The following is a 55,166-nucleotide window of genomic DNA, read 5'->3' as shown; positions in this document are numbered from 1 at the left end:
TCATCGTGTAGCGGCGCTCGTCCCCGGCGATGATGCCCTGCCCGCCGATGAGGACGTGGACCTGCTCGATCGGACGGTGCACGACGGTGAGGCTCTTGCCTGGCACGATGGGGGCTTCGACGAGGGTGCGGCGCTCAACGGGGTCGGCGATCGCATCCATCGGCCACCCGGCCGCCGCGAGCGCCGCCGACACCCGCGCGACGAACGCGTCGTGGTCGACGGCGCCGGCGGCCGTGACGACGAGGTCGCTCGCACGATAGTTGGCGCGGTAGTGGTCCATGACGGATGAGCGGGTGACGTCGATGATCGACTGCGGATGCCCGCCGATCGGACGTCCGAGCGGGTGGTCGCCCAGGACGCCCTCGAAGAAGCGCTCGTTGGCGACGTCGCCCGGATCGTCGTCCATCATGGACAGCTCTTCGAGGATGACGCCGCGCTCGTTCTCGAACTCGACCGGGTCGATGAGCGAGGACGTGAGCATGTCGGTGATGACGTCGACCGCCATGGGGAGGTCCTGATCGCGGACCTTCGCGTAGTAGCAGGTGTGCTCTTTGGCGGTGAGGACGTTGTGCTCACCGCCGACGGCGTCGAACGCGATCGCGATGTCAAGGGCAGTGCGTGACGTGGTTCCCTTGAACAGCAGGTGTTCGAGGAAGTGCGTCGACCCGAAGGTGGCGGGTGACGTGGCCGTCGCCGGCAGTTCGTCCCTGGAGCCGACGGCGACCCAGAATCCGACCGTCGCACTGCGGCTGCCCGGCATGTGTTCGGACAGGATGCGGACACCGTTGGGCAGGACCGTGCGACGCACGAGGGCGTCTCCGGATGCGGTGAACGTCATCTCAGGCTGGCTGAGCGGAAAGTCGACGGCGGCGTTCATCCGGTCCAGCCTACGGCAGTCCGTCAGCGAGCGGGGCGGCGAGTGTGTGTTATGACGGTTGTCCCACCGTGCGAACCCACCGGGCGACTCGGCTGATCAGCCCGAGAATCGGTACCGGAATACACACGTGATCCACAACGCGGATCAGCGTGTTGGATCCGCCCGCGACTCACCGCAGCCGATCCGAGATCCGGTCGAGTTCGAGGATCTGGCCCCGGCTGAGGCGCAGCGCGGCAGCCGCGACGAGCGCATCGACGTGCTCCGGACGCGACGCCGCTGCGATGGGCGCCGCGACGCCAGGCCTCGTGAGCGTCCAGGCGAGCGCGACCGACGCCAGACTGCAGTGGTTCTCCCCCGCGATCTCGTCGAGCACGTGCAACAGGCGCAACCCCCTGCGGTGCAGATGCGACGCGACCCTGGCGCCCCTGGCGGTCTGATCGAGGTCAGCGCGACTGCGGTAGCGGCCGGTGAGGAACCCGCCCGCGAGTGTGAAGTAGGGCAGCACACCGATGTTCTGCGCCGTGGTCACGAGCGACAGCCCGCCCTCGTACGCCTCGCGGTGCATCAGGCTGTAGTGGGTCTGCAGCGCGACGAATTTCGTGTAGCCGCTCGCCGAGAGGATCCGTGCTTCGATGAGCCGTTCTGCTGAGAAGTTGGATGCGCCAAGGTAGCGGACCTTCCCGGTCTCGATGAGCCAGTCGACGGTGCCGAGGCTGTCGGCGAGCGGCACGCTCGGGTCGTCCTCGTGGAAGGACAGCAGGTCGATGTGGTCGGTGCCGAGACGCTCGAGTGCCGCCTCCACGGCGCGCACGATGCTCACCGGGCCGAGACCGGCGAAGTCAGGGTGACGGCCGACCTTCGTCGCCACGATCATCTCGTCGCGGTTCTTGCGCTTGCGCATCCAGTTGCCGATGAGGATCTCGCTTCGACCGCCGGCATAGCTGTCAGCGGTGTCGACCATGTTGCCGCCGTAGTCGTGGAAGCCATCGAGGATGTCGACGGTGGTGTCGGGGTCGACGGTCCAACCGAACACGCTGCCGCCGAGGACCACGGGGAAGACGTCGAGGTCGGAGTCGCCGATCGTGCGGCGGAGCCCGGTGCCGAGGCCAGGTCCCTGCACCGGGATGGGCTCTGAAGGGTGCGGGATGGCGTGCTCGGGCACCGACTCCTGGACGAACCGCTCACGCGACGCGTGCGGCCCTGGCCGGTTGACGGTGTAGGACGGCGCCCGGTCGGCGCTCTGCGCCCTGACCGGCGTGAATGAGGTGTTCGCTGCGGCGTTCGCGGAAGCCGTCACCTGATCATCGGTCGAGGCATCTGCACTCGTGTCCCTCGAGACGTCGCCTGGCACCGGATCGATGGGGGCTGCGACCGTCGTCGCCTTGCCGCGGCCGGACAGGAGTCCGCCGGCAGTGCGCCAGAGGTGTGCCATCCGAGGCCCCTCTCCCAGCGTCACGCTCGCTGCAGTCGTGCGCCGGACCGCCCCCGCGCTCATCTCAAGGCTAGAACAGCTCCGACGTTTCGGTGCGGACACACACTGTCCGGCTGCAACTGATTCGTAACGATTTGACAACCGGATTGGTCGATGATCCGGGCTGAGCGGCCGCTCGGCGTCTAGGAGGCGTACCTGGCGACGAAGTTCGACAGCACCTTCGCGGGCCACTCCACCTGTGCTGCCCGCGCGTTCGCGACGAGACCAGGCATCTCCTCCGCGGTGAAGTAGCCGTGCCCCTGGTACACGCGGATGCGTTCCAGGATGCCGTCGACAGTGAGTTCCGGATGGAACTGCGTCGCGTAGACGTGCTCGCCGACGCGAAACATCTGCACGGGACAGGTGGCGGAGGACGCGAGCAGCACGGCGTGCTCCGGGAGGGTCGTGACCGCTTCCTTGTGTCCGACGAACGCGTCGAAGCGCTCGGGCAGACCGGCGAGCAGCGGGTCCGCGGCCCCCGCATCGGTGAGGGTCACCGTGACGGGTCCGATCGGTTCCGTGAACGTGCGATCGATGAGCGCACCCTCGTGCGTGCCGAGCGTTCCGACGCCGTAGCAGGCGCCGAAGAAGGGGAAGTCCCTCGGCACGACGATGTCGAGGAGCGCCGCCAGTTCGGTTTCGACCCGCACCTGCACGGCGGACTTCGCATCGGCCGGGTCGCTCGAATTGAACGGGCTGCCGCCGACGATGATCCCGGAGACGGCATCGAGATCGATGGGCGGCATGGGCGAGGCTTCGAGTCGGATGCGCAGCAGCTCGTGTTCCCGGAGGCCGGCCGCATCGAGCATCGCGGCGTACTCGCCGTCCGCGGCGTCGTCCTCGGCGCGGGTCGCGAGCAGCAGGAACGGCTTCATGCGCCCATGCTAGTCCGCGGCGTCCGCGCGTCGACTCGCTGACAGCACCGAACATCGGAGCCGAACCTGAAGTGGCAAGCGCCCCTCCTGGGATAAACCTCCGAGACACTCGCCCGACGATTTCTCACGCAAGCATCATCTAAGGAGTCATCTCCCCAGACGGAACAACAAGAACAACACGAAAGGCCCCCACCCGGACGCTATCGCCCACCCAAGTAACTTCCCAGCCCTCACGTCAAGACGACGCGCCAACGCACGAACACCGAACCCTGTTGCTACGACAACCGGCATCGCCCACACAATGAGGAGGACCACCGCAAGAGCCAATCCAACCGACACTTCCTCAGGAGGACTGCCCCATCCCGCCTCACCCCACTCGACAAGAACGGTCAAAGCGAAGAAGCACACAGGGATGAGCAGGGCCCCTCCTGCGATACCGACGGAGGTGCCGATGATCGCCACTGTCAGGACCGGTCGGCGGAGCGCGCGGCTGAATGTACCGGACGCTGCGTCATACTTAGTCGCCTCGTGCAGCTGCATTCGCCTGTTCCAAGAGTACGTAGAGGTTGAAGTTGCGGTCCGTACGGTGCAGTTCAGAAGGGATCAACACCCTCAGGCTCCGCCCCTCATCCTGACTATAGGTAGAGACTCGCCCCGACGCAAATGTTTTATGGTTCTATAGTCAAGGTGTGATTCAGGTTCCGGCAATCCATCGACCGCAAGAAGGCACCCGCGCTGGAGCGGTGATGATGCGTAGGAGTGGAGTACGTGCTCCACAGCATTAAGCTCAGGGACCGCATCCGCTGATCGGGAGGTATGTCTTCGCGACCAACCGCTGCAACGAACGACACGATTTCAATGGCACCGCACTTCGGCATCGACCTCAGACCTGACAGGCGCACCTAGGTGCCTGACCTCGCGACGACCCGACGGGCGTGCACCAGGACGGGCTCGTCGATCATCCGGCCGTTGTGGCGGAAGACGCCCGGCTGCGCCCTGGCAGCGTCGAGGACCCCTACGGCCTCGGCGAGCGCCTCAGCACTCGGACGGTAGGCCGCGCGGATCGTCTGCACCTGGGACGGGTGGATGCACGCGCTCGCGGCGAACCCGCTCGCGCTCGCGTCCTCGGCCTCCGCCTGGAGCCCGGCGACATCGTCGATCGCGAGGTGGACCGCGTCGATCGCCGCGATGCCGTGCGCGCCCGCGGCGAGGAGGACGGTGCTCCGCGCGTGCGCGGCGATGTCGCGATAACGGCCATCGGCGAAGCGGCTGGAGGTGCCGCCGAGCGAGGCGACGAGGTCCTCGGCTCCCCACATCAGCGCAACGGCATCGGGGTGGGCTGCAAGGGCACCCGCGGTGAACACACCGGTCGCCGTCTCGCAGAGCGCGATGACCCGCACATCACGACCGGGGTCCCCCGCGTGCCCTCGAACACCGGTGAGGATCGCATCGATTTGCTCCGGACGCTCCGCTTTGGCGAGCATCACGAAGCGGTAGTCGCTCTGCGCCAGCATCCGGAGGTCGTCGTCGAAGGCCGATGTGTCGGCCGCGTTGATCCGCACGACCGTGCTGGCCGGGTCCAACGGGTGGTCGAGCACGGCATTGCGCGCCGCGTCCTTGGCATCCGGGCCGACCGCGTCTTCGAGGTCGAGGATGACCGCATCCGCTCGGTCGGCGGCCTTCCGGAACCGCTCAGGGCGATCAGCAGGACAGAACAACAATGACGGACCGAGATCGAATCGCGCTGCCTCGCCCAGCCATGATTCCGTCATCGTGCAGCTCCCGTCATCGTTGGGCCCCCTCCACCCACACCAGCGTGGCACGAGTCGCACGCACCACCACAACGCCGTCCTGATTCCGACCGACGTGTTCGAGGGTGACGATCCCCTGTCCCGGTCTGCTCGATGAACGACGAGCGCCTCGTACGACGGTCTCCGCATAGAGCGTGTCGCCGTGGTGCAGCGGATGCGGGAAGGCGACATCGGAGAAGCCCAGATTCGCGACGATCGTGCCCTCCGTGAGCTGCGCGACCGACAGGCCGACGACGGTCGAGAGCGTGAACATCGAGTTGACGAGCCGCTCGCCGAACGGCTGGGTCGCGGCCCACGCCGCATCGAGATGCAGGGACTGGCCGTTCATCGTGAGCGTGGAGAACAGCACGTTGTCCGCCTCGGTGACGGTCCGGCCGGGGCGGTGCCGGTAGGTCGCGCCCACCTCGAACTCGTCGAACCACAGCCCCCGCTGCTCGTGGACGGGACCCGCGCCCTCTGTGCCGTCGGTGCTCATCGTGTGCTCCTCTCCCGTCGCCGCCCCGCTACTGCGGGAACCCCAGCTCGCGAGCGATGACCATCAGCTGCACCTCGGTCGTGCCCTCGCCGATCTCGAGGATCTTCGAGTCGCGATAGTGCCTGGCGACGGCGTTCTCGTTGAGGAAACCGTAGCCGCCGAAGATCTGCGTCGCATCACGGGCGTTGTCCATCGCCGCCTCGCCGGCGACCATCTTCGCGATCGACGCCTCCATCTTGTACGGAGCCCCGCGGAGCATGCGCGACGCCGCGTCGTAGTAGGCGAGCCTGGCCGAGTGCACCCTGGCCTGCATCTTCGCGATCGTGAACGAGATCCACTGGTTGCTGCCGATCGTCCGCCCGAAGACCACCCGTTCCTTCGCATACCGGATCGCCTCCTCCAGGCAGCCTTGCGCGGCCCCGACGGCGAGCGCCGCGACCGCGATCCGTCCGCCGTCGAGCGCGGACAGGAAGTTCGCGAACCCCCGGCCGCGCTCGCCGAGGAGGTTCTCCTCCGGCACCCGCACGTCGTCGAAGACGAGCGGGTGGGTGTCGGAGGTGTGCCAGCCGACCTTGTCGTAGGGCGGGAGCGCCTCGAACCCCGGTGCCGGCACGGGGACGAGGATCGTGGAGAGCTCCTTCGCGATCGACCCGTCCTGTCTCGTCCGGGATCCGGTCACGGCCGTGACGGTGACGAGCTTCGTGATCTCGCTGCCGGAGTTGGTGATGAACTGCTTCGTCCCGTTGATGACCCATTGCCCGTCGACGAGCTCTGCGGTCGTCTCGGTTGCCCCGGCGTCACTCCCGGCTCTGGCCTCCGTGAGCCCGAACGCGGCGAGCGCGCGTCCGCTCGCGAGCTGCGGGATCCACTCCTGGCGCTGGGCGTCGGTGCCGTAGAGGAACACCGGCATCGCTCCCAGCCCGACCCCGGCTTCGAGCGTGACGCCGATGCTCTGATCGACCCGCCCGAGCTGCTCGACGGCGAGACAGAGCGCGAAGTAGTCCATCCCCTGCCCGCCGAGCTCTTTGGGGAACGGCAGCCCGAACAGACCGAGCTCGCCCATCTGGGCGATGATGTCGTACGGCAGCCGCCGTTCGGTGTCGTAGCGGTAGGCGGCCGGTGCGACGACACGGTCGGCGAAGTCCCGCACCGTGTCGACGATGCGCTGGTACTCCGGGGTCAGTTCGGTGTTCATGGGTGTACTCCCGTCGGTCGTGCGGTCGAGTGTGGGTCCGAGTCGGCTGGCGGGGTCTCCGTCGTCGGCGGGGTCTCCGTCGTTGGCGGGGTCTCCGTCGTTGGTGGAAGCGCTGGCGGAAGCGCTGGCGGAAGCGCTGACGGGTCCTCCGACGACGGCGCCGCGATGGTCGCAACGGACTGCCCCTGGCCGATGGCCGTCCCCGGCGAGACGTGCATCGTCACGGTCCCTCCGATGCCGGCGGTGAGACGGTGCTCCATCTTCATCGCCTCCACCGTGGCGATCGTGGCACCGGCATCGACCGTGTCGCCCGATGCGACGAGCACCGCGGTGACGGTTCCCGGCATGGGACTGCGCACCTCCGGACCGCCCGTCCCGTCTGCACCGTCCCCAAGGGCGCGCATCGCGTCGGCCGCCGCGACGCGCGACGCGAGCGTCAGATGGCCGACCACGTGGATGCGGCCGGCGAACGAGATCCACGCAGACCGGCCGTCGACCTCGACGGTCACGGGAGTCGTGCGGCCACGGTGATCGACGAGGTACCGCCCTGGGGAGCCCGGGACACGACGCAACACGACGCTGGGATCGGCGGCGTCGACATCGAACACCCGGTCGCCGATCGAGACCCGCACTTGCGCGCGGTGACGCCCGCCGGTCCGCCAGCCGCTCGGTGTGCCCCAGAGCGGACCGGGACCGTCGCTCCCCCGCTCCGGGGACGTGACCGGGTGGTCGCTGCGCAGAAACGCGATCGCCGCAACGCTTGCCACCAGCTCCTGCATGTCCGCATCCGTCGCATCGGTCGGCGTCCGGAGCACCCTCGCGATGAGCCCCGTATCGAGTCGCCCGGCCCGGACATCGCCGTCCGCGAGGAGCGAGCGCAGGAACCACAGGTTCGAGCGGACGCCGAACAGGACGGTGTCGGCGAGCGCCCGGTCCAACCGGGTGAGCGATTCGGCGCGGTCGGCGCCCAGGGTGATGATCTTGGCGAGCATGGGGTCGTAGTCGGTCCCGACGACGTCGCCCGTCGCGATCCCCGCGTCCACCCGGACGCCGTCGCCCGTCGGCATGTCGAACCGCAGCACCGGCCCAGCCTGCGGCAGGAAGCCTGCGCCGGGGTCCTCCGCGTACAGCCGGGCCTCCATGGCGTGCCCGCGCAGCAGGATGTCGTCCTGGACCAACGGCAGCCGCTCCCCCGCTGCGACCCGCAGTTGCCACTCGACGAGGTCGAGACCGGTGACGAGCTCCGTCACCGGATGCTCCACCTGCAGCCGTGTGTTCATCTCGAGGAACGCGAACTCGTCCGGCCGATCGCCTGAGACGAGGAACTCCACGGTCCCGACGCCGACGTATCCAACGCTCGCAGCGACATCGCAGGCCGCCGCCCCGAGCCGGCGCCGCAGGGCCTCGTCGACGATGGGCGACGGCGACTCCTCGATGACCTTCTGATGGCGCCGCTGCAGCGAGCACTCCCGCTCGCCGAGGTGCACAACGGCGCCGTGCCGGTCCGCGAGCACCTGGACCTCGATGTGCCGTGGGACCTCGACGAGCCGTTCGAGCAGCAGGGTCGGATCGCCGAACGCCGAGGCGGCGACGCGATGGGCCGAGGCGAGCGCCGCGGGGAGCTCCGCAGCGGCGGTCACCACCTGCATGCCCTTGCCGCCCCCGCCGCCGGCCGGCTTCACCATCAGCGGGAACCCGATGCGTTCCGCTGCGAGCGCGAGCGCTGCATCGTCGAGCGCAGGGTCTGCGACACCGTCGATGACCGGCACGCCGCGGGCCGCGACGTGCTCCTTGGCGCGGATCTTGTCGCCCATGACCGCCATCGCCGCAGCCTCCGGGCCGATGAAGACGATGCCCGCGGCTGCGCACGCGGTCGCGAGCGCCGGGTTCTCCGAGAGGAAGCCGTAGCCGGGGTGCACCGCGTCAGCCCCGACCGAGACGGCCGCGGCGACGATCGCGTCGACGTCGAGGTAGCTCGCGGTCGCCGGCGCCGGCCCGATCCGCACGGCGACGTCGGCGGCGAGGACGTGCTGCGCCGTGCGGTCGGCGTCGCTGTACACGGCGACCGCCGTCATCCCGAGGCGATGGAGGGTGCGGATGATGCGGCAGGCGATCTCACCCCGGTTGGCGACGAGGACCGTCGAGAACCCGGCGGGCACCTCTGGCGCGCCGGCAGCAGCAGCAGCGCCTGCAGCGGCAGCAGTCCCTGTGGTGTTCTGCGGTTCGCTCATGGTCCCTCCCTCACATCCGGAACAGGCCGAAGCCTGGCTCTGGCAACGGCGCCCTCGAGCACACTTCGAGCGCAAGCCCGAGCACATCCCTCGTGTCTGCCGGGTCGATGACGCCGTCGTCCCAGAGCCGCGCCGTGGAGTAGTACGGACTCCCTTGCTCCTCGTACCGGTCGACGATGGGGGCACGGAACGCGCGCTCCTCATCCGCAGGCCACTCCTCGCCCCGCGCCTCGATCTGGTCGCGCTTCACGGTCGCGAGCACACTCGCCGCCTGCTGGCCGCCCATCACCGAGACCCTGCTGCCCGGCCACATCCACAGGAACCGGGGATCGTACGCCCGCCCGCACATCGAGTAGTTGCCCGCCCCGAAGGACCCGCCGATCACGACCGTGAGCTTCGGCACCCTGGTCGTCGCGACCGCGGTGACCATCTTCGCGCCGTGCTTCGCGATCCCGCCGGCCTCGGCATCCGACCCCACCATAAAACCCGAGATGTTCTGCAGGAACAGCAGCGGGATGCCACGCTGATCCGCGAGCTCGATGAAGTGCGCGCCCTTCATCGCCGACTCGCTGAACAGGACGCCGTTGTTCGCGATGATGCCGACCGGATGTCCGTGCACGTGCGCGAATCCCGTCACGAGCGTCGTCCCGTAGTCGTGTTTGAACTCGTGGAACTCGCTCCCGTCCACCAGACGGCCGATCACCTCGCGTACGTCGTACGGCGACTGGACGTCCGTCGGGACGACACCGTAGAGCTCGTCCTCCGACATCACGGGTGCACGGCTCGGCACCACTTCCCAGGCGCGGGGCCGCGGTGCCGGGAGCGTCGAGACGATGTCGCGCACGATCTGGAGCGCGTGCTCGTCGTCCTCCGCGAGGTGGTCGGCGACGCCCGAGACACTCGTGTGGAGCGCGCCCCCGCCCAATTGCTCCGGTGTGACGACCTCACCGATCGCGGCCTTCACCAGCGGCGGTCCGCCGAGGAAGATCGTGCCCTGATCGCGGACGATGACCGTCTCGTCGCTCATCGCCGGGACGTACGCGCCGCCCGCCGTGCAGGATCCGAGCACCGCCGCGATCTGCGCGATCCCCGACGCAGACATCCGAGCCTGGTTGAAGAAGATCCGCCCGAAGTGATCGCGGTCGGGGAACACCTCGTCCTGCATCGGCAGGAATGCGCCGCCGGAGTCCACGAGGTAGACGCACGGCAGACGGTTGGCCGCTGCGACCTCCTGCGCGCGCAGGTGCTTCTTCACGGTCAGCGGGTAATAGGTGCCGCCCTTGGCGGTGGCGTCGTTCGAGACGACGAGGACGGGACGCCCGGCGACGAGTCCGATCCCGGCGATCACGCCCGCCGCTGGAACGGCGTCGTCGTACAGGCCGAGGGCGGCGAGCGGGGCGAGTTCGAGGAACGGACTCCCCTCATCGAGGAGCCGGTCCACACGATCCCTCGGCAGGAGTTTTCCGCGTGCGACGTGGCGGAGGCGGGAGGCTTCAGGCCCACCGGATGCGACGACCGCGAGGCGTTCGGCGAGCTCTGCGGCGAGCGCTCGTTGCGCGACGTCGTTTGCCTGGAATGCCGGGGACGACTGGTCGACTGCGGAGGTGAGGATCGGCATCGTGGGCTCCCGTCGTCGTCGACCGGCGGTGACGCTCAGATTTCAGTTAACGTTCACTCACCGAAACTTAGGTTAGTCTGCATTAACCGAACTGTCCAGACCGTGGGAGTCCGCATGCGAGCATCCGAGAACCGAGCACCGAGCACCTCAGGCGCGCAGACCGCCGAGCATGTCGGACGCCGCGAGGCGAAGGAGCAGCGCCGCGCAGCCCTCCTCACGGCGGCGGCGGCCCGGTTCGCCGAGCGCGGGTTCAACGGCGTCTCGATGGAGGACCTCGGCTCGGCGGTCGGGATGAGCGGCCCAGCGGTCTACCGGCACTTCGACGGCAAGCACGCCGTGCTGGCGGCACTGCTCGTCGACGTCAGCCAGAACCTCCTCGACGGGGGCGCGGCGGAGGTCGAGCGTGCGCCGGACGATGAGCTCGCCATCCGCTCGCTCGTGGAGTTCCACGTCGCCTTCGCCCTCGGCAACCGCGACGTGATCCGGGTCCAGGACCGAGACCTCGATTGCCTCACCGGTGAGGATCGACGCACGGTGCGGGCGCTGCAGCGTCAGTACGTCGAGCTGTGGGTGGATGTGCTCGCCGCGCTGTTCCCGTCGACGCCGGCGCCCGAGCTGCGGATCCGGGCGCACGCGACGTTCGGGCTCATCAACTCGACGCCGCACAGTGCTGCGCTCGGCGCGGTCCGAGAGGGCGAGAAAGCACCGGAAACGGACACCGTGCGCGAGATCCTCGAACGCATGGCGCTCGCGGCGCTCACCGCAGAGTCCCGCTGACCCGCCCCTCGCCCATCCCGGTCCCTGAGCCCGTCGAAGGGCCACAACCCACGACCCCGGCCTCTGAGCCTGTCGAAGGGCCCTGAACCATCACAACGGCTCAGGGATGCAACACCGAAAGCACATTCCCGGCCGGGTCCAGGAACCACGCGATGTCCGGACCGTTGCCACGCATGATCCCCTTCTCGTCGCCCGGGAACTCGTCCCCGTAGATCCTCGTATCGACCCCACGTGCGTTGAGTTCGTCGACGGCCGCGTCGATGTCGTCCACCTGGAGATTCAGGATCGTGAACGACGCGGGGGTGTGGTCGGGTTTCGAATAGACGAGCACGATTCCGCCGGCCGGCAGATGCAGGTTCAGGAACCCCATGTCGTTCTTCGTGACGGTGAGACCGAGCGTCTCGCCGTAGAACCGTTGCGCTGCATCGATGTCGTCAACGGAGAACCCGCTGAACACGTCTGCGTACTGGACCATGGGATCCTGCCTCTCGTCGGTGGCGACGGCGGCTGCGTCGCCGCCCGTCACTGCGACCCTGCCACGCCGCCGCGACGTCGTCCAGGGGTTGCCCTTCGACAAGCTCAGGGACCGAACACCCGGTCACTGAGCTTGTCGAAGTGCACCAGCCTCGAACTACCAGTCGTGGACGGTGCCGTCCGCCAGCCGGTTGTACGGCAGGTACGCCTGCTCGTACGGGTACTTGCCTGCCTCATCCACATCGAGCTCGACGCCGATCCCAGGCTGATCGCCCGGGTGCAGGTACCCGTCGGTCCATGTGAACGACTGTTGGAACACCTCGTTCGTGCGCTCGCCGTGCTGCATGTACTCCTGGATCCCGAAGTTGTGGATCGCGAGCCCGAGGTGCATCGCGGCCGCCATGCCGACCGGTGAGATGTCGGTCGGTCCGTGCATCCCCGACTTGATCTGGTACTGCGCAGCGTACTCGAGCACCTTCTTCAGGTGTGTGATGCCGCCCGTGTGGGTGACGGCGCTCCGCACGTAGTCGATGAGCTGCTCGCGGATGAGCTGCTGGTAGTCCCACACGGTGTTGAAGATCTCGCCGATCGCGAGCGGCGTCGTCGTGTGCTGTCGGACGAGTCGCAACGCCTCCTGATTCTCGGCGGGAGTGCAGTCCTCCAACCAGAACAGGTCATACGGTTCGAGGGACTTGCCGAGTTTCGCCGCCTGGATCGGCGTCATCCGGTGGTGGGCGTCGTGCAACAGCGGCAGCTCGGGTCCGAACTCGTTACGCACCGCTTCGAACACGGTCGGCACGTGCCGGAGGTACGCGCGCGTGTCCCAGTCCTCCTGGGCCGGCCTGGCTCCGCGCTGCGCCGGCTCGTGGTCGTAGCGGACGCCCTCGTTGCCTTCGAGCGTCGCGTTGGAGGCGATCCCGTAGATCGACTTCAAGCCTGGGACGCCCGTCTGGACGCGGATCGCCCGGTATCCCTGCTCCTGGTGGGAGCGGATGGAGTCGAAGAGTTCCTCGTTGGTTTTGCCTGAGGCGTGGCCGTAGGCGAGCAGTCCCGTCCGCGATGCCCCGCCGAGCAGCTGGTAGAGCGGCATCCCGGCAGCCTTCGCCTTGATGTCCCACAGTGCGACGTCGACGGCTGCGATCGCCGCCATCGTGACGGGTCCGCGCCGCCAGTACGCTCCGCGGTACAGGAACTGCCACATGTCCTCGATGCGGTGCGGGTCCGCGCCGATGAGGAGCGGCACGACGTGCTCGCGGAGGTACGCGACGACGGAGAGTTCCCGGCCGTTGAGCGTCGCGTCGCCGAGGCCGGTGATCCCTTCGTCCGTGGTGATCTTGAGGGTGACGAAGTTGCGGTTCGGGCTCGTGACGATGACGTCGGCTGCAACGATCTTCATGGGTTTCTCCGGGGTGTTCGCGGGTGGTTCTGGGGAGTTCTGGGTGGGAGGGCACTGTCGACCGTGCCGAACTGGATCACACGGTGTGCTGCACGGTGTGCTTCAGACGGTTCACGATGGGGTCGATCACACCTGGCAGGTCCGCGAGGTCCGGGGCGAGGAAGCGCACGGCGGCTGCCGCCCGGTCCTGGTCGTCGCCTCGGTCGAACCGGCCCAACGCCTCGATGAGCGGCGCGGCTCCCTGGTCTGTCACGTCCGTGCCGTCGAGGTGGGCGATCCAGTCGGCGATGACGCCGCAGTGGGCGTCGCCGGCCGGAAGCCCGGCATCGAGTCGAGCGCGGATCACGTCGATGATGCGGACACGCAGCTTCTGCGAACCGCCGCCGGCGATCTGGACGAGTCGATGCTCGATGCGCGCGTTCGTAAAACGGGTCCGCAGCGATGCGAGCGCCGCGTCGAGACCGCTCCGGTCGAGGTCGAGGACGTCGCCGACGTCGGACCACAGCGATTTGAGCGCCGCCAGGCAGTCGGCGTCCTCCATCGCTTCGGCGATCGTCCGGTGCCCGGCGAGCAGACCGCGGTAGGCGAGGAGCGAGTGCCCGGCGTTCAAGAGCCAGAGCTTGCGCCGCTCTGCCGGGGCGATGTCGTCGACGAACCTCGCCCCCACGGACTCCCAGGCGGGGCGACCGGCCGGGAAGTCCCCCGCGAGCACCCACTCGCTGAACGGTTCGCAGACGACGGGCACCGCATCGGGGATCCCGGTCAGGCGTTCGGCGGTCGCCGCGTCCGCGGGGGTCGTCGCCGGGGTGATCCGGTCGACCATGGTCGACACGAAGGAGGTGTTCGCGGTGATCCACTCGGCGAGGCCGGTGTCCACACGACCGGCGAGGTCGAGCACGACGTGGCGGATGAGTCCGCCGTTGTCGTCGAGATTGTCGCAACTGACCACCGCGATGGCCCCCGAGCCCGCAGCACGACGAGCGAGGAGCCCGTCGACGATGCGACCGGGGGCGGTCACCGCTGCTGCGCCTCCCCCGCCCGGACCGGAGTCTCCCCCCGGGGTCAGGTACACGAGATCCCTCTGCACGTCCGCATCGGACCAGTCGAGCCCCCCGTCGGCGCCGAGCCGATACCCGGCCTCGGTGACCGTCAGCGTCAACACCGCGACGCGCGCGTCGGCGAGCAGCCGGCGCCACGTCTCGCCGTCCGCACCATCGTGTGCCTCAACGATGCTCTCGATGCGGGTGGCGCCGTCGGTGTCGGCACCGCGCTCGATGAGCGTGTACACGTCGTCCTGCGCGTTGAGCGCGACGGCCGCGGCCGGTGACCGACCGGTGAAGGCGGCGATGCCCCATCGCTCCTCCCGCCGGTCGGTCAGTTCGTTGGCGAGGTGCGTGTACCAGGCCTGATGGGCGCGATGGAACGCGCCCAGCCCCAGGTGCACGATGCGCACGGGTGCGCGCGTCGCCGGATCAGACACGAGCGGCCTCCGCCCCGCTCCTGCTGGCAGCCGAAGCTCCGACGGCTTCCAGCTCGACGGCGAGCGCTGCGCGCAGGAAGGCGAGGTTGTCAGCGGTTCGTTCGGCGAGCGGGAGCGTCGTCGAGAAGTCCTCGACCGTGATCCACCCGTCGTAGCCGTGCGCGACGAGCGCACGCAGGTACGCGGAGACGTCGGCTTGGCCGGCCCGCAGCGTCGCCCAGTCCTCCTGCCACACGGTCGAACCGTCGAAACCGTCGGTTCCCGTCTCTCGCCATGCGACATTCTTGACGTGCACGTGGGCGAGGTACTCCCCCAGCATCTGGAAGCCGGCGAGGTGATCCTCGTGTCCTTCGATGAGGAGATTGCCGAGGTCGTGGATGACGCCGACGGCCGCCGGGTCGAGACCGTCGACGAGACGGATCGCGGCGGACGCCGAGGAGGTGATCGTCTTGTGGTGCAGCTCGACGAGCGCGCGGACGCCGTGGGCCGCGGCCCGCTCGGCGACCCACTCCAGGTCGGCGCGCGCCCCGGAGAAGAGCTCCCGGTAGTCGGTGCCACCGATGCCGCCGAGCGGGGGCATCGTGACCCGCACCTGGCGCGCGCCGAGCTCCGCTGTGGCGGCCAGCATCCGCTCGACGCCGGTGTGGTCGTCGCAACGCTGGTACCCGCCGATGCCGGAGTATTCGAGCCCTGCGTCGCGAGTGATCCTGGCGATCTCCGGCAGCGAGGCTTCGAGGCCGGTCATGGGCCAGGAGGAACGGTTGCCGGCCCAGAAGCCCGGCTGCTCGGCATCCGCCTGATCGGTGACACGCCATTCGATGCCGTCCCAGCCCTGCGCCGCGAGGGTCGTCGCCGCCTCCTGCGGCGTCCAGTCGGGCGTCGATGCGGTGAATACGGAGAACTTCATGCTGCGCCTCCCGTGGTGACGAGGAGTTCGCCGAGCGCTCCGGAGAGCACCTCCTCGACGAGGACCTGACGACCGAGGGTCGCCGAGAGGTAGATCGCACGGACGACGGCGAGCGAGAGGAACGCGTCGTCGACGGTCACGCCTGGCGCACGGCCGTCGGTGATCGCTGCGAGGACGTCGGCGTACTGCCGGGCATGGCCGACGATGAACCGGTTCGGGTCGCGATCGTTCCCGGCGACCTCGGTCGCCGGGACGAGTTCCGCCGCCCGGTTGACGACGCCGGCGCCGTCAGCGGCGCTTGTGGCGTCAGCGGTCGCGAACACGGCGAGCTGGTCGTCGTCGATCGTCGCCGAACCCCGGTCGCCGTGCACCTGCAGACGCACCGAGAGTCCCGGATACGCCGCGGTCGTCGCGTGGACGACGGCGAGCGCCCCCGAGGCGAAGCGGACCGTCGCGACCGCAACGTCCTCGATCTCGACCCGTTCGTGGGCGAGGAGCGCCGTCTGTGCGAAGACCTCGACGGGCTGACCGAGGAACCAGACCAGGAGGTCGACGGTGTGGACGCCCTGGTTCATCACGGCGCCACCGCCGTCGAGCTCCCATGTGCCCCGCCAGGTGCCGGAGTCGTAGTACTCCTGGCTCCGCCACCACGCGACCGATGCGACGGCGCTCGTGATGCGGCCGAAGTCGCCACGGTGCGCCGCATCGGCGACGACGACGGAGGCCGGATCGAAGCGGTGCTGGCTGATGACCGAGACGACGATGCCGCGTTCGGCCGCCCCTGCCGCGAGATCGCGGATGCGGCGGGCACGGGCCATCGTCACGTCGAGCGGCTTCTCGATGACAACGTGTTTGCCGGCCTCGATCGCCTCCTCCGCGAGTTGGACGTGCAGTCCGCTCGGTGTGCAGATGACGACGATGTCGACGAGCCGGTCGGCGAGGGCGTCCGCGAGGGAGGCGAACTCCCCCGGCCGTGCGGCGCCGATCGGTCCGGCGATCTCGTCGGCGAGCGCGAGGGCTGCCGCTGGGATCGCATCGACCACGGCCGTGATGGAGAGGCCTGGCAACGAGGCGATGGCTCTGGCGTGGTTGTAGCCGATGATGCCGCAGCCGACGATCGCGACGCCGAGCGGCTGGGCGGTCGGTTCTGAGCGCTGTTCTGACGTGGACTGTGCTGATTCGGTTCGTGCTGAATCGGTCATGCTGTGCGGACTCCGATGCGGTCGGTGATGGCGGCGAAGGCCCTGGCGGCGCGACCGAAGGCGGCCGGACCGGAGAACCCTCCGAGGGAGTTGACGTCGGTCAAGTGCGGTTCGAGGGAGGCGAAGCCCGTGTATCCGTCGGCGGCGAGCGCCTCGATCATCTCGGCGACCTCGCCGTCGCCCTCGCCTGCCGGTACGACGTCGCCGGTGGCTGCGATCGCATCCTTCACCTGGAGGTACTCGAGGTAGGGGCGGAGCATCGTGTACCCGTCCGTGAACGGCCGGGCGACGCCGACCTGGACGAAGTTCGCGCTGTCCCAGGCCACGCGGAGCGCCGGAGACGCGACCGACTCGATGATGTCGAGGACGCGTTCAGGCGTGTCGCCGTAGATGTCCTTCTCGTTCTCGTGGAGCAGGATGACGTTCTCCGCCTCGGCGAGGGCTGCGAGGGCGCGCATCCGGACGATGACGTCGTCACGGACGTCAGCGGGAGCGAGCGATTCCTCGCGGTAGAAGGAGAAGATCCGGATGTAGCCGGTGCCGAGCCGGTGGGCTGCGCGGATCGCGCGTCCGAGACGCTCGACCTCGTGCTCGACCGGCAGTGAGACGTCGACCTTGCCGATGGGCGATGCGATGGCTGACACCCCCATCCCCCGTTCGTCGAGGATGCCCGCGAGGCGGTCGAGATCGGCGTCGTCGAGGTCGACGATGTTCGTGCCCCACGCGCTCCGCACCTCGATGTGGTTGGCGCCGAGCGCCTGCAGGACGGTGACCTGGATGACCGGGTCCGCGTCGATCTCGTCGCCGAAGCCCGAGAGCTTCCAGGCCGGGTCGAGGGTGGTGACGGTGGTGGACGGCTGGTTCATTTGACTCCTCCTGCGGTCAGGCCACCGACGAGGTAGCGCTGGAAAACGAGATACAGGACGACGACCGGCACGGCGCAGATGAGCGAAGCCGCCATCATCTGTCCGTACAGCGGGATCGCGCCGCCCTCCTGGGTGGCTCCGAAGACCTGCAGGGCGACAGCCGCCGTGCGGGACTCGGCGTTGGTCATGACGGATGCGAAGAGCACGTCGTTCCAGCCGAGCAGGAACGCGAAGATCCCGGAGACGACGATGCCCGGCCAGCTGAGCGGGACGACGATGCGCGTGAGGATGCGGAACGACGACGCACCGTCGATTCGTGCCGCCTCCTCCAGCTCGCGCGGCAGCCCTCGCAGGTAGGTCACCATGACCCAGGTCGAGAACGGCAGCGCGAAGGTGAGGTAGGTGATCCCGAGCGCCCAGCGGGTGCCGATGATCTGGATGCCGAGCGCCGTGGCGACGCTCGCGAACAACACGAAGACGGGCAGCAGCATAAGCGTGCCGGGGATGCTCTGCAGGGCGAGGAGCCCGCGCAGCACCGTCAGGCGGCCTTTGAACGCGTACCGGACGAGCACGTACGCGGTCATCACGGCGATCGCCGCCGAGACGATGGCGACGGCCCCGCACACGAGGACGCTGTTGAGCAGTCCGTTGCGCAGGTCGACGGTCGTCCAGATCTTCAGATAGTTGTCGAGGTGCAGCTCCGTCGGGAAGAAGGCGCCCTTCGCGACCGAGACGTCCGAGTTCACCGAGGCGAACAGGATGTACAGCACAGGGGCCAGGACCACAACGAGCAGTACCACGATGACGGTGACGAGCAACGGCCGCGGCAGCAGACGGGTGACATCGCTGTCCCGCCTTGTGGGCGCCGGGCGTCCTCCGCGATTCACTGCGCGGGGCACGACGATCGATCTGGTGGCGGTCATGAGCGCTTCACCTCGTCTCCGGTGTCGAGCTTCACAGCTCGCAGGTAGATGAACAGTGGGATGGCGACGAGCACGAGCGAGGCGAGCGCCATTGCGGCGCTCAGCCCGAAGCGGAAGCTCTGGAAGCTCGTGATGTACGTGAGCACTGGGAGGACTTCGACGTCCTTCGGCGCCGGCACCCCGAACAGCACGAACGGCAGCGTGAAGCTGTTGATGTTGTGCAGCAGCGAGATGATGAATGCGAGCGCGACCGGCCCCTTGAGGTACGGGAACACGACATAGCGCAACTTCGCCCACCAGCGGGCGCCGTCGAGCGCAGCGGCCTCGTGGACCTCCTGCTCGACCGACTGCAGACCGGCGAGGACCAGCAGGTAGAAGAACGGCCACGAGCACCAGGCCTGGACGATGATGAGCGTCCAGTAGCTCTGCGGTCCGTTGAGCCACAGGCCGCTGTTGATCCCGATGGCCTGCAGTCCGGTATCGACGACGCCGCCCGGCTGCATCATCGTGCGCCACACCGTCCCGACCACGAACGCTGGCAGCACGTACGGGATGAGGAACAGCGAACGGACGAGTCCACGGCCGCGGAACCGGTTCTGGGTGGCGAGCGCCGCTGCGATGCCGATGGGCATCGTGACGACCGAGACGATCACGGCGTACGAGACGCTGATCCAGACGGAGTGCAGCAGCGGTGAGGCGGAGAACGCCTCGATGAAGTTCCCGAGTCCGATGAACGGCGCCTGCAGCCAGCTGCGGAGCGTGTACTGGTCGAGGTCGAGGAGGGAGATGTAGACGGCGAGGACGAGCGGGATTGCGATGACGACGCCCATCAGCGCACCGCCGGGGATGAGCATCCACATCGGCCGGTTGCGTTCCTGGATCGTCTTCACCCGACGAGGCCTCCGAGGGGCGGGCCCCGGGGAGGCGCCGCGATGTGCGCGACGCTTCCCCTGGCCGTCCTGGTGCGGCTCGGTGGCCGCACCAGGGGTGATCGTCTGACTGGTCATGACGGATCCGTTACTTGACCTTGTCGAGCGCGGACTGCGATGTCGTCTGCGCCGTCTTCAGCTGCGTCTCGAGCGAGGAGTCGCTCACGCCGCCTGCCGACAGCTCGGGGATGAGCTGCACCACGACGTTGACGAGCGCGAGCTGGGTGTCGCCCCACGCGCCGCTGAACGGGGTGCCGACGGAGCCGGCGGACGATGCCAGGATCGGCGCGAGCGCCTCGTTGTCCGTCTCGAGCTTCTTGGCGGCTTCTGCGTTGGTCGGCATCTCGCCGAACGTCTTGTAGTACTGCTCCTGCGCATCGGCGGAGGTCAGCATCTTGATGAGCGCGAAGGAGAGGTCCTGGTTCTGCGAGTACTTCGCGACGACGAGGTTGTCGCCGGAGATGATGCTCGTTGCCGGCTTGCCGCCCTTCGGTGTGGTCGTCTCCCCCGGCGGGATCGTCGGCAACAGCGCGTAGGCGTACTTGCCGGCCATGGGCGAAGCGTCGAGCGTGACCTTCGACGTTGCGGACGTCATCGGGAGGTAGGCGGCCTTGCCACTCGCGAAGGCTGCGACGGCCTGCGCGTTCTTCCAACCGATCGCCGCCGGGTCGACGGCGTGCTCCTTCGTCATCCAGCCGAAGTACGTCTCGTAGGCCTTCTTGGTGACCTCGTCGTCGATGCGCGACTTCTTGCCGTCGAGGATCGGATTGCCAGCCTGCACGGACATGCCCCAGATGAACTTCCACGGGTCGAAGCTGTCGGCGTAGGCGATTGCGAGGCCGTAGGTGTCGCCCGAGGTGAGCTTCGCGGCCTGTTCGCCGAGTTCGTCCCACGTCGTCGCTGGCTTGTCGATCCCGGCCGCCTTCAGGAGGTCAGTGTTGTATGCCATCACGAACGGACGGCTCGCGAAGGGGATGCCGACCTCGTGGTCCTCGTCCGGGCCGGAGATGCCGAGTGTCGCCGGGACGAAGCGGTCGCGGCCGCCGACCTTGTCCCAGGCCGCCTTGTCGAGGGTGACGAAGGCGCCGGTGGCGCTTGCGGTCGGGGTGAACGTGGTGCCGAGGCCGTAGATGTCCGGGCCCTGACCGGAGACGACGGAGGTCTGGATCTTGGTGAGCTCGTCGTTCGCCGAGGCAAAGGTCTCGAAGGACACCTTGGCACCCGTCTCCTTCTCGAACTTGTCGGACACCTCCCCGAACCAGGCCTTCTGCTGCTCCGGGTAGAGGCCGTTGGCCGCCACCATCACGGTGAGGGTCTTGCCCTTGCCGTCGACGGGGCCGGACGAGGAACCGCCGTCGGACGATGCTGCTGAACAGCCCTGCAGTGCGAGGCCGACGACGGCCAATGCCGCCACCGTGCCGAGGACCTGGTGTGCTCTCATCGTGACTCTCCTTTGAGTGCTGTGGATGCGCCACGGGGGTGGTGCATGGGAACTCTAAACACGATGGCAAGCAGAAGGCAACCGTTTGCCACTTGTTGCCATGCTGTGCTCTACTGCTGCCATGGAACCTCTCGGTGATGCGGGGCGAAGCCGACCGGCGACCCTCGCCGACGTCGCAGCCGCCAGTGGCGTGGCAACCTCGACGGTCTCGCGTGCGCTCTCGAATCCCGGCCGGGTGAATCAGATCACCCGCGAACGCATCGAGCGGGCCGCGCGTGAACTCGACTACGTCCCCAACTCCCATGCGCGGGCGCTGACCTCCGGACGCACCGGCGCGATCGCCGTCCTCGTCTCCGACGTCACGAACCCGTTCTACTTCGGGATCATCCGCGGGACGCAGCAGCAGCTGAAGGCGGCCGGCTACACGCAGATCCTGATCGACACCGAGGAGTCCGACGAGCTGGAGGACGGGATGCTGCAGAAGCTGCGCCCCTCCTACGACGGTGCGATCCTCGCGGCCTCCCGGCTGACCGACCGCCGGTTGAGCGCCCTCGCCAAGGAGATCCCGCTCGTCGCCATCAACCGTCAGACGGCCTCCGTGCCGAGCGTCTACATCGACACGCCCAGGGGCGTCCACGAAGCGCTCGGCCACCTCGTGTCGCTCGGCCATCGCACCATCGCGTACGTCTCCGGCCCGCCGACCTCCTGGCCGAACGAGGGGCGATGGCGCGCGCTCGTCCGTGCAGCCGCCGAACTCGGCGTCGAGGCGATCCGCATCGGCCCGTTCTCCCCCAAGAAGCACGCGGGCGCCGCTGCGGCCGATGCCGTCCTCAACACGGACGCGACGGCGTGCATCGCCTTCAACGACCTCCTCGCCATCGGCATGCTCATGCGCTTCACCGAGCGCGGGGTGCGGGTGCCGGACGAGATCAGCATCGTCGGCTGCGACGACATCTTCGGGGCGGACTTCTGCAACCCGCCGCTCACCACCCTGACGGCGCCGATCGAGGAGGCCGGCCGCGCCGCGGTGTCCATGCTGCTGTCCCGCATCGACTCCGACCTGCCGACTGTCAGACGGACGGCGACGCTCCCCACCCATCTCACCGTCCGGTCGTCGACCGGGCCGGCGCCCTCGAACACCACCAGGAAAGACCGATGATGACCGCCCTGTCACCGCACCCGGACCGTCTGCTCCCCTCCGATCCGACGCAGCTCGCCATCGCACGCCGCTTGTACGCGGAGGTCGCGGACGCCCCCATCTACTCGCCGCACGGGCATGTCGATGCGTCGATGCTGCTGCGGAACGAGCGGTTCCCGGATCCGGCCGCGCTCCTCATCACACCTGACCATTACGTCACGCGGATGTTGCACGCGGTCGGCGTCCCGCTCGACGCGCTCGGCCTCGGCCCGGCTCCCGAGCAGTCCGGGCGCGAGATCTGGCGTCGCCTGTGCGAGCACTGGGACGACTTCCTCGGCACCCCGGTGCGCTACTGGTTCGAGACGGAGTTCAGCGAGGTGTTCGGGCTCACCGAGCATCCGTCGACCGCGAACGCCGACGAACTGTACGACCAGCTCGATGCGACGCTCGCCGGCGAGGACTTCCGTCCGCGCGCCCTCTTCGACCGTTTCCGCATCGAGGTCCTCGCCACGACCGACGACCCGGCCGACGACCTCGCGGCACACCTCGCACTGCGGGACGATCCGTCGTTCACCGGGCGGGTGCTGCCGACATTCCGCGCCGATCGGTACATGCACCCGGACGAGGACGGCTGGGCCGGGCGACTCGACCGACTGGCAGAGCGGTCTGGTGTCGACTGCTCGACGTACGCGGGGCTGCTGGATGCGTTGCGGTCGCGACGGGCGGCGTTCATCGCCGCCGGTGGCACTGCGACTGACACCGGGGTTCTGGATGCGGGTTCCGAGCCCCTCGACGCTGCTGCTGCGGAACGGCTGCACCGCGCAGGTCTCGACGGCACGATCACGGCGTCGGAGGCCGTCGCGTATCGGCACAACATGCTCTACCGCCTGGCCGAGATGGCGAGCGAGGACGGTCTGGTGATGCAGTTGCATCCCGGGGTCATCCGCAACCACCACCGGCCCACTTTCGACCGGTTCGGTCCGGACACGGGCCATGATCTGCCGTCGGTCGGCGCGTTCACGGTGCCGCTCACGCCGATCCTGCGGGATTTCGGCACAAATCCGACGTTCCGGCTCGTGCTGTTCACGGTCGACGAGACGACGTTCTCGCGCGAGATCGCTCCACTCGCCGGCTTCTACCCGTCGGTGTACGCCGGCGCGCCCTGGTGGTTCCTCGACACCCCGGCCGGCATCGCGCGCTTCCGTGCCGCCGCGACCGACAGCGCGGGGTTCACGAAGACGTCCGGGTTCATCGATGACACGCGCGCCTTCTGCTCGATTCCGGCGCGGCACGACATGTCGCGTCGAGGCGACGCCGCGTTCCTCGCCGGACTCGTCGCGACCCACCAGCTGTCCGAGGACGCGGCCGCTGGCATCGCGCATCGTCTCGTCTCCGACATCCCCCGCGCCACCTTCCGCCTCTAGCCCCCGCTCCACACCCTCCTCCTCTGTGGCTGTGCAGAATTCCGGAAATCCTGCCTGTTTTCGCACGAATTCGGGCCGGAATGCGAATTCCGGACCAGAATGCGCCAACAGTTCCGGAATTCTGCACACCCAGGAGCGAAGACGGAAGGACGAGGCGGAGCGGGACGGATCAGACGAAGGTGAGGACGGTGGCGGGGTCGGCGAGCATCTGACCGACGTCGGCCAGGAATCGTGAACCCTCCGCCCCGTCGACGACACGATGGTCGAACGACAGCGCCAACGTCACCACCTGTCGCAGGGCGATGCCGCCCTCGAACTCCCACGGGAGCCGACGGACTGCGCCGAGCGCGAGGATCGCCGACTCTCCCGGGTTCAGAATCGGCGTGCCGGCGTCGATCCCGAAGACACCGATGTTCGTGATGGTCATCGTGCCACCCGCAAGCTCCGCCGGGGCGGTCTTCCCGTCCCTCGCCGATGCGACGAGCCCGTCGATCGCGTCGGCCAGACCGAAGAGGTCCATGCGATCGGCTCCGGCGATGTTCGGCACGAGCAGCCCGCGCCCGGTCGCCGCAGCGATGCCGAGGTTCACCCCGCCGAACTCGATGATCTCCTGGGCGTCCTCATCCCATCGCGCGTTCACGGATGGCGTATGACGGGCTGCGATGCACACGGCTTTGGACAGGACCGTGAGGATGTTGATCCGATGGGCCCGCCCCCGCGGCGAGGCCGACACCTGGTCGATGAACGTCATCGTCGGCGTTACATCGACGGTCAGGAACTCCGTCACGTGCGGCGCCGTGAATGCGCTCGCGACCATGGCCGCGGCCGTCCGCCGCCGAACGCCGGAGATCGGTCGCCGAATGGTGCCATCGACGGATCCGTTCGGCACGGCCTCCTGGGCCGGTGCCCTGCCGATCGTCGTCGATCCCTGGGCCGGGGCGCCATCGTGGCGTCGGTCGCCGACGGCCGCCCGCGCCTCGACGTCCTCCCTCGTGATCCGTCCGCCGACACCGGTCCCGACCAGGTCGTCGAGCACAACACCGAGGTCCCTCGCGAGACGCCGCACGGGCGGAGTCGATCGCGGCCGGGTCGCAGCGTGCCCCGCCGGATCGGCGACCGCGTCCCCCATCGCCTGGATGCGATCCCGCCGCTTCGGCCTGGACCCGTCCTCCACCCGCGGTCCGTACCCGACGAGCACCGGTTCACGGGTCGCCGTCGTCTGCCCGGCGTGATCCCGCTCGCCGGCCGTCCCATCCTCGGGCGCCACCGCAGGTTCGTCAGCCTCCTCGCCGGTTGCGATGTCGACGAGCGCCTCGCCGACGAGCACGGTCGCACCGGGCTCCGCGTACAGGCGCGAGACGATGCCGGCGGCCGGCGCGGGCAGCTCGACGAGCGCTTTCGCCGTCTCCACCTCGGCGATGATCTGGTTGAGCTCGACCCGGTCGCCGACCGCGACCCGCCAGACGACGAGCTCCGATTCGGTCAGCCCCTCCCCGAGGTCCGGCAGGACGAACCGCCTCACGATGCGCTCACCCCTCGCGCACCGCTTAGGGAATTCGGCCTGCCGAGCACCCGATCGACGGCGTCGAGCAACCGGTCGAGGTCCGGCAGGAAGTGGTCTTCGAAAGCCGAGGCCGGATACGGGGTGTCGAAGCCGGTCACCCGCGCGGGCGGCTCCTCCAGGAAGTCGAAGCAGTGCTCGGTGATCGTCGCGGCGATCTCGGCGCCCAGCCCGCCGGATCGTTGCGCTTCGTGGGTGATGACCACCCTGCCGGTCTTCCGCACGGAGGCGGTGATCGTGTCGACGTCGAGCGGAGCGAGTGAGCGCAGGTCGATGACCTCGATCCCGATGCCCTCATCGGACGCCGCCGCAGCGGCGTCGAGCGCTGTCTGGACGAGCGGCCCGTACGCGATGAGCGTGACGTCGCCACCCGAACGCACAACACGAGCCTGTTCGAACGACATCGGATCCTCCGGCATGGACTCCAGGACGTCGCCCTTCGTCCAGTAGCGACGCTTCGGTTCGAAGAACAGCACGGGGTCGTCGCAGGCGATGGCCTGTCGGATCATGGTGTGCGCGTCCTGCGGGTTCGCGCAGGTGACGACTCGCAGGCCCGAGGTGTGCGCGAAGTACGCCTCCGGCGATTCGGAGTGGTGCTCGACCGCGCCGATCCCGCCGCCGTACGGCACACGAATGGTGACGGGCATCGGGACGGCGCCGGCCGTCCGGTAGTGCAGCTTCGCGAGCTGGGCGACGATCTGGTCGAATCCGGGATAGATGAACCCGTCGAACTGGATCTCGCACACCGGTCGGAACCCGCGGAAGGCGAGCCCGATGGCCGCACCGATGATGGCGGATTCCGCGAGCGGCATGTCGATGACCCTGTCCACGCCGAATTCGGCTTGCAGTCCGTCGGTCACGCGGAACACGCCCCCGAGTTTGCCGATGTCCTCCCCGAGGAGGAGGACACGGTCGTCGTCGGCCATCGCCCGCCGGAGTCCCGTGTTGACCGCTTTCGAGAGGGTGAGTTCCGTCATCGCGCACCGCCTTCGAACATCGCGAGGTAGGCGGCGTATCCGTCCCGCTGGCGCGTGAGCGCGGCATTCGGCGTCGCGAGGACATGATCGAACACGGTGAGCGGCTCGGGCGCTTCGAGCGCGAGGCAGCCAGCCCGGACGGCTGCGGCCGCTGCATCCCCGGCAGCCCTCACGTGTGCTTTTGCACCCTCGTCGAGGTGTCCCTCCCGTTCCAGGAGCCGTTCGACGCGCAGCAGTGGGTCCTTCGCGCGCCAGGCTTCGAGTTCCGTCTCGTCGCGGTATCTCGTCGGATCGTCGGATGTCGTGTGCGGGCCCATCCGGTACGTCACGGCTTCGATGAACGTCGGTCCGCCACCGCTCCTCGCCCGCTCGACGGCGATGCGCGTCGCCGCCATCACCGCGAGCACGTCGTTGCCGTCGACGCGGATGCTCGGGATGTCGAAGCCAGGACTGCGATCCGCGATGGGTCTCCTCGCCTGCAGTCCGACCGGTTCCGAGATCGCGTACTGGTTGTTCTGGCAGAAGAACACGACCGGCGCCTGGAAGCTCGCGGCGAGCACGAGGGCCTCGTTGACGTCGCCCTGGCTCGTCGCACCGTCTCCGAAGTAGGCGACGGCGACCGCGTCGACGCCGTCGAGGCGCGCGCCCATCGCCCATCCGGTCGCGTGCAGGGTCTGCGCCCCGATGATGACCGCCGGTGTCGCCATACCGACGTCGTACGGGTTCCAGCCGGAGAGCGCGGTGCCCCGCCACATGCGCATCAGGTCGGCGAGTTCGACACCGCGGCAGTAGGCGACGGCCTGTTCTCGATAGCTCGTGAACACAAAATCGTCCGGTCGGAGCGCACGCGCTGAACCGATCTGTGCGGCCTCCTGGCCGAGCAAGGGCGGCCACAAACCGATCTCGCCCTGGCGTTGCAGTGCGGTGGCCTCTGCGTCGATGCGACGCACAACGACCATGTCCTCGTAGAGGCCGAGCAGGCGATCAGGGGTGATGTCCGAGACGTACATCCCGTAGAGCGGCTCGTCGACGCGCGCGCCGTCCGGCGAGAGGAGTTGGACGAGCCCGTTCGGCCGGGCGACATCGTCCTGGCCAGCCCCACCTCCCGCGTCCTGGACGTTGTGGTGGACGTCGAGCTGGTCTCGCGCCAGCGCTCTGGGTTCGGAAGTTGCCTGGGTCTCCATCGACACGATGCACGCCGCCTTGAATTCGGTGACTTCACGGCGGTGCCTTGTGGGCGATGCCGTGCCCCGCGTCATCGCGGAGTCCTCCGAGGCTACGCCGGATGCGCCCGTCGCTCAAGGAGCGACACCGATCCGAATCGGCGCGGTGCCGGTCAGACCCGTGCAGCCCGCCGACGGAGGATGAGGAAGACCGTGCCGAGCACGAGCCCCGCGGCGGCTCCGATCGGCAACCAGCCGACATCGGCACCGGTTGCGCTCAGCGTCGGTGCCCCTGCACCGGGAACCGGAGTCGACAGCGGGATCGCGGCACCCGGCAGCACCTGGAGGAGGTCGGCGGATCCGGAGATGCTGCCGAAACCGTCCGGGCGCTCGGGTGGCGGTCAGCGTCGTCCAGGAGTACCGTCACCGTCGTCGTTCACGGTTCCGAACGCGTGGCCGGGGTCGGCGGAGGAGAAGACCACGGCGGCTGTGAGGGCGACGGGGATGCCGACGCCGTCGGGCCGGGCGTCGCGACCGCGGCGATCCGAGCATCGGATGCCGCCGTCGCGGGCGCGGGAGTCCCGGCCAGGAGACCGACGGAGGCAGCCGAGGTGCCGAGCACGGCGGCGATGGCGAGCGCAGCCACGACTCGCCGCCTGGATGGGCGTGAGCGGGTTGCGTTCGACATGGGTCTCCTCGAGCTGCCCCGCAGAGCGAGCCGTCGGCGCGGGCGGTGATCGTCACGTCGGTTCGGGTCCGACGTGATGAGCGTCGTCATTCCGCAGGACGGAAGGACATCATCACGATACTGACCCGTCGACCGCCGAACGCCCGGAATGAAGCGATTGACCCGCTTTTGGGTGTTTCACACCGAGTCGATCATGCCTTCGACCGACGCGACACTGCGGGTGCGCCGCTCACACCAGCCCGGGCACCTCAGCGCCCAACGCGGAAACCCCGCCACCACACGAATGTGGTGACGGGGTTCCGGTGGAACGGGACCGACTAGCCTTCGGCAGGAGCCTCGGGGCCGTCGCTCGCTGCGTCGCGACCGTGCGTGTCGGCTTCATCAGCCAGCACCGGTGCGAGGGACAGCTTGCCGCGGTCGTCGATCTTCGTGATCTCCACGAGGACCTTCTGGCCGACGCCGAGGACGTCTTCGACGTTCTCGACACGCTTGCCACCGGCGAGCTTGCGCACCTCGGAGATGTGCAGCAGGCCGTCCTTGCCCGGGAGGAGCGAGACGAACGCACCGAACGCGGCGATCTTGACGACGGTTCCGAGGAACTGCTCGCCGATCTCCGGGTTGGTGGGGTTCGCGATCGCGTTCACCTGGGCACGAGCAGCCTCGGCCGACGGGCCGTCGACGGCGCCGATGTAGACGGTGCCGTCCTCCTCGATGGAGATGTCGGCGCCGGTCTCGTCCTGGATGGCGTTGATCGTCTTGCCCTTGGGGCCGATGAGCTCACCGATCTTGTCCACGGGGATCTGGACCGAGATCACGCGAGGCGCGGTCGGAGCCATCTCATCGGGGGCGTCGATCGCTGCGTTCAGCACGGAGAGGATCGTCGTACGAGCGTCCTTCGCCTGCTGGAGCGCACCGTTCAGGACGGAGGTGGGGATGCCGTCGAGCTTCGTGTCCAGCTGGATGGCCGTGACGAACTCGGAGGTACCGGCGACCTTGAAGTCCATGTCGCCGAGCGCGTCTTCGGCACCGAGGATGTCGGTGAGGGCCGCGTAGCGGGTCTCACCGTCGACGGTGTCGGAGATGAGGCCCATGGCGATGCCGGCGACGGGTGCGCGCAGCGGCACACCGGCGTTCAGCAGGGACAGGGTCGAGGCGCAGACGGAACCCATCGAGGTGGAGCCGTTGGACCCGAGGGCCTCCGACACCTGACGGATCGCGTAGGGGAACTCCTCGCGGCTCGGCAGCACCGGCACGAGGGCGCGCTCGGCGAGGAAGCCGTGCCCGATCTCGCGACGCTTCGGCGAACCGACACGGCCGGTCTCACCGGTCGAGTAGGGCGGGAAGTTGTAGTGGTGCAGGTAGCGCTTCTTCGTGACCGGGCTCAGGGAGTCGATCTGCTGCTCCATCTTGAGCATATTCAGCGTGGTGACACCCAGGATCTGGGTCTCGCCGCGCTGGAAGATGGCGGAACCGTGGACGCGCGGGATGACCTGCACCTCGGCGTCGAGCGGACGGATGTCCGCCAGGCCACGACCGTCGATGCGGATGCCCTCACGGAGCACACGACCGCGCATGACCTTCTTCGAGACGGACTTGTACGCAGCCGAGAGCTGCGTGAGCACCTCTGCGTCGAGCGTGCCGGCCTCGACCTGCTCTGCGACGGTCGCCTTGACGCGGTCCTTGAGGGCGTCGTCGGCGTTCTGGCGCTCGATCTTGTCGGCGATCTGGTAGACGTTCACCAGTTCGTCCTGCGCGAGTGCTGCGACGGCGTCGTAGCTCGCCTGCGTGTACGGGAGGAACACGGGGTACGCCGCGATCTCCTTGGCAGCCTGCGCTGCGAGCTCGCTCTGTGCCTTGACGAGCTGCTTGAGGAACGGCTTGGACGCTTCGAGGCCCTGGGCCACGATCGCCTCGTCCGGCTTGGTGGCGCCGGCCTTGATGAGGTTCCAGCTGTTCTCGGTCGCTTCTGCTTCGACCATCATGATCGCGACGTCTTCGTTGCCGTTTGCGTCGGTCACGATGCGACCGGCGACGACGATGTCGAAGACGGCTTCCTCGAGCTGGTCGACCTTCGGGAAGGCGACCCACTGGTCGTCCGAACCGTTCAGGCCGGGGATGAGCGCCAGGCGGACTGCGCCGATGGGGCCGGAGAACGGCAGACCGGAGATCTGCGTGGACATCGATGCCGCGTTGATGGCGAGGGCGTCGTAGAACTCGCCCGGTGCGATCGACAGGACGGTGATGACGATCTGGACCTCGTTGCGGAGACCCTCGACGAACGAGGGGCGCAGCGGCCGGTCGATCAGGCGGCAGACGAGGATGGCCTCGGTGGACGGGCGGCCTTCACGACGGAAGAACGAACCGGGGATCTTGCCTGCTGCGTAGGAACGCTCTTCGACGTCCACCGTGAGGGGGAAGAAGTCGAAGTTGTCCTTGGGGTGCTTGCTCGCCGAGGTGGCGGAGAGGAGCATGGTCTCCTCGTCGAGGTAGGCCGCGATTGCGCCCTGAGCCTGCTGTGCGAGGCGTCCGGCCTCGAACCGGATGGTGCGGGTGCCGAACTTGCCGTTGTCGAGAACGGCTTCGGCGAACTTGATTTCTGGACCTTCCAAAGGTCTCTCCTTCATACGTGTGCGCTCCCCGCCCGGTGGCGGGACGCGCGTCCGAGTGGACGCGCCGATCAACGCGTTTGTGCACGGAGAGAGCCGCAGTACGTACTCAAGTCCCCAGGCGGATGACACGGCGTTCCGCATCGGATCGATGCACCGCGTCGTCTGGGGCTTGGCTGGTCACCAGTAGAAAATCACCCACGTGTGTGAGTAACCCACCACCGAGGACCAGCTTCCTGCCGGCCTGCTCCGTTGTGTTGCGTGGCGAACCGTGTGGTTCACCTCGTCAACCCTAGCAGAGGGGCCCTGGAACAACGCGGAAATGCTGTCCGAACAGGCAAGAACGCAACCCTCTGCGCAAAGGCCGGAATCCGTCACTCGTCGGAGTAACGTGTGTCTGGCGGCTCCGACCGTTCGGTCGGCCGCAGGATCGCGAGCGGCCGGGAGTCACGAGTGCTGAAGGTGTCGGTGGTCATCCCGGCGAGGAACGATGCCCCCATGTTGGAGCGCGCGCTGCAGCATCTGGCGTCGCAGTTGCGCCCGGCGGACGAGATCGTCGTTGTGGACAACGGCTCCACCGATGACACGGCGGCGGTCGCCCGTGCGTCGCAGGCCGCCGGGGTCGTCGTCGTCGACGAGCCGGTCCCCGGGATCTGGTCGGCGAGTTCCACCGGGTACGACGCCGCGACGGGCGACATCATCGTCCGCATCGACGCGGACTCCCGCCCTCCCGTCGATTGGCTCGCCCACATCGAGGCGATCTTCGTGACGATGCCGGAGGTCGATGCGGTCACGGGGCCGGGTGAGTTCTACGACGGGAGTGCCATTGCGACGCTCCTCGGCCGCAATCTCTATCTCGGCGGATACTTCTGGTCGATGTCGCTGTGGCTCGGTCAGCCGCCGTTGTTCGGATCGAACTTCGCGATGCGCCGCGAGGTCTGGGCGGACGCCCGCGGACGGGTGCATCGCACGGATCCGCGCATCCACGACGACCTCGACCTCAGCATCCATCTGGCCCCTGGCACACGCGTCCACTACGAGGACACCCTCGCGGTCGGGATCTCCGGTCGTCCGTTCGCCTCGTGGAGCGGTTTCGGCCGTCGGATCGACTGGGCGTTCCACACGATCGGCGCCCACCTCCCGGAGGAGGCCCCCTGGAGGCGCCGTGCCGCCCGCAGGGCCGTCGAACACCACGACCCCATCGAGCCAGACGGTTTCCCCGTCTAGCCCGCCTCCGCCTCTCCCGCCTCCCCCGCCTCCCCTCCCCCGATCCAGCCCGCGACCTGTCAGTTGTGGCTGGTCTGACGCACGTCAGAGCCGCCACAACTGCCAGTTCGCGGGCTTCAGCGCGTGGCGATGACGAGGTAGCGGTGCTCGTTCGTGACGAAACCAGCGTCCGTGACGTTGCCGGAGAGGATCCCGTTGAAGACATCGACGTCGGCGAGCGCCGCCGCACCGGCCACGTCGGCGTGTAAGAGGTCGAGCGCACCGAGCCAGAACACGAGCGACGCCGCATCCCGGACGACGTACTCGACGTCGTACTCGCGGATCTCGACGGCCGCGAACCCTGCATCGGCGAAGAGGTCGCGGGCGACCGGGGCGGCCGGCAGTTCCTGTCCGAGCGCAACCTTCACGTTCAGCATGTTGCGTTCACCGACCTGCTGGGTGATGAAGCGGCCACCGGGGCGGAGACGATGCACGATCGCGTCGAGTGAGAATGGCGCATGGCGGTTGACTACCACGTCGAAGGACTCCGACACGTGTTCGAGCAGGTGGCTGCTCTGCCGGAACGAGAGGTGTTCGAGACCGCGCCCGTTCTCCCGGGCGACGTCGATCATCGCGGCATCGATGTCGACACCGAGCCCGAAGCCGACGCCTCGCCCTGCGAGCAACTCCACAAAGCGCTCACCACCGCCGGTGCCGACATCCAGCACGTGGTCGCCGCTCGCGAGCTGTGCGGACACGACGTCGGTGTACTCCCACGGCGCCGGCGCACGCCGGACGGACATCCGGGAGAAGTCCCAACCGGATCTGGGCGCGACGCCCGCCACGAGTTCGTCGAGTTCTGCCTGGCTGTACGACGTCGCCACTCCACTCGGCGGCATCGGCGATTGAGCTCGTGACTGCTGGCCTCCTGCGGACTGCCCCATTGCTTCGACCCCCTACGAAGCTGCCGCCCCCGGTCGGTCCCCGGCGATCGCGAACAACTCCAGCAAGTCTTCCACGAGCTGGTTCGGCGCCGTCTCGCACGGGCTGTGTCCGGTCCGGTACACGGCGAACGCTCCTCTGATCCCGGATGCGAACGCCGCATGAAGCGGTGTGGGCCACAGATCGTGGTCGCCCGTGACGACGAGTTTCGGCACGTCCAGCGCGGCAAGCCCTGGCACGAGGTCCGGGGTCCTGCGCATCAGACCGATCGCGTCGTCGACGCTCGAACGCCGCGTGAGCGCGAAACGGTCGCGGACGAAGGCGAGTCGTTTGGGACCGACCCGGTTCTGATTGGTCCTGATCCCCCAGATCATGAGCCCAGCGCCCTGGTGTTCCGTCACCCAGCCGCTGAACCAGCCGATGGTGCGGACACCGCGGAACGCCTGGCCGGCGAGCGGCGGGGTGGTGTGGAAGGTGAGCGAGCGCACGAGGAACGGGTCTGCAGTTGCGACGATCCCCGCGAGGATCCCGCCGAAGGAGTATCCGAGGACATGAGCCGGCGCGCCCGCGCGGAGGAACGCATCGAGGTCCGCGACGAACAGTTCCTGCGTGTAGTGTCCACCGTCCGGCGGTCCGGCCAGGTGCGACTCGTACTGTCCGGCGAGGTCGAAGCTCTCGACGAAGTAGCCGGCATCCACGAGGAGCGGTGCGAGCAGTGAGAAATCCTCTTTGGATCCCGTGATCCCCGGCACCAGCACAACGCGCGGATCCCGAGGATCCCCGAGCGACGTCGCCGCGAGGCGACCGCTCGGGGCATCGAAGAACCGAGAGGTCGAGCCTGGCGGGAGGACGCTCCAGTCGATGTCCGGCAGGTGGGCATCACGCTCGATCGCGGCTGGCACCGCTTCCTGTTCATGCGTCGACACGAGCACAGGATACCCACGGCGGTGCATGGTCGGCAGCCCTTGCGGCTGGCGCGTCCGGAATCACTCGGTGACCAGGACGACCTTGCCGCGCAGGTGGCCGGCGATGAGGTGTTCGTACGCCTGGACGACCTGTTCGAGCGGGTACACACTGTCGATCGGGAAGACGATCTCCCCCGATGCGATGCGCTCGCCGAGCGCCGCGAGATCGCTGATCGACGCGTCGGCGCCGCCGACCCCGCCGAACGCGTGCTCCTGGGCGAAACCGCGGTCGGCGATCGTGTTCACCCGGCCGGACGGGACGCCGAGCTCGACGGCTACTTCGAGGGTCTGCCTGCCGTTGTTGTCGAGGACGGCGTCGACGCCGTCTGGTGCGATGGCGCGGATGCGGTCGGCGAGGCCGTCGCCGTACACGACGGGTTCGACGCCGAGCCCGCGCAGGAAGTCGTGGTTCGATTCACTCGCAGTCCCGATGACCCGGGCGCCGGCTGTGACCGCGAGCTGTGCGGCGAGGACACCGACCCCACCGGCTGCAGCGCTCACGAGCACGGTCTCGCCGGCCTTCGGGGCGACGGCTCGCACGCTCGCGACGGCCGTGCGACCGACGATGTCGAGGGACCCAGCCTGTTGGGTCGACAGCCCTTCCGGGATCACGATGACCTTCTCAGGCGTCGTCAGGAGGTAGTCCGCCTGCGCGAAGAACCGTTTGCCGCCGTACACGAGGTCACCGGTGGAGAGGTCGACGCCCTCGCCGACCGCATCGACGATTCCGGCGAAGTCGTTGCCGTTGCCGACGGGCAGGGTGAGTCCGAAGGATTCGCCTGCCGCCGGGCTGCCGGCGATCTTGTGATCGACGGGGTTCAGTCCGGTCGCGAGCACACGGACCCGGATCTCCCCCGCTCCTGGTTCCGGCTTCTCGACGTCGACGATCTGATAGACCTCCGGGCCGCCGTAATTGGCGAACTGTACGAATCGTGGCATGTGATTCCTCCTCATCGTTGGTCGGTCAGCACGCTGCGTGGCACTGATCGGAATGCGGATCGAGCGCTGAGACCGTGTCGATGCCGCTCACTCCACTCTTCCACCGGATCCGGGGACGGGCTCCCCTCTGTGACGCAAAACTGCAGCAGGTTCCCAGTCGTCCGCCGCTGCGCGTTTCACCGGTGGCCGTCTGCCGTTCACATCATCGGACTAGACAGGGCGTGTGGATCAGATCGGCGACATGGTTGCGGGTATCACGAGCTGGATGACGGATCTCGCTGGTTCGCCGCTCCTGTTTCCTGCCCTGTTCCTGTTGACGGTCGGCGATGCGTTCCTGGTGATCCTGCCGAGCGAGACGGTCGTGGTGGCACTCGGTGCGATCTCGGTTGCGACCGGGGCGCCGCCGATCGTCCCGCTGTTGCTCGTGGCGGCGGTCGCGGCGATGACCGGGGACGTGTTGTGCTTCCTGATCGGCCGCTTCGTCGGGGTGTCACGCTTCAGATGGATGCGCGGACCGCGTGTGTCCGGGGCGATCGAGCGCGCCGGTCAGGCGCTGCATCGGCGGGCGGCGGTTGCGATCCTGACGGCGCGGTACATCCCGTTCGCGCGTATCGCGGTGAATCTCGCTGCGGGTGCGAGCGGTCTGCCGATGCGGCGATACCTGCCGCTGACGGCGATGGCCGGGGTGGCGTGGGCGCTGTACAACGTGGGGATCGGTGCGTTGTTCGGGGGCATTCTGCCCGGGCAGCCCATCGTCGCGGTGCTCGTCTCGGTCGCGGTGGCGGTGACCGTGGGTCTCGTCATCGACCGCATCGGAGCGGCAGCCGATCGACGGCGTGCACGCATCCAAGAATCCGAGCGGCTCGGCTGACGTCGGTCGGACCTCGATGGCCTGCCACCGTTGTATCGACTGTGGTTCCTCTCAGGCGAGGCGAAGCCGTTCGTCACCGATTTCGACCTCGATGCGCAGCTCTCCACCGATCGCCTGAACGTACTTGCGAAGCGTGTCCACCTGGGCGCGCTCGATATCGCCGTGCTCGATCCGTGAAACCCGGTTCTGGCTCACATTGAGCTTGGAGGCGAGTTCCACCTGCGTGAGCGAGGAGTGTTCTCTAAGTTCGCGCAACCGATATGCGCGCACGTCGTCGAGAAGACGTTTCTTGTGGGCGTCGACCTTCGCCCGATCGACGGGCCGTTTGGCGAGCAGGTCGTCGAGTTCGCTCATGATCGCGGTGTTCCCTTCCGGAGATGCTGGTCGTACAAGTCGTCCGCACGAGGCAGATTGTCGCCGTGCCATCGCTTCCATTGTCCAGTCTTGTCGCCTGCGACGAGCAGAATCGCACGCCGTGTTGGATCAAACGCGAAGAGAACTCTGAGTTCACTTCGTCCAGTTGATCCGGGTCGCAATTCCTTCATGTTTCGGTGTCGCGAGGCGCGCACAGAATCGACGACCGGACGCCCAAGTTGAGGCCCGTGCTCTGACAACAGTTCGAGCGAGGCTACGACCTGCTCGTACGAACCCTGGTCGAGGTTCAACAGCCATTCTTCGACAAGAGTCGTATCCACTTCCCACATCCACCGTACGTTACAACGTTTGCGTTGTACACCCTCAGAGTTATACACAGGCAGGATACGCGAACAGGCCGCCACTCCGAGGAGTGACGGCCTGTCAAGAAGTTCGCGTTGTCAGCGAGGAGCTTCCGTACCTTAGCGGCGGAGTCCGAGACGCTCGATCAGCGAGCGGTAGCGCGCGATGTCGATGTCCTGGAGGTAGCCGAGCAGACGGCGACGCTGGCCGACCAGGAGCAGCAGTCCACGACGCGAGTGGTGGTCGTGCTTGTGCTCCTTGAGGTGTTCGGTGAGGTCCTTGATCCGCTGGGTCATGACCGCAACCTGGACCTCGGGGGACCCGGTGTCACCTGGGTGGGTCGCGTACTCTTCGATGATCGCCTTCTTGGTTTCTCCTTCAAGAGCCATAGCTGGGGATCCCCTTCCTCTCGTTGCGCGGTGCCCTTCGCCTGATGCGTGGGCTCTCTTCATCCGCGGCCGTTTGACGGCAACCTTGAAATTCTAGCAGGTTCCTGCGCGTGGAGCATCGCAAGGGCCGCGAGCGTACCCGCATCGCGAATTCGTCCGTCGGAAACACGCGCCCGGAGCTCCTGCGACGACAGCATTCTGACGGCCCAGTCCTCTCCAGGCTCGAGCTCCTGATCGTGCCAACGCTCGATCACCCCGGTGAAGACGTGGCACACCGCAGCACTGATCCCCGGCGACTCGACGAAGCTCCCGATCAGCTTCGGCGCCGAAACGACGCAACCGGTCTCCTCGATGGTTTCACGAACCGCAGCTGCCGAAGGGTCCTCGCCGTGTTCGACCGCACCGCACGGAAACTCCACACAGACATCGGCCCCGGTCGTGTCCCGAGTTCCCTCGACCACAACGATCCCGCCAGCGGCGTCCACGGCGATCATCATCGCACTGTCCGGGCGCATGACACGGAACCACTGTCGGCCGTCGGTCTCTCGGCGCGTGACCGAGAACCAGGGATTCGAATGCTCGATGACGTCCTTCACATCAAGACCCCTCACACCTCACACCGCGCACCGCTTGTCTCGAATCACACGGCGGGTGGCTCGCGGTGTGTGGAGCGGCGAGGGGCCGATGCTTCCTCACGCGCGGCGTCGATGCGCTTGTTGCGGCGCAGACGCAGGATGAGCAGGAGCGCGATGACGTCGAGCACCAGGAACGCTGCGATGAGCCACACCCACAGTGGAACTGCGGGACCGTCCATGCTCGGGGCGGGCTCAGTACTCGCCTTCGCCGCATCCTGGGTGGTCTTGGAGTCGTAGACGACACGGACCGGATCGCCGATGGACGCGCCACCCTCCGAACTCGTGATCACCACGGCGAGGGTGATGTCGTACTCGCCGGCCTCCGCGCCCTTCAACCACTGGGTCATGTTGATGCGGGTGCGCCAGGTGCCGTCGTCGGCGACCGTGATCGGCTGGCCGTCGAATCGGAACTGCGGAGTGCCGCTCGTCGACGTCGACTCCTGCTGCAGGGCGCAGTCCGCTGCGGGTTTCGCCGTGAAGCACGGTTTGGCAGCCTCGTAGAGCGCTTCGGAACGCCAATAGGACAGGACCGCGTTCTTCTGGCCCTTGTCCGCCGTGCCGGAGACGTCGAAACCGGACGCCTGCTCACCGTTCGCCGTGAAGTCGACGCGGTACACGGTGTCGCCATCGTGCGGGGCGGTGATCTGCGGTGCGTCCGCGGCGTGCGCAGGCGCGGCGACACCCGGCACAACAGCCGCACCGCCGACGCCGAGCGCAAGACCGAGCCCCAGACCGAGTCCGAGCGTGACACTGATCGCACGGGCGAACCTGCCGATGCCGCCGCTGCGGCCGGTCCTGCTCCCCGAGCAGGTCACCGCCGAACGATGCCGGCCGGCAGTCGCCCTCGCCCCACGAGCATGCGTACGCGCCGACGCATCGTGCACTGGAGCCATCCGGTCTTCACCTCTCGTCGCGCGCGAACTGCGCACGAGAACCCAGTATTCCAGGCGGAGGTGAATTGGTGCTGAATCTCGCCGGGAAGCGGCTGTGCGCCAGCCGGGAGTAGCCCGTACGTCGACTGAATGACGCACGGGCCCCTGCGTCGGCTATCGGGCTTCGAAACCGCCCAGCAACTGTGCGAACGGCGTCTCGATCGCGAACGGGTCATCCAGACGCGACGAACGCTCCGATGCCGCGACCAGCGCCGCGAACTCGCCCGCCTCCCGATCGATTCGCTGAGGCAGCGCACCGACCTGCGCGTCACCGGTCCCCGAAGCACCGCTCCCCCAGTCCTCGGACGCCGCGAACACGGCGGTCGGAACCACAACAGAGTGCAGGTAGGCGAACATCGGCCGCACTGCGTATTCGAGGGCGAGCGAATGCCTGGCCGATCCACCGGTCGCAGCGATCGCGACGGGCAGGTCGGTGAGCGCCCCTGGCTCGACCACGTCGAAGAACGACTTGAACAGTCCCGAATAGCTCGAAGTGAAGATCGGGGTCACCGCGATGAGACCGTCAGCGCCGGTCATCGCATCGATCGCCGCCCCGAGCGCCGGGCCGGGGAACCCGGTCAGCAGGTTGTTGGTGATGTCCTGGGCGAGATCCCGCAGCTCGATGACGGTGACGTCGACCTCGATGCCGCGGCGTTCGAGCTGGGCGAGCGTCGCATCCCGGAGCCGATCGGCGAGCAGCCTGGTCGACGACGGCTGGCTGAGACCGGCCGACACAACGGCGATTGTGCGCCTGGTGCCCGCAGCGGCCTGCGCGTCGCCGGTCATCGTGAGAGCCCTGCCGCTGCAGCGCCGAACGCAGAGCCGCCGACCTTCGCAGAGCCGCCGACCTTCGCCGCGCCACCGGTCGAACCGCCGACAGACCCACCCGTGACCGTGTCCCGCACAACGACCCGCGAGGTGACATCGCCCGACTTGCCGCCGAGCTCAGCTTCAGCCTTGGCGACGAGCGATGCGTGGGTCGGCGCCTCCGGCACGTCCGCCGGTCGATCCTTCGCGAACTCCTTGCGCAACACGGGCACGACCTCGCCACCGAGGATCTCCAGCTGGTCGAGGACGGTGCCGAGCGGCAGGCCGGCGTGATCCATCAGGAACAGCTGTCGCTGGTAGTCGCCGAACGATTCACGCATGGATGCGTACCGGTCGATGACCTGTTGCGGGCTGCCGACCGTCAGCGGGGTCTGCTCGGTGAAGTCTTCGAGCGACGGCCCGTGACCGTACACGGGGGCGTTGTCGAAGTACGGACGGAACTGCGCGACGGCATCCTGCGAGTTCTTCGCCATGAACGCCTGCCCGCCGAGGCCGACGATCGCCTGCGCGGCCGTTCCGTGTCCGTAGTGCTCGAAGCGCTGACGGTACAGCTGGATGAGGCGCATGTAGTGCTCCTTCGGCCAGAAGATGTTGTTCGCGAAGAACCCGTCGCCGTAGTAGGCGGCCTGTTCGGCGATCTCGGGGCTGCGGATGGAGCCGTGCCAGACGAACGGCGGCACACCGTCGAGCGGTCGCGGCGTGGACTGGAAGCCCTGCAGCGGCGTGCGGAACTTGCCCTGCCAGTCGACGAAGTCCTCACGCCACAGCTTGTGGAGGAGCGCATAGTTCTCGATCGCGAGGTTGATGCCCTCCCGGATGTCCTTGCCGAACCATGGGTAGACGGGACCGGTGTTGCCACGGCCCATGATGAGGTCGACGCGACCACCGGCGAGGTGCTGCAGCATCGCGTAGTCCTCGGCGATCTTCACCGGGTCGTTCGTGGTGATGAGGGTCGTGCTGGTCGAGAGGATGAGCTTCTCGGTCTTCGCGGCGATGTACCCGAGCATCGTGGTGGGGCTCGACGGGACGAACGGCGGGTTGTGGTGCTCGCCGGTTGCGAAGACGTCGAGTCCGACCTCCTCCGCCTTGAGCGCGATGGCGACCATCGCCTGGATGCGTTCGTGTTCCGTCGGGGTGACACCGGTGGTCGGGTCGGTGGTGACGTCGCCGACGGTGAAGATTCCGAATTGCATCGTGACTCCTGAGTCCTTGGGTGTGCAGCGCGTGGTCGCACGAGCCGCGTTTCCATTCACGTGAATGGATATTCGGGTCAACGGTCGCACTGCCGATCGTATTCCCGCAATCCTCGGACCGGTTGTCCGAGCGGATGTCGCACCATCGTGACAGGATCACCGCATGGACGATGAACGGGGCGAGTACGAGTCATCCACAACGCGCGGCACACCAGGCGTTGTGCCTCCGTACCTGCTGGAACGCATCGCGGCCCTCCGGGAACCGCATCTCGCACGAGCTGCCACGGCCGCCAGGTACTCGCTGCTCGCCACCCGTGCGGATCATCGGCCGGCCACCGGATCAGCCGCTCCGTCCATGCACGCCGACACGGCATCCGCATCCACCGCCGCCATCCCCGGCCCGCGGCGTGACATCTCCGACGCAGGCCGGACCGAGAGGCTGCCTGGCACGCCCGTGCGCCGCGAGGGCCAACCGGAGGTCACCGATGCGGCGGTCAACGAGGCGTACGACGGCCTCGGCAGCACACACGCACTGTACGCCGACGTCTACCACCGTGATTCGATCGACGGCCGGGGCCTCCCCCTGTCGGCGACGGTCCACTACGGCGACGACTACGACAACGCGTTCTGGAACGGCGAGCGCATGGTGTTCGGCGATGGCGACGGGCAGGTGTTCCGCGGGTTCACCTCCTCACTCAGCGTGATCGGTCACGAGCTCACCCACGGCGTCACCCAGTTCTCCGCCGCGCTCGCCTACGAGGGGCAGTCCGGTGCGCTCAACGAACACGTTTCGGATGTCTTCGGCGCACTCGTTGAGCAGTACGCCTCCGGTCAGGATGCCGCCGACGCCACTTGGCTGATCGGCGCTGGCCTCTTCACCGACGAGGTGTCAGGTGAAGCATTGCGCTCGATGATCCATCCGGGCACCGCGTACGACGACGACGTCCTCGGCACGGATCCGCAGCCGGCACACTTCGCGGACTACGTGCACACGACGGAGGACAACGGCGGGGTGCACCTCAATTCCGGCATCCCGAATCGTGCGTTCGCGGTGGCTGCGACGACGCTCGGCGGGAAGGCGTGGGAGCGCATCGGCCAGGTCTGGTACGACACGCTGACGGGCACGGGCACCGATGCACTCTCCCCCACGGTGGACTTCGCCGGCTTCGCGGCGGCCACCCTGCAGGCTGCGGCATCCCGCTACGGCGAGACGTCCGCGGTCCGCGCTGCGGTGTCCGCCGGCTGGGCCAATGTCGGCATCACGCCCGCCACCCGACCCCTCACCATCGCACCGTCATAGCTCCTTCAACACCGTCGCAACTCCTTCAGCACCGTCATAACTCCTTCAATCCGACGACCTGCGGAGGATCACCCCTGATTTTCCGGGGGTTCGCCCGAAAACGCGTCCGAATTGAAGGAGTTATGACGGTGGCGTGCTCGGAGTACGATCACGGCATGAAGGTCATGGTGACGAGGAGCGGCGGCATCGCCGGGCTCACGAGGCGGTGGGAGGTCGTCGTCGACGACCAGCCGGACCCGCAGACGTGGGTCGTGCTCATCGACCGACTGCCGTGGAGTGAGGCCGAACCGGCACCGCTGCAGCCGGATCGCTACGTCTATCGGATCCGATGCGCCCCGCACGAGGCCGTCCTCGCGGAACAGCAGGTGACCGGGCCGTGGCAGGAACTGGTGGACCGGGTCAGGGACGCCCAACCCGATCCACCGGGCGAAATCAAGCGGTCTTGAACTGCTCCGCGAGGAGTTCGAGCGAGCGGATGCGCGCCGGCGCCGACGACGGATCGGTCCCCGCGTAGGCGGAGCTGACCGGCGAGACCATAACCTCGTCGACCTGGAACCGTTCGGCCAGCTGGGTCAGCTGACGCGCCGCGGATTCCGCGTCACCGATGATCCAGGCGCTGCGCATCTGATCGAGCAGTTCGAGTTCGAGACTCGACAGCTCGTCGGCCGCCGCCTCCTCGACCGTGGCGATCGGGCCGAGCTTCTTGCCGGCACGAAGTCGCGCCATCTGCTGCAGGTTCGGGAGGGCGAGCGCCTCGGCCTCCTCCTTCGTGTCCGCGACGACGACGTTCGCGGTGAGGAAGGTGCGCGGAGCATCGAGTCGGGGCGACGCTTCGAACGTCGTCCGGTAGAGCTCGAGCGCGCGAGCCGTCCCCTGACCGGAGAAGTGGTGCGCGAACACGTACGGCAGCCCGAGCGCTGCGGCGAGCGCAGCGGAGTAGTCGCTCGACCCGAGCAGCCAGACGTCCGGAATGCTGCCGGCCTTCGGCGTTCCGCGGAGCTCATACTCGTCGCCGGACGTGAGGCGTACCGTGGCCCCCTCCTCGCCGAGCAGGGAGACGATGTCCTGGACGTTGTTCGGGAACCGGTCGACGTCGCTCACATTGCCGGACTGGCGCAGAACGGCGGAGATGACGGGATCGCTGCCTGGGGCTCGTCCGAGCCCGAGGTCGATGCGGCCGGGAGCGGATGCCTCCAAGAGCGCAAACTGTTCTGCGACAACGAGCGGAGCATGGTTCGGCAGCATCACACCACCTGAGCCGACGCGGATGCGCTGCGTGTTGGCAGCGAGGATCCCGATGACGACGGCCGGGTTGGTCGATGCGACCGAGGGCATGTTGTGGTGCTCTGCGACCCAATAGCGATGGAATCCCAGCTCGTCCGCGCGCTTGGCGAGTCCGATCGTCGCCTGGAGGGCCTGGCTGGTGTCCTGGTCGGAGCGCACCGGGATCAGATCGAGTACCGACAGTTTCATGCTCACCTTTCGTCGCGCAACGCTTGGTGCGCGTGTTCGTCGTCCAGGTGAGTGCAGCGTTCGAGGCCTCGTCCGCATTCCCGATCGAGGTGGATCGGCACCTCCGGGCGAGTCGTTCACCGCCATCGGCAACCTCCCAGGACCGTGCCAGCAGCGGTGCAATACCCTGGGAGCACCACCGCGAAGGAGCAGACCATGGGATTCCTCGACCGCCTCCTCGGCCGCGACGATCGCGACGACCGAGCACGCACACAAGCCGGATACGGAGCCGGCGCACCGCAGCCGGGATACGGATCCGCCGCGACGCCGTCTGCACCGCAGTCCGCACCGCGTTCTGCCGACGAGATCGCCGTGGAGCGCTACCGTTACCTGTTGCGCACGGCGCCGCCGGAGGCGATCGAGCAGGTGCACGCCGAAGCGTTCGCGAAGCTCACACCGGAGCAGCGCACGCTCGTCTTTCAGGAGTTGTCGCAGAACGCGCCCGCCGGTGACGCTCCGCTCAACGACTCCCCCGCCGCGCTCGCAACAGCCGCGACGCGCTCGGAACTGCGCCAGCCCGGAACCCTCGAACGCTCCTTCGGGCAGCGCGGACCCGGACTCGGCACGATGTTCGCCGGCTCCCTGCTTGGCACCATCTCCGGCATGGTCATCGGCTCCGCAATCGCGAGCGCGTTCATCCCGGACTCCGTCGGAACCAGTGCCGATGGTGCAGGTGCGGACGGCGCAGGTACTGACGGTTCTGGTGCCGACGGTTCTGGCGCCGGCACGGATGGCGGCTCGATCGATGCAGCCGGCGCAGACCAGGGCGGCGGATTCGGCGACTCCGGCTGGGGCGGCGGCAATGACGCCGGCGGCGGGTTCGGCGACTTCGGCGGCGGAGACTTCGGCGGCGACTTCGGCTTCTGAGTTCGGCTTCTGAGTTCGGCTTCTGACCAGGAGCGATGCTCGCCGTGGTCGGACCCGAGCGACGCTTTTCCCCACTACCGCGCATTACGTGGTACCGTGCTTCCTGACACAGTGGAGGCGTCGTGGATACAACACAACTCTTGAAGGGCGTGCTGGATGTGGCCGTGCTCGCGGTCCTGCAACACGACGACGGCTACGGGTATGACATCGTGCGCCGTCTGCGGGATGCGGGGCTCGGCGATGTGGGTGATGCGTCCGTGTACGGCACGCTCCGTCGCCTGTATGCCGCCGGCGCGCTGTCCAGCTACGTCGTCCCGTCGGACGGCGGCCCGCACCGCAAGTACTACGCGATGACCGTCGAAGGGGTGGCGATGCTGTCCCGCCAGCGGGCGACCTGGGCGGGCTTCGCCGGAGCCATGTCGGACCTCTTGGCGGACGCCGCGCCGACCAGCACCGCAACAGCAACAGCAGCCGCAACCAGCACGATCGGGGAGAAATGATGAGCGAACGCACCGCCGCCTTGGACGACACGATCTCGACATTCGCCGCCGCGGTCAGACGTCACCTCGACGACCTGTCGGCGGAGGACGTCGACGACCTGACCGGTGGCCTGGAGGCCGACCTCAGCGAGCAGGCGTCCGATGACGGCGGGCGACTCGACCCTGGCGACCCGAAGGCCTATGCCGACGAACTTCGAGCGTCAGCGGGATTTGCGGCGCGCAGTGACGCCCGTCCGTCCTTCCGGGCTGGCCTGCGGAGCGGCATCGAGTCGTTCGCCTCGACGTTCGGGCGGTCGATCCGTTCGACCCGACTGGGTTCCTGGCTCCTCGATTCGGCACTCGCGTTGCGCCCGGTGTGGTGGGTCTTCCGCGGTTGGGCGGTGTACCAGGTCGTCGCGTTCGTCGTGTTGGGCCGGAGCAGCCTCCTGCCGACCGACCCCCTTCTGTGGGCGCTGCTGATCGCATCGCTCACACTCAGTGTGCAGTGGGGCCGGGGGCAATGGGTGCCGAACGCGTTCCTCGGCGGGCTCCGCACGACGGTCTCGGTCGTGACGATCCTGATCACCCCGTTCCTCCTCGGGTGGACGGTGTCGGCGACCACACCGCCCCGGCTCGACGACACCGTGCTGTACACCGACCCGAACGGTCTGCGCCTCGACGGCGAACGCGTGCAGAACATCTTCGGTTACGACGCGGACGGCAATCCGATCAGCGATCTGCAGCTCTTCGATCAGGACGGCAAACCGCTCGTCACGGTCGGCAAGTTGTTCATCGGCGACGACATCGACGAGCCGACGAGCTCCGGCACCATCACGGTCCCGTTCGACCTCGGCAGCCGCGGGAGGGCCTGGAACATCTTCCCGCTCGCCCAGACCGAACGGAACGCGACGGGCGACATCGCCGATGCGGCGCCTGCGACACCGCCGTTCCCGACCACGTACCCGGTGCAGCGAGCCGCTACACCCGTGCCGACACCTGTGCCGACTCCACCTGTCAACCCGACCCAGGCGCCATCCGCGGAGTGATCTCCGTCTCGCTTCGGGCGCCGACAGGAGACGAGGTGTGCGTTTTGTACGGACGGAGCGTTCAGACGGAGTCCGCCTCAGTCGGTATCGGGGTCCTCTGCGACGCGTTTCGTCGCCTGCTCGCCGAGGATCTCGATCAGTCGCTCGACGCGTGATTCGCGTTCGTCCTCGTCGGCGGTGTCGACCCAGTGCGCGAGTTCGCGTTGTGCACTGTTCGGCAGGCTTCTGAACACGCCCAGACGTCCGGCGTCGTCGATGGTCTGTTCGGCGTCCGGACGGAGGCGCACCACCCGCTCACTCGCCGCGAGCGGTCCGGATTCCACGTCAGCGTGTCTGCCCATGGGGTAAACGTAGTGCTTCGGGCAGCCGAGGTCGAGCACCGGGCGACACGGAACGCATCGCTGTAGCATGCGGGTCGCAATACGGTCGCGGACGCGACGGTACGTCGGGTCAGACGACTTCCCATTCCGCGATCCCGCCGCCCACCACGGTGAACAGCGGATGCGCCTCCGGACGCCACACGTTCGCCCAGCGATCGGCCACAGCCGGGCTGCGTTCGATGAGACGCCGGGTGAGGTTGCCCCATTCGTAATCCAGTTGGCCGTCCGTCACGACGAGCTGTCCGACGGCAGCCGCCTCGACGACGATGCTCTCGCGATCGAGACCGGTGCCGCGTTCGTCCGCTTCGTCGGCGAGCGCCGTGAGGTAGGCGCCGATCGCTGCGTCCGGCTGCGGCGCATCGCGGAATCGTTGCAGCTGCGGGTGGTCGTGCAGCGCCGAGGTGTCATCGCCCAGCACCCGTTGGGCGATGAGCCCTTCGCGCCAGGCGGCAACGAGGGCCTGGGCGTCGAAGTAGCGAGGGTGGATGGACCAGAGACGCATGCCTCCATCCTGCCCGACACGGCTGACACGGAGCCGAGACGCGGCCACCGGATCGCGAACATCGTCACCACAGCACATCTGTGATATCTCTTGCTGTCAGATGAGTCGTTCGTTACGGTTCTGAGGGACGACCGAAGCGAGGAGCCCGGATGAACGCGGATCACGAATGAACACGGAGCACGAATGGGCACGGAAACCGCATGAGTACGGGGAGCAGATCCAATGATGCTCATCACCCCGTTCGGGCCTGACGTCCGACGCGCGATCAACGCTTCATGGCCTCGACGGATCACCTCCGCCGGATCGATGCTTCTCATCGTCGGGCTCGCCCTGATGTTCGGCGCCACAACGCCATGGTGGATCTGGGCAGCCGCCATCGTGCTCGACGGCGCGCTGTTCGCCTCGCTCGGCAATCGCTGGGCTGTGGCCGACGCCGCCGAAGCCGACGAACCCACGACCCGCGGCTGACGCCGTGTCTGCTGGCGACGCGCGTCGTTCGCGCAATAAGGTGAGCACATGGTCATCCTCGTCGCAATCTTCGCCACCCTCTCAGCGGCATTGCACATCGTCATCTTCTATTGGGAATCGCTCGCATGGACGACGCCCTCGGTCTGGAAGCGTTTCGGACTCGCCAGCCAGGAGGAAGCGGAGACCACGCGGGTCCTCGCCTACAACCAGGGCTTCTACAACCTGTTCCTCGCGCTCGGCGCCCTCATCGGTGCGATCCTCTACGGCTTGGGTGTGCACGGGATCGGCTTCGCGCTCGGCATCTTCTCCGTGATCTGCATGTTCGCGGCCTCGGTCGTCCTCGTCTCGAGCGGCCCGGGCAAGGTCCGCTCAGCGCTCATCCAGGGCACCCTTCCGCTCATCACGATCGTCCTGTACATCGTGAGTGGGGTCACGGGAGCCTGAACCAGCCAGCCGAACCCCAGGACCCCACCGGATCAACGCCGACCGGATCGATCCCCACCGGCTCCACCCCCACGAAGCGCACCTCGCTCTTCGTCGACCTGTCGCCGCTCCGCGAGAGTCCGGCGTTCGCCCGCCTCTGGATCGGCGGCGCGATCACCGGCATCGGCGGCCAAATGACCATCGTCGCCGTCGGTCTGCAGGTGTACGCGCTGACCTCGTCGACGCTCGCCGTTTCACTCGTCGGCGTCATCGCCCTCCTCCCGATGATCGCCTTCGGGCTGTACGGCGGGATGCTCGCCGACGCATTCGACCGTCGGAAACTCGCCCTCATCGCCGCGAGCGTCACGTGGGGATCGACCGCGATCATCGCAACACTGGCCTGGCTGCACGTCGAAGCGGTGTGGCCGCTCTACGTCCTGACGACGCTCAACGCCGTGTCGACGACCGTCGTCGGGACATCCAGACAGGCGATCCTCCCCCGCATCCTGCCGTCGCGTCTGCTCCCGGCCGCAGCGGCGCTCGGCGGCATCGCCGCCGGTGTGATGGTGACCGTCGGACCGGCGCTCGCCGGCGTCCTCGTCGCGACCGTCGGATTCACCTGGACCTACACGATCGACGTGGTCCTCTTCGTCGCGGCGTTCCTCGGCATCGCATCGCTCCCCGCGATCCTGCCAGAGAACGGCTCGGGGACGCGCAAGCTCCCCGGACTCCGCAGCCTCGCGGACGGCTGGACGTTCCTCCGCACGGCGCCGAACATCCGCATGACGTTCATCGTCGACATCGTCGCCATGACCTTCGGCAACCCGCGGGTGCTGTACCCGGCGGCCGGCACGCTCGTCCTCGGCGGCGGCCCGGTCACCGTGGGCATCCTCACCGCGGCGATGGCGATCGGCGCGCTGATCTCCAGCCTGCTGTCGGGCCCCGTCGGACGCGTCGACAAACAGGGCAGAGGCATCCAGATCGCGATCATGGCCTACGGCGGAGGCATCGCGGCATTCGGCGGTGTGCTCGCGTGGGTGGCATTCAGCGGCCAGTCTGTGAATGGCGGACACGAGGTGCTCACACCCGCGATCATCGCGGCGAGCATCGCCCTCGCGTTCGCCGGCGCGGCGGACAACGTCAGCTCGATCTTCCGGATGACGATGCTGCAGACGGCCGTCCCCGACGCGGTCCGCGGACGGCTGCAAGGGCTCTTCACCGTTGTGGTGACGGGCGGCCCACGACTCGGGGACCTCTACATCGGCCTGGCAGCATCGGCGCTGGCCCTGTGGATCCCGCCACTCGCGGGTGGGCTGCTGATCATCGCGATCGTGTGGACGCTCGTGCGGACCCATCCGCGCTTCCGGGCATACGACGCTTCGTCGCCGACGCCGTAGACCTCCTCCGGTTTCCGAGCGGGATGGTCCGGGGTCAGTCCTGCTCAGTCGCGATGGCGTAGAGGTCACGTCCGGCGAGCACCTCGCGCCCGCCGAGACCGTCCAGCTCGAGGACGAGTCCAAGACCCGCCACGACGTATCCGGCGCGCTCGATGAGCCTGACCGCTGCGGAACAGCTGCCGCCCGTCGCGAGGACGTCGTCGAGGATCAGCACACGGGTGCCCTGCGGCAACTGACCGGTGCGCAGTTCGAGCGCGGCCGCACCGTATTCGAGGCCGTAGTCCTCGTGCAGCACCTCGCCTGGCAGCTTGCCTGCCTTCCGGATCGGGACGAGCCGCGTGTGCGTCGCGTAGGCGAGCGCGGAAGCCAGCAGGAAGCCGCGAGCCTCGACACCGGCCACGGCATCGAAGGTGCCCTCGAACCGCGCACCGAAGTCGTCGATGATCGCCCGGAACGCGTCCGCATCCGCGAAGACGGGGGTGAGATCGCGGAAGAGGATGCCCGGCTTCGGGAAGTCCTCGATCTCGGCCGTCAGATGGGCGACGTGTTCGGCGGCTGTTGTTGGCATGCTGTCTCCGTGGACGATGTGGTGGGCCGGGTCCGCGGTCCGGACCCAGAGTTCACCCCTCGAAGCGCGGCCTGAGCCTGCGCCTCGAGGGGTGCGGTTGGGGTGTGCTACTTGACGCCCAGGAGGTCGATCACGAACACGAGGGTCTGACCGGACAGCTGGTGTCCTGAACCGGCGGGGCCGTAGGCCAGCTCGGGCGGGACGATGAGCTTGCGACGGCCGCCGACCTTCATGCCCGGGATGCCGTGCTGCCAACCGGAGATGAGGTTGCGGAGGGGGAAGTTGATCGACTGTCCGCGGCTCCACGAGGAGTCGAATTCCTCGCCGGAGTCGTAGTCGACTCCGAGGTAGTGCACGTCGACGGTCGACGAGCCCTGCGCCTCGTCGCCCTCGCCGATGAAGATGTCCTCGATGACGAGCTCGGTGGGTGCGGGGCCCTCCGGGGCGTCGACTTCTGGCTTGGTCCGTGATGAATCTGTCATATGTCCATCCAAGCAGTTTCGTGGGGGCTCGTCTGCACGATTTCGCTCTCCGCGTGCGGTTTCCGCGACGTGTGTCGTGCGGATTCGCGACCATTCGGCTCGATCGGCGACGACCGGCTCTTGTGTCGATGCCGTGCGTGGGGCATCCTTGAGGCAGAACTCGTCGCCCGGGAGACTCGCAGGCACTGCCGCAGCACCGGGCGATGAGTCTGTGCAGGGGCTGCGGTACCGCCCTCCGCCCGGGTCAGCGACCGGCGAGCAATTGCCGTCGAAGCGCCGTGATCGATTCGAGCAGTTCGGTCTCGCGCCGTCGATCGGCGGCGCGATCGCGTCCGGCCAGGATCCGCTGCCGGCAGAACGCGAGCCTCGTGGCCTCCACGATGAACCGCTGCATCGCCCGCTCGGCCACTCGCGATGTCGACCGCGCCCACGCCTTCGCGCCGCGTCGGCCGTCCCCGGTGGAGATCATCGCGACCTCCCCCGGGGTGAACCAGCCGCCCGCAGCATACTCGGCGAGGCGATCCGCCGTCACCCGGATCTCTGCGCGCCGCAGCATCACGATGACGCCGATCCACAGCGCGAAGATGGGGACCTCGAGCAGGACGTACACGGCAGGGAAGGCGAACCAGCCGGGCAGCAGATTCCAGAGCGCGTGCAGGAAGACGGCGACCCCGAGGCCGGCGAAGAACGGGCCGAGAGCGGCGACGCCCCTGTGCCGTCTGGCGGCGAAGCCAAGGGCCAGCCCGGTGCACGCGGTGAACGTCACGTGCGCGAACGGGGAGACGATCCCGCGCAGGATGAACGTCTGGGCGAGCAGCCCTCCGCCGCCGTCCGCGAGCGCCAGACCGAAGTATTGGATGTTCTCGCTGAACGCGAATCCGGCGGCGATCACCGCCCCGTACACGAGGCCGTCCACAGGACCGTCGAACTGACTGCGGGCGGCGTAGAACAGGATCAGCAGGCCAATGCCCTTCGCCAGCTCCTCCACAACGGGCGCCTGCACGCCGTACTGCAGGACGTCGGAGGGCTGGACGCCGACGAGCAGCACCGAGACCTGCACCGTGAGGTCGACGACGAGGGCGATCGCGACCGATGCCGTCGCACCCCACAGGAACGCGAGCACCAGGGCGAGTCGTGGTTCCGGCTCCCAGCGGTCGATCCAACGGACCGCGAGGAGCACGATCGCGAGCGGGATGAGCGCCAGGACGAACCCGATCGCGAGCCCGCCGGTGCCGAGCGCAGACACGAAGTAGGCACCGACGGCCAGACCGACGAGGACGAGGACTCCGAGCGCGACCCACGCGAGCACGGCGGAGACGCTGATGGATCTCGACGGCACGGTGTGTGGGATGGCGGCATGCCGCGCGTGCACTCGCGCTGGGGCCTCGGTGGCAGCTGGACCGTACACCTGACCGGGAGCGAAGACCGGCTGTGGTTGCTGCCTGGGCTGCTGCGGCTCGTGCTGCCTGGGCTGCTGCGGCTGGTGCTGCGGCGGCTCCGGCGGCGGTGTGGTCATGCCTCAAGCGTAAATGGGACGCAGCAGGTCCCCGACCGTCCGGGCGGTTCCACCCACCCGGCGACCTGCTGCGATACCGTGGGTGAGTGAAGTTCGCACACTTTGTCGCCACCGACCGTCCAGCAGCATCCGATGCCGCCCACCGCGCAACAGCTGACGTCCGGCTCGCGGTCGTGGACGACACCGGTGCCCACTTCCTCGACGAGCTCCTCGACGACGCCCCCAGGGACCTGCAGGAACTCATCGAACGCGGTCCGGCGGAACTCGAGCGGGTGCGCAGCCATGTCGGCAACGCGCGCACCGGTGGCATCACAGGCGAGCCGATCGACACGCTTGTGCACGCATCGGCGGTCCTACGTCCGCCGACCATCCTGGCTGTCGGCCTCAACTACTCCGCGCACTCGACGGAGCTCAACCTCAAGACCGACAACGCGCCCACTATCTTCGGACTGTGGGCCAACTCGCTCACGGGGCACGGCGCCACCACGACCTGGCCTGCCGAGATCAGCGAGCAGGTCGACTACGAGGCCGAGCTGGGTGTCGTCATCGGCAAGCGTGCGGTCGACGTGGCATCGGAGGACGCCCTCGACTACGTGTTCGGCTACACCGTCGTCAATGACATCACGGCACGGAACGTGCAGTATTCGGAGGCGCAGTGGTCGAGGTGCAAATCGTTCGACGGTTTCACCCCGACCGGACCGGTCGTGGTCACGGCCGATGAGATCCAGGACCCGCAGGATCTGCACATCTCCACCGTCCTCGACGGTGTGACGCTGCAGGATTCCTCGACGAGCCACATGGTGCGCAGCGTCGCGACGCTCATCGAGCACCTGTCCGGCTCTGCGACGCTGCTGCCCGGCACGCTCATCTCGACCGGAAGCCCTGGTGGTGCAGGCTACTCGCGCGATCCGCAGGTGTTCCTGACCGACGGCGCCACCGTCACCGTCGCGGTCGAGGGCATCGGCCGGCTCACGACGCACTGCCGCGTCACGGTCTAGCCGCACGGCGCCGGCCTCGCACTCACCGACCCCGCACTCACCGGCCTCGCACTCACCGACCGTTCACAACTCAGGAGCGCCTCGGCGTGTCGACCCGCGCTCACGCGAAGTCCGGGCAACACGCCGAAGGCGCTCCTGAATTGCGAACAGCCTCCGGCTGGCTAGATGCGCTGGTCGGTGTGGCCGGTGTGCCCGATGGGGTCGGGCAACGGCAGGTCGATGATCGGGATCGCCGAAGTGATCGCCTCGATGCCGGACAGACGCGCGGGCGAGAGCTGCTTCGTCACTTCCTCACGCGTCATGAGCTTGGCCTCGACCACGAGGTCGGCGACGTTGCGTCCCGTCAGGAGCGCCGTCTTCGCGAGCGCAGCAGCCGACTGGTAGCCGATGAACGGGGTCAGCGCCGTGATCACCCCGACCGATGCCCCCACCATCACCCCGAGGCGCTCCTCGTTGGCGGTGATGCCGTCGATGCAGTTGACACGAAGCGTGCGGCAGGCCTGCGCCATCCAGGTGATGCTCTGCAAGAGGGAGTGCGCGATGACCGGCTCGAAGGCGTTGAGCTGCAACTGCCCGGCCTCGGCGGCCATCGTCACCGTCATGTCGGCGCCCACCACGCTGAATGCGACCTGGTTGACGACCTCCGGGATGACGGGGTTGACCTTGCCCGGCATGATGCTCGACCCCGCCTGACGGGGCGGCAGGTTGATCTCGCCGAGCCCCGCCTGCGGACCGCTCGACAGGAGTCGGAGGTCGTTGCAGATCTTGGAGAGCTTGATGGCGCTGCGCTTGAGCGTGCCGCTGAACGACATAAACCCGCCGGCGTCGCTCGTCGACTCGATGAGGTCTGGCGCAGTGGTGAGGGACAGCCCCGTGATCTCGTTGAGGTGCCGGACGACGGCAGCCGCGTATCGAGGATCGGCCGTGATGCCCGTGCCGATGGCCGTCGCGCCGAGGTTCACCTCGGCCAGGAGCCACAGCGTCTCGTGGAGTCGGTCGTAGTCCTCGTTGAGGGTGGTGGCGAAGCCGTGGAACTCCTGTCCGAGCGTCATCGGGACGGCGTCCTGCAACTGCGTCCGGCCCACCTTGAGCACGTGCGCGAACTCGACTGCCTTGGCGCTGCACGAGTCGCGGAGCGCACCCAACTCCGCGAGGAGGAACTGCAAGGAGAACGCGAGCGCGATCTTGATCGAGGTCGGGTAGACGTCGTTGGTGCTCTGCGAGCGGTTCGTGTCGTCGATCGGGTGGAGGAAGGCGTAGTCGCCCTTCTGCCGTCCGGCGATCTCGAGCGCGACGTTCGTGATGATCTCGTTCGCGTTCATGTTGGTGGAGGTTCCTGCGCCGCCCTGGATGACGCCGACGATGAACTCGTCGTGGAACTCCCCGTCGATGATGCGCTGGCATGCGGCATCGATGAGGTCGGCCTTCTGCCCGCTGAGCACACCGATCTCCGCATTTGCCCGCGCCGCAGCCTGCTTGACGCTCGCGATCGCGACGATCAGGTCCGGGTAGACCGAGATAGGACGCTTCGTGATCGGGAAGTTGTCGAGCGCCCGCTGGGTGTGGATGCCCCAGTACGCCTCGGCCGGGATCTCCATCGATCCGAGTGAATCGGATTCGGTCCGGGTCTGTCCGGGCGTTGTGGTGGTCCGATCCTGCATGGTGGTGTCTCCGATGGCTTCGCTGACTGAGGTGGTGTTGAGGTGGTCGGCTCGATGTCGGATGCTGATCGGCGGCTGAACCGCGATCGGGATGGTGCTGGTCACAAGGGCTCCATTGCCGGTTGCTGTGCGGGTGAGGTCCTCCAACTGTATCCCCGGGCCTGAACGTATCGCCTGAGAATGTCTGGGATACGAGACGCGAATCCCGGCCGATGGGGCGACACTTTCGCGCGACACGCAACAAGTTAGCTGGGTGCCCGACTTCATAAGGGTGCAAACGGACATAGGATGACCGGACAACAGGACCCCGAAGCAGGACAAGGACACGATCACATGTCGACCATCTACGACGTCGCTGCGCTCGCCGAAGTCTCCCCGGCGACCGTCTCGCGCGTGTTCAACGGCTCGCCCGTCTCCGCAGCGAAGATCGAGCGGGTCAGGGATGCAGCAGACCAGCTCTCCTACACACCGAACCGCACGGCTCGAACGCTCCGCAAGCAGACGTCGGAGATCATCGCACTCGTGATCCCCGACATCGAGAACCCGTTCTTCACCGCGCTCGCTCGCGGCGTCGAGGACGCGGCGAGGTGCGAGGGGTACTCGGTGGTCCTCTGCAACACCGATGACGACCTCGATCGCGAAGCCCAGTACCTCGAGATCGCGGCACTCGAACACATGGCGGGGGTCATCATCGGACCCGCGGGCGCCGAGACCGATCTCGGACCCATCAGCCGGCGTTCGACCGCTGTCGTCGCCGTGGACCGCGCGGTCGCCGGCATCGACGTCGACACGGTCGTCTTCGACAACGTCGGTGCGGGGCGCACGGCGACAGAGGCGCTCATCGGTCGTGGGTTCCGGCGCATCGCATGCATCACCGGCCCACAGGACATCTGGACGGCCACGGAGCGCGCAGCCGGGTGGCGGGACGCCCTCTGCACGGCCGGGCTGGAGATCGACGAATCGTTGCTCGTCCACACCGACTTCCGCGTCGGCGGCGGACGAGCTGCCCTCGAAGGATTGCTCGCCCTGCCGTCGCCGCCAGACGCCGTCTTCGTCACCAACAACCTCATGGCCGTCGGTGTGGTCGAAGCGTTGCGCAGCCGTGGACTCGATCCGTCGGCGGTCGGCATCGCCGTGTTCGGTGACCTGCCGTTCACCTCCACTGCTCCCCCTGGCGTCTCCGTCGTCAGCGTCGCGGCCCGTGAGCTCGGCTCACTCGCCGCCGCGCTGCTCCTCGATCGGATGCGCGGCGATGCCGGACCGGCGAGGACTCGGGTGGTCGAGGCGGTCCTATCGCCGTCCTGGTCGGACGGCGTGCCCGTCTGAGCCGGCGGATCCCACCTGGTCGCGTCAGCGTTTCCGGGAGAACGCCTCCAAGCGCTCCTCCGGTGTGAGCGCCGCCATCCGTTCGACGAACTCCGCACTGAACGTCGCCGCGGTCTGGT

General features: G+C 67.9%; 56 protein-coding genes (2 of these 56 cut by a window edge). 15 read left to right on the top strand and 41 right to left on the bottom strand.

What is annotated here, in order from left to right; genetic code table 11:
* The 8 genes from ACL9RL_RS16330 to ACL9RL_RS16295 form a co-directional block, all read right to left on the bottom strand.
* A protein-coding gene (locus ACL9RL_RS16330) for a M16 family metallopeptidase (RefSeq protein WP_422781336.1) crosses the window boundary here: on the bottom strand, positions 1 to 877 show its 5' portion. It extends 491 nt beyond the left edge of the window; only the first 877 of its 1,368 coding nucleotides appear in the window; it begins with the start codon at positions 875 to 877; its stop codon lies beyond the left edge, outside the window.
* A 169-nt stretch (positions 878 to 1,046) separates the two neighbouring features.
* Positions 1,047 to 2,309, bottom strand: coding sequence for an aldo/keto reductase (locus ACL9RL_RS16325; RefSeq protein ID WP_422781335.1), 1,263 nt, complete (start codon positions 2,307 to 2,309; stop codon positions 1,047 to 1,049).
* Between the two features lie 182 nt (positions 2,310 to 2,491).
* Entirely contained in the window at positions 2,492 to 3,223 is a 732-nt protein-coding gene (locus tag ACL9RL_RS16320; protein WP_422781334.1) for a glutamine amidotransferase, read from the bottom strand.
* 902 nt (positions 3,224 to 4,125) lie between these two features.
* Positions 4,126 to 4,995: an HpcH/HpaI aldolase/citrate lyase family protein gene (locus tag ACL9RL_RS16315; RefSeq protein ID WP_422781333.1), complete on the bottom strand. Its 870-nt coding sequence runs from the start codon at positions 4,993 to 4,995 to the stop codon at positions 4,126 to 4,128.
* Between the two features lie 13 nt (positions 4,996 to 5,008).
* A complete protein-coding gene (locus ACL9RL_RS16310) occupies positions 5,009 to 5,509 on the bottom strand; it encodes a MaoC family dehydratase (protein ID WP_422781332.1) in 501 nt (166 codons plus the stop codon).
* Between the two features lie 28 nt (positions 5,510 to 5,537).
* Complete coding sequence (locus ACL9RL_RS16305; RefSeq protein WP_422781331.1) at positions 5,538 to 6,704, bottom strand: acyl-CoA dehydrogenase family protein; 1,167 nt, start codon at positions 6,702 to 6,704, stop codon at positions 5,538 to 5,540.
* The gene (locus ACL9RL_RS16300) at positions 6,701 to 8,935 is read right to left on the bottom strand and encodes a biotin carboxylase N-terminal domain-containing protein (protein ID WP_422781330.1); all 2,235 of its coding nucleotides are present in this window, start codon (positions 8,933 to 8,935) and stop codon (positions 6,701 to 6,703) included. Before ACL9RL_RS16300 ends, ACL9RL_RS16305 begins: the two co-directional genes overlap by 4 nt.
* 10 nt (positions 8,936 to 8,945) lie before the next feature.
* Positions 8,946 to 10,553, bottom strand: coding sequence for a carboxyl transferase domain-containing protein (locus ACL9RL_RS16295; RefSeq protein ID WP_422781329.1), 1,608 nt, complete (start codon positions 10,551 to 10,553; stop codon positions 8,946 to 8,948).
* Between the two features lie 114 nt (positions 10,554 to 10,667).
* On the opposite strand from ACL9RL_RS16295, the gene ACL9RL_RS16290 reads away from it, so the two are divergent.
* A complete protein-coding gene (locus ACL9RL_RS16290) occupies positions 10,668 to 11,330 on the top strand; it encodes a TetR/AcrR family transcriptional regulator (RefSeq protein WP_422781328.1) in 663 nt (220 codons plus the stop codon).
* Positions 11,331 to 11,430: 100 nt separating this feature from the next.
* Here ACL9RL_RS16290 and ACL9RL_RS16285 read toward each other — a convergent pair whose 3' ends face one another.
* From ACL9RL_RS16285 to ACL9RL_RS16245, 9 genes are all read right to left on the bottom strand, one after another.
* Positions 11,431 to 11,805, bottom strand: a complete 375-nt coding sequence (locus tag ACL9RL_RS16285) for a VOC family protein (protein ID WP_422781327.1) — start codon at positions 11,803 to 11,805, stop codon at positions 11,431 to 11,433.
* A gap of 156 nt (positions 11,806 to 11,961) precedes the next feature.
* Positions 11,962 to 13,200 carry a D-mannonate dehydratase ManD gene (gene manD, locus ACL9RL_RS16280; RefSeq protein ID WP_422781326.1) on the bottom strand — a complete coding sequence of 413 codons (1,239 nt, stop codon included), beginning with the start codon at positions 13,198 to 13,200 and terminating at the stop codon, positions 11,962 to 11,964.
* A gap of 76 nt (positions 13,201 to 13,276) precedes the next feature.
* Complete coding sequence (locus tag ACL9RL_RS16275; protein WP_422781325.1) at positions 13,277 to 14,680, bottom strand: mannitol dehydrogenase family protein; 1,404 nt, start codon at positions 14,678 to 14,680, stop codon at positions 13,277 to 13,279.
* On the bottom strand, positions 14,673 to 15,587 hold the full coding sequence (locus ACL9RL_RS16270; RefSeq protein WP_422781324.1) for a sugar phosphate isomerase/epimerase family protein: 915 nt from the start codon (positions 15,585 to 15,587) through the stop codon (positions 14,673 to 14,675). Before ACL9RL_RS16270 ends, ACL9RL_RS16275 begins: the two co-directional genes overlap by 8 nt.
* A complete protein-coding gene (locus ACL9RL_RS16265) occupies positions 15,584 to 16,789 on the bottom strand; it encodes a Gfo/Idh/MocA family protein (protein ID WP_422781323.1) in 1,206 nt (401 codons plus the stop codon). Before ACL9RL_RS16265 ends, ACL9RL_RS16270 begins: the two co-directional genes overlap by 4 nt.
* Positions 16,786 to 17,655, bottom strand: coding sequence for a sugar phosphate isomerase/epimerase family protein (locus tag ACL9RL_RS16260; RefSeq protein WP_422781322.1), 870 nt, complete (start codon positions 17,653 to 17,655; stop codon positions 16,786 to 16,788). The genes ACL9RL_RS16265 and ACL9RL_RS16260 overlap by 4 nt, the downstream gene beginning before the upstream one ends.
* Positions 17,652 to 18,578, bottom strand: a complete 927-nt coding sequence (locus tag ACL9RL_RS16255) for a carbohydrate ABC transporter permease (protein WP_422781321.1) — start codon at positions 18,576 to 18,578, stop codon at positions 17,652 to 17,654. Before ACL9RL_RS16255 ends, ACL9RL_RS16260 begins: the two co-directional genes overlap by 4 nt.
* On the bottom strand, positions 18,575 to 19,585 hold the full coding sequence (locus ACL9RL_RS16250; protein ID WP_422781320.1) for a carbohydrate ABC transporter permease: 1,011 nt from the start codon (positions 19,583 to 19,585) through the stop codon (positions 18,575 to 18,577). The genes ACL9RL_RS16255 and ACL9RL_RS16250 overlap by 4 nt, the downstream gene beginning before the upstream one ends.
* A gap of 10 nt (positions 19,586 to 19,595) precedes the next feature.
* Positions 19,596 to 20,948, bottom strand: a complete 1,353-nt coding sequence (locus tag ACL9RL_RS16245) for an ABC transporter substrate-binding protein (RefSeq protein WP_422781319.1) — start codon at positions 20,946 to 20,948, stop codon at positions 19,596 to 19,598.
* 121 nt (positions 20,949 to 21,069) lie between these two features.
* Here ACL9RL_RS16245 and ACL9RL_RS16240 point away from each other — a divergent pair, with 121 nt between their 5' ends.
* On the top strand, positions 21,070 to 22,107 hold the full coding sequence (locus ACL9RL_RS16240) for a LacI family DNA-binding transcriptional regulator (RefSeq protein ID WP_422781318.1): 1,038 nt from the start codon (positions 21,070 to 21,072) through the stop codon (positions 22,105 to 22,107).
* A complete protein-coding gene (gene uxaC, locus ACL9RL_RS16235) occupies positions 22,107 to 23,510 on the top strand; it encodes a glucuronate isomerase (protein WP_422781401.1) in 1,404 nt (467 codons plus the stop codon). The genes ACL9RL_RS16240 and uxaC overlap by 1 nt, the downstream gene beginning before the upstream one ends.
* Positions 23,511 to 23,679: 169 nt before the next feature.
* Here the strand turns inward: uxaC and ACL9RL_RS16230 are convergent, their stop codons facing one another.
* The 6 genes from ACL9RL_RS16230 to ACL9RL_RS16205 form a co-directional block, all read right to left on the bottom strand.
* The gene (locus tag ACL9RL_RS16230; protein WP_422781317.1) at positions 23,680 to 25,032 is read right to left on the bottom strand and encodes a dihydrolipoamide acetyltransferase family protein; all 1,353 of its coding nucleotides are present in this window, start codon (positions 25,030 to 25,032) and stop codon (positions 23,680 to 23,682) included.
* Complete coding sequence (locus ACL9RL_RS16225) at positions 25,029 to 26,048, bottom strand: alpha-ketoacid dehydrogenase subunit beta (protein ID WP_422781316.1); 1,020 nt, start codon at positions 26,046 to 26,048, stop codon at positions 25,029 to 25,031. Before ACL9RL_RS16225 ends, ACL9RL_RS16230 begins: the two co-directional genes overlap by 4 nt.
* Positions 26,045 to 27,307, bottom strand: a complete 1,263-nt coding sequence (pdhA, locus tag ACL9RL_RS16220; protein ID WP_422781315.1) for a pyruvate dehydrogenase (acetyl-transferring) E1 component subunit alpha — start codon at positions 27,305 to 27,307, stop codon at positions 26,045 to 26,047. The genes ACL9RL_RS16225 and pdhA overlap by 4 nt, the downstream gene beginning before the upstream one ends.
* Before the next feature lie 77 nt (positions 27,308 to 27,384).
* Positions 27,385 to 27,552, bottom strand: coding sequence for a hypothetical protein (locus ACL9RL_RS16215; RefSeq protein WP_422781314.1), 168 nt, complete (start codon positions 27,550 to 27,552; stop codon positions 27,385 to 27,387).
* A gap of 95 nt (positions 27,553 to 27,647) precedes the next feature.
* On the bottom strand, positions 27,648 to 27,899 hold the full coding sequence (locus ACL9RL_RS16210; protein ID WP_422781313.1) for a hypothetical protein: 252 nt from the start codon (positions 27,897 to 27,899) through the stop codon (positions 27,648 to 27,650).
* A 317-nt stretch (positions 27,900 to 28,216) separates the two neighbouring features.
* The gene (locus tag ACL9RL_RS16205) at positions 28,217 to 30,508 is read right to left on the bottom strand and encodes a polyribonucleotide nucleotidyltransferase (RefSeq protein WP_422781312.1); all 2,292 of its coding nucleotides are present in this window, start codon (positions 30,506 to 30,508) and stop codon (positions 28,217 to 28,219) included.
* Between the two features lie 390 nt (positions 30,509 to 30,898).
* Here ACL9RL_RS16205 and ACL9RL_RS16200 point away from each other — a divergent pair, with 390 nt between their 5' ends.
* On the top strand, positions 30,899 to 31,732 hold the full coding sequence (locus ACL9RL_RS16200) for a glycosyltransferase family A protein (RefSeq protein WP_422781311.1): 834 nt from the start codon (positions 30,899 to 30,901) through the stop codon (positions 31,730 to 31,732).
* 116 nt (positions 31,733 to 31,848) lie between these two features.
* Here the strand turns inward: ACL9RL_RS16200 and ACL9RL_RS16195 are convergent, their stop codons facing one another.
* Genes ACL9RL_RS16195 through ACL9RL_RS16185 form a run of 3 tightly spaced genes read right to left on the bottom strand, consistent with a single transcriptional unit; the run spans position 31,849 to position 34,557 of the window.
* A complete protein-coding gene (locus ACL9RL_RS16195) occupies positions 31,849 to 32,610 on the bottom strand; it encodes a class I SAM-dependent methyltransferase (protein WP_422781310.1) in 762 nt (253 codons plus the stop codon).
* 57 nt (positions 32,611 to 32,667) lie between these two features.
* Positions 32,668 to 33,579: an alpha/beta fold hydrolase gene (locus ACL9RL_RS16190; protein WP_422781309.1), complete on the bottom strand. Its 912-nt coding sequence runs from the start codon at positions 33,577 to 33,579 to the stop codon at positions 32,668 to 32,670.
* A 60-nt stretch (positions 33,580 to 33,639) separates the two neighbouring features.
* Positions 33,640 to 34,557 (bottom strand): NADP-dependent oxidoreductase, encoded by a 918-nt coding sequence (locus tag ACL9RL_RS16185; RefSeq protein ID WP_422781308.1) that lies wholly within the window; start codon positions 34,555 to 34,557, stop codon positions 33,640 to 33,642.
* Between the two features lie 223 nt (positions 34,558 to 34,780).
* Here ACL9RL_RS16185 and ACL9RL_RS16180 point away from each other — a divergent pair, with 223 nt between their 5' ends.
* Complete coding sequence (locus ACL9RL_RS16180) at positions 34,781 to 35,428, top strand: DedA family protein (RefSeq protein ID WP_422781307.1); 648 nt, start codon at positions 34,781 to 34,783, stop codon at positions 35,426 to 35,428.
* Positions 35,429 to 35,479: 51 nt separating this feature from the next.
* Here ACL9RL_RS16180 and ACL9RL_RS16175 read toward each other — a convergent pair whose 3' ends face one another.
* The 7 genes from ACL9RL_RS16175 to ACL9RL_RS16145 form a co-directional block, all read right to left on the bottom strand.
* On the bottom strand, positions 35,480 to 35,782 hold the full coding sequence (locus ACL9RL_RS16175) for an XRE family transcriptional regulator (RefSeq protein ID WP_422781306.1): 303 nt from the start codon (positions 35,780 to 35,782) through the stop codon (positions 35,480 to 35,482).
* A complete protein-coding gene (locus ACL9RL_RS16170; protein WP_422781305.1) occupies positions 35,779 to 36,132 on the bottom strand; it encodes a type II toxin-antitoxin system RelE/ParE family toxin in 354 nt (117 codons plus the stop codon). The genes ACL9RL_RS16175 and ACL9RL_RS16170 overlap by 4 nt, the downstream gene beginning before the upstream one ends.
* A 132-nt stretch (positions 36,133 to 36,264) precedes the next feature.
* The gene (rpsO, locus tag ACL9RL_RS16165) at positions 36,265 to 36,534 is read right to left on the bottom strand and encodes a 30S ribosomal protein S15 (protein WP_422781304.1); all 270 of its coding nucleotides are present in this window, start codon (positions 36,532 to 36,534) and stop codon (positions 36,265 to 36,267) included.
* A gap of 59 nt (positions 36,535 to 36,593) precedes the next feature.
* Complete coding sequence (locus ACL9RL_RS16160; protein ID WP_422781303.1) at positions 36,594 to 37,130, bottom strand: NUDIX hydrolase; 537 nt, start codon at positions 37,128 to 37,130, stop codon at positions 36,594 to 36,596.
* A 44-nt stretch (positions 37,131 to 37,174) separates the two neighbouring features.
* Complete coding sequence (locus ACL9RL_RS16155; protein WP_422781302.1) at positions 37,175 to 37,984, bottom strand: hypothetical protein; 810 nt, start codon at positions 37,982 to 37,984, stop codon at positions 37,175 to 37,177.
* A gap of 231 nt (positions 37,985 to 38,215) precedes the next feature.
* Entirely contained in the window at positions 38,216 to 38,887 is a 672-nt protein-coding gene (locus tag ACL9RL_RS16150; RefSeq protein ID WP_422781301.1) for an FMN reductase, read from the bottom strand.
* Complete coding sequence (locus ACL9RL_RS16145) at positions 38,884 to 40,122, bottom strand: LLM class flavin-dependent oxidoreductase (RefSeq protein ID WP_422781300.1); 1,239 nt, start codon at positions 40,120 to 40,122, stop codon at positions 38,884 to 38,886. The genes ACL9RL_RS16150 and ACL9RL_RS16145 overlap by 4 nt, the downstream gene beginning before the upstream one ends.
* A 163-nt stretch (positions 40,123 to 40,285) precedes the next feature.
* On the opposite strand from ACL9RL_RS16145, the gene ACL9RL_RS16140 reads away from it, so the two are divergent.
* Positions 40,286 to 41,422 (top strand): M4 family metallopeptidase, encoded by a 1,137-nt coding sequence (locus ACL9RL_RS16140; protein WP_422781299.1) that lies wholly within the window; start codon positions 40,286 to 40,288, stop codon positions 41,420 to 41,422.
* A gap of 155 nt (positions 41,423 to 41,577) precedes the next feature.
* The gene (locus tag ACL9RL_RS16135; RefSeq protein WP_422781298.1) at positions 41,578 to 41,868 is read left to right on the top strand and encodes a protealysin inhibitor emfourin; all 291 of its coding nucleotides are present in this window, start codon (positions 41,578 to 41,580) and stop codon (positions 41,866 to 41,868) included.
* Here the strand turns inward: ACL9RL_RS16135 and ACL9RL_RS16130 are convergent.
* Entirely contained in the window at positions 41,855 to 42,895 is a 1,041-nt protein-coding gene (locus ACL9RL_RS16130) for an LLM class flavin-dependent oxidoreductase (protein ID WP_422781297.1), read from the bottom strand. The two genes, ACL9RL_RS16135 and ACL9RL_RS16130, sit on opposite strands and share 14 nt — an antisense overlap.
* Before the next feature lie 195 nt (positions 42,896 to 43,090).
* Between ACL9RL_RS16130 and ACL9RL_RS16125 the strand changes: the two genes are divergently transcribed.
* The 3 genes from ACL9RL_RS16125 (at position 43,091) to ACL9RL_RS16115 (ending at position 45,326) form a co-directional block, all read left to right on the top strand.
* On the top strand, positions 43,091 to 43,801 hold the full coding sequence (locus tag ACL9RL_RS16125; protein ID WP_422781296.1) for a hypothetical protein: 711 nt from the start codon (positions 43,091 to 43,093) through the stop codon (positions 43,799 to 43,801).
* 122 nt (positions 43,802 to 43,923) lie between these two features.
* Positions 43,924 to 44,301 (top strand): PadR family transcriptional regulator, encoded by a 378-nt coding sequence (locus tag ACL9RL_RS16120; RefSeq protein ID WP_422781295.1) that lies wholly within the window; start codon positions 43,924 to 43,926, stop codon positions 44,299 to 44,301.
* On the top strand, positions 44,301 to 45,326 hold the full coding sequence (locus ACL9RL_RS16115) for a hypothetical protein (RefSeq protein ID WP_422781294.1): 1,026 nt from the start codon (positions 44,301 to 44,303) through the stop codon (positions 45,324 to 45,326). Before ACL9RL_RS16120 ends, ACL9RL_RS16115 begins: the two co-directional genes overlap by 1 nt.
* A gap of 77 nt (positions 45,327 to 45,403) precedes the next feature.
* Here the strand turns inward: ACL9RL_RS16115 and ACL9RL_RS16110 are convergent, their stop codons facing one another.
* Positions 45,404 to 45,667 (bottom strand): YdeI/OmpD-associated family protein, encoded by a 264-nt coding sequence (locus ACL9RL_RS16110; RefSeq protein WP_422781293.1) that lies wholly within the window; start codon positions 45,665 to 45,667, stop codon positions 45,404 to 45,406.
* Positions 45,668 to 45,776: 109 nt separating this feature from the next.
* Positions 45,777 to 46,208 carry a pyrimidine dimer DNA glycosylase/endonuclease V gene (locus tag ACL9RL_RS16105; protein ID WP_422781292.1) on the bottom strand — a complete coding sequence of 144 codons (432 nt, stop codon included), beginning with the start codon at positions 46,206 to 46,208 and terminating at the stop codon, positions 45,777 to 45,779.
* A 222-nt stretch (positions 46,209 to 46,430) separates the two neighbouring features.
* Between ACL9RL_RS16105 and ACL9RL_RS16100 the strand changes: the two genes are divergently transcribed.
* Genes ACL9RL_RS16100 through ACL9RL_RS16090 form a run of 3 tightly spaced genes read left to right on the top strand, consistent with a single transcriptional unit; the run spans position 46,431 to position 48,496 of the window.
* On the top strand, positions 46,431 to 46,676 hold the full coding sequence (locus ACL9RL_RS16100) for a hypothetical protein (RefSeq protein WP_422781291.1): 246 nt from the start codon (positions 46,431 to 46,433) through the stop codon (positions 46,674 to 46,676).
* A 48-nt stretch (positions 46,677 to 46,724) separates the two neighbouring features.
* The gene (locus ACL9RL_RS16095; protein WP_422781290.1) at positions 46,725 to 47,120 is read left to right on the top strand and encodes a DUF1304 domain-containing protein; all 396 of its coding nucleotides are present in this window, start codon (positions 46,725 to 46,727) and stop codon (positions 47,118 to 47,120) included.
* A gap of 50 nt (positions 47,121 to 47,170) precedes the next feature.
* The gene (locus ACL9RL_RS16090) at positions 47,171 to 48,496 is read left to right on the top strand and encodes an MFS transporter (protein WP_422781400.1); all 1,326 of its coding nucleotides are present in this window, start codon (positions 47,171 to 47,173) and stop codon (positions 48,494 to 48,496) included.
* A gap of 34 nt (positions 48,497 to 48,530) precedes the next feature.
* Here the strand turns inward: ACL9RL_RS16090 and ACL9RL_RS16085 are convergent, their stop codons facing one another.
* From ACL9RL_RS16085 to ACL9RL_RS16075, 3 genes are all read right to left on the bottom strand, one after another.
* Complete coding sequence (locus ACL9RL_RS16085; protein ID WP_422781289.1) at positions 48,531 to 49,064, bottom strand: adenine phosphoribosyltransferase; 534 nt, start codon at positions 49,062 to 49,064, stop codon at positions 48,531 to 48,533.
* Between the two features lie 107 nt (positions 49,065 to 49,171).
* Positions 49,172 to 49,546, bottom strand: a complete 375-nt coding sequence (locus tag ACL9RL_RS16080; protein WP_422781288.1) for an FKBP-type peptidyl-prolyl cis-trans isomerase — start codon at positions 49,544 to 49,546, stop codon at positions 49,172 to 49,174.
* 244 nt (positions 49,547 to 49,790) lie between these two features.
* The gene (locus tag ACL9RL_RS16075) at positions 49,791 to 51,062 is read right to left on the bottom strand and encodes a PrsW family intramembrane metalloprotease (protein ID WP_422781287.1); all 1,272 of its coding nucleotides are present in this window, start codon (positions 51,060 to 51,062) and stop codon (positions 49,791 to 49,793) included.
* Between the two features lie 86 nt (positions 51,063 to 51,148).
* On the opposite strand from ACL9RL_RS16075, the gene ACL9RL_RS16070 reads away from it, so the two are divergent.
* Positions 51,149 to 52,060, top strand: coding sequence for a fumarylacetoacetate hydrolase family protein (locus tag ACL9RL_RS16070; protein WP_422781286.1), 912 nt, complete (start codon positions 51,149 to 51,151; stop codon positions 52,058 to 52,060).
* A 161-nt stretch (positions 52,061 to 52,221) separates the two neighbouring features.
* Here the strand turns inward: ACL9RL_RS16070 and ACL9RL_RS16065 are convergent, their stop codons facing one another.
* A complete protein-coding gene (locus ACL9RL_RS16065; protein WP_422781399.1) occupies positions 52,222 to 53,721 on the bottom strand; it encodes an aspartate ammonia-lyase in 1,500 nt (499 codons plus the stop codon).
* A gap of 333 nt (positions 53,722 to 54,054) precedes the next feature.
* On the opposite strand from ACL9RL_RS16065, the gene ACL9RL_RS16060 reads away from it, so the two are divergent.
* Positions 54,055 to 55,047 carry a LacI family DNA-binding transcriptional regulator gene (locus ACL9RL_RS16060; protein ID WP_422781285.1) on the top strand — a complete coding sequence of 331 codons (993 nt, stop codon included), beginning with the start codon at positions 54,055 to 54,057 and terminating at the stop codon, positions 55,045 to 55,047.
* 24 nt (positions 55,048 to 55,071) lie between these two features.
* On the opposite strand, the gene ACL9RL_RS16055 is transcribed toward ACL9RL_RS16060, so the two are convergent.
* Positions 55,072 to 55,166 carry the final stretch of a phosphodiesterase gene (locus tag ACL9RL_RS16055; RefSeq protein ID WP_422781284.1) on the bottom strand. The gene runs 874 nt beyond the window's last position, so the window shows 95 of its 969 coding nt (coding positions 875-969); its start codon lies beyond the right edge, outside the window; it ends in the stop codon at positions 55,072 to 55,074.

Origin of the sequence: Plantibacter sp. Mn2098 (assembly GCF_049319745.1) — a bacterium.
Lineage (GTDB): Bacteria > Actinomycetota > Actinomycetes > Actinomycetales > Microbacteriaceae > Plantibacter.
The sequence above is the reverse complement of the archived record's forward strand: the minus strand, read 5'-3'. Positions and strand labels throughout refer to the sequence as shown.

What these genes read in the sequence shown, in the direction of transcription:
- ACL9RL_RS16325 (WP_422781335.1), bottom strand. Translation starts at nt 2,309, where the DNA reads ATGGCACACCTCTGGCGCACTGCCGGCGGACTCCTGTCCGGCCGCGGC.
- ACL9RL_RS16320 (WP_422781334.1), bottom strand. Translation starts at nt 3,223, where the DNA reads ATGAAGCCGTTCCTGCTGCTCGCGACCCGCGCCGAGGACGACGCCGCG.
- ACL9RL_RS16315 (WP_422781333.1), bottom strand. Translation starts at nt 4,995, where the DNA reads ATGACGGAATCATGGCTGGGCGAGGCAGCGCGATTCGATCTCGGTCCG.
- ACL9RL_RS16310 (WP_422781332.1), bottom strand. Translation starts at nt 5,509, where the DNA reads ATGAGCACCGACGGCACAGAGGGCGCGGGTCCCGTCCACGAGCAGCGG.
- ACL9RL_RS16305 (WP_422781331.1), bottom strand. Translation starts at nt 6,704, where the DNA reads ATGAACACCGAACTGACCCCGGAGTACCAGCGCATCGTCGACACGGTG.
- ACL9RL_RS16300 (WP_422781330.1), bottom strand. Translation starts at nt 8,935, where the DNA reads ATGAGCGAACCGCAGAACACCACAGGGACTGCTGCCGCTGCAGGCGCT.
- ACL9RL_RS16295 (WP_422781329.1), bottom strand. Translation starts at nt 10,553, where the DNA reads ATGCCGATCCTCACCTCCGCAGTCGACCAGTCGTCCCCGGCATTCCAG.
- ACL9RL_RS16290 (WP_422781328.1), top strand. Translation starts at nt 10,668, where the DNA reads ATGCGAGCATCCGAGAACCGAGCACCGAGCACCTCAGGCGCGCAGACC.
- ACL9RL_RS16285 (WP_422781327.1), bottom strand. Translation starts at nt 11,805, where the DNA reads ATGGTCCAGTACGCAGACGTGTTCAGCGGGTTCTCCGTTGACGACATC.
- manD (WP_422781326.1), bottom strand. Translation starts at nt 13,200, where the DNA reads ATGAAGATCGTTGCAGCCGACGTCATCGTCACGAGCCCGAACCGCAAC.
- ACL9RL_RS16270 (WP_422781324.1), bottom strand. Translation starts at nt 15,587, where the DNA reads ATGAAGTTCTCCGTATTCACCGCATCGACGCCCGACTGGACGCCGCAG.
- ACL9RL_RS16265 (WP_422781323.1), bottom strand. Translation starts at nt 16,789, where the DNA reads ATGACCGATTCAGCACGAACCGAATCAGCACAGTCCACGTCAGAACAG.
- ACL9RL_RS16260 (WP_422781322.1), bottom strand. Translation starts at nt 17,655, where the DNA reads ATGAACCAGCCGTCCACCACCGTCACCACCCTCGACCCGGCCTGGAAG.
- ACL9RL_RS16255 (WP_422781321.1), bottom strand. Translation starts at nt 18,578, where the DNA reads ATGACCGCCACCAGATCGATCGTCGTGCCCCGCGCAGTGAATCGCGGA.
- ACL9RL_RS16250 (WP_422781320.1), bottom strand. Translation starts at nt 19,585, where the DNA reads ATGACCAGTCAGACGATCACCCCTGGTGCGGCCACCGAGCCGCACCAG.
- ACL9RL_RS16245 (WP_422781319.1), bottom strand. Translation starts at nt 20,948, where the DNA reads ATGAGAGCACACCAGGTCCTCGGCACGGTGGCGGCATTGGCCGTCGTC.
- ACL9RL_RS16240 (WP_422781318.1), top strand. Translation starts at nt 21,070, where the DNA reads ATGGAACCTCTCGGTGATGCGGGGCGAAGCCGACCGGCGACCCTCGCC.
- uxaC (WP_422781401.1), top strand. Translation starts at nt 22,107, where the DNA reads ATGACCGCCCTGTCACCGCACCCGGACCGTCTGCTCCCCTCCGATCCG.
- ACL9RL_RS16225 (WP_422781316.1), bottom strand. Translation starts at nt 26,048, where the DNA reads ATGACGGAACTCACCCTCTCGAAAGCGGTCAACACGGGACTCCGGCGG.
- pdhA (WP_422781315.1), bottom strand. Translation starts at nt 27,307, where the DNA reads ATGACGCGGGGCACGGCATCGCCCACAAGGCACCGCCGTGAAGTCACC.
- ACL9RL_RS16210 (WP_422781313.1), bottom strand. Translation starts at nt 27,899, where the DNA reads ATGTCGAACGCAACCCGCTCACGCCCATCCAGGCGGCGAGTCGTGGCT.
- ACL9RL_RS16195 (WP_422781310.1), bottom strand. Translation starts at nt 32,610, where the DNA reads ATGCCGCCGAGTGGAGTGGCGACGTCGTACAGCCAGGCAGAACTCGAC.
- ACL9RL_RS16185 (WP_422781308.1), bottom strand. Translation starts at nt 34,557, where the DNA reads ATGCCACGATTCGTACAGTTCGCCAATTACGGCGGCCCGGAGGTCTAT.
- ACL9RL_RS16175 (WP_422781306.1), bottom strand. Translation starts at nt 35,782, where the DNA reads ATGAGCGAACTCGACGACCTGCTCGCCAAACGGCCCGTCGATCGGGCG.
- ACL9RL_RS16170 (WP_422781305.1), bottom strand. Translation starts at nt 36,132, where the DNA reads ATGTGGGAAGTGGATACGACTCTTGTCGAAGAATGGCTGTTGAACCTC.
- rpsO (WP_422781304.1), bottom strand. Translation starts at nt 36,534, where the DNA reads ATGGCTCTTGAAGGAGAAACCAAGAAGGCGATCATCGAAGAGTACGCG.
- ACL9RL_RS16150 (WP_422781301.1), bottom strand. Translation starts at nt 38,887, where the DNA reads ATGACCGGCGACGCGCAGGCCGCTGCGGGCACCAGGCGCACAATCGCC.
- ACL9RL_RS16145 (WP_422781300.1), bottom strand. Translation starts at nt 40,122, where the DNA reads ATGCAATTCGGAATCTTCACCGTCGGCGACGTCACCACCGACCCGACC.
- ACL9RL_RS16140 (WP_422781299.1), top strand. Translation starts at nt 40,286, where the DNA reads ATGGACGATGAACGGGGCGAGTACGAGTCATCCACAACGCGCGGCACA.
- ACL9RL_RS16135 (WP_422781298.1), top strand. Translation starts at nt 41,578, where the DNA reads ATGAAGGTCATGGTGACGAGGAGCGGCGGCATCGCCGGGCTCACGAGG.
- ACL9RL_RS16130 (WP_422781297.1), bottom strand. Translation starts at nt 42,895, where the DNA reads ATGAAACTGTCGGTACTCGATCTGATCCCGGTGCGCTCCGACCAGGAC.
- ACL9RL_RS16125 (WP_422781296.1), top strand. Translation starts at nt 43,091, where the DNA reads ATGGGATTCCTCGACCGCCTCCTCGGCCGCGACGATCGCGACGACCGA.
- ACL9RL_RS16115 (WP_422781294.1), top strand. Translation starts at nt 44,301, where the DNA reads ATGAGCGAACGCACCGCCGCCTTGGACGACACGATCTCGACATTCGCC.
- ACL9RL_RS16110 (WP_422781293.1), bottom strand. Translation starts at nt 45,667, where the DNA reads ATGGGCAGACACGCTGACGTGGAATCCGGACCGCTCGCGGCGAGTGAG.
- ACL9RL_RS16105 (WP_422781292.1), bottom strand. Translation starts at nt 46,208, where the DNA reads ATGCGTCTCTGGTCCATCCACCCTCGCTACTTCGACGCCCAGGCCCTC.
- ACL9RL_RS16100 (WP_422781291.1), top strand. Translation starts at nt 46,431, where the DNA reads ATGATGCTCATCACCCCGTTCGGGCCTGACGTCCGACGCGCGATCAAC.
- ACL9RL_RS16095 (WP_422781290.1), top strand. Translation starts at nt 46,725, where the DNA reads ATGGTCATCCTCGTCGCAATCTTCGCCACCCTCTCAGCGGCATTGCAC.
- ACL9RL_RS16085 (WP_422781289.1), bottom strand. Translation starts at nt 49,064, where the DNA reads ATGCCAACAACAGCCGCCGAACACGTCGCCCATCTGACGGCCGAGATC.
- ACL9RL_RS16080 (WP_422781288.1), bottom strand. Translation starts at nt 49,546, where the DNA reads ATGACAGATTCATCACGGACCAAGCCAGAAGTCGACGCCCCGGAGGGC.
- ACL9RL_RS16075 (WP_422781287.1), bottom strand. Translation starts at nt 51,062, where the DNA reads ATGACCACACCGCCGCCGGAGCCGCCGCAGCACCAGCCGCAGCAGCCC.
- ACL9RL_RS16065 (WP_422781399.1), bottom strand. Translation starts at nt 53,721, where the DNA reads ATGCAGGATCGGACCACCACAACGCCCGGACAGACCCGGACCGAATCC.
- ACL9RL_RS16060 (WP_422781285.1), top strand. Translation starts at nt 54,055, where the DNA reads ATGTCGACCATCTACGACGTCGCTGCGCTCGCCGAAGTCTCCCCGGCG.